Origin of the sequence: Legionella taurinensis (assembly GCF_900452865.1) — a bacterium.
Taxonomy (GTDB): Bacteria; Pseudomonadota; Gammaproteobacteria; order Legionellales; family Legionellaceae; genus Legionella_C; species Legionella_C taurinensis.
This window is the reverse complement of sequence record NZ_UGOZ01000001.1, coordinates 3,060,344-3,118,014: the sequence shown is the minus strand read 5'-3', so window position 1 is coordinate 3,118,014 and position 57,671 is coordinate 3,060,344. Positions and strand designations below refer to the sequence as shown.

Genomic DNA, 57,671 nt, shown 5'->3' with positions numbered 1-57,671 from the left:
CTGACGTCCCCCCTGTTTGCCGACATACGAGGAGCAGGTGGTGCCTTCAGCCGGGATAAACGCGATAAAATCAGAGTACTGTGCGCGATTTTTTGAGGTCAGTTCAACGAATTCAAGTGCGGTATGCTCTTGCCAGTGGGCAATGGCCTGCATGACAGCGAGTTTATTTTTAAACGGTAGCTCTTCGGCGATTTCAAAGGGGACAATGCCATGAGTCCAGCGGCTGCCGACCTTGGGGCGGATGATCGCACTATGCCGTTTTAAATCTGCCGCTTTGCCAATCAGAATATCGCCTTCAACGACCGCGTAGTCATTGATTTGTTCATAAACCAATTGGCGGCTGCCAAGTACCGGATCAGCAACAGTGACCTGTCCCAATGGGGTTGCCATCAATGGGCCTGAAGCAAGAAAAGACAGGGTGAATAAAAGACGACCTTTCGACATACAAGTCCTTAATAACATGATCAAAATTTATTTATATCGCTGTCTTAGCCAATTTGAAAGAGGGATTATGCATCTTGACGATAACGGAGGGCCCGTTTGTCCATCACCGCAAACCAAAGCGGAGGCACCAGGGACAACATGATCATGCCCAGGTATCCGGACGGCAGTTGAGGACTTTCCTCGCAATGGCGCAAAACCTGGTAGGGTTTTGCGCCTTGCGCATGGTGATCGGAGTGGCGCTGGAGATGAAACAGAATAACGTTACTCAACCAGTGATTGGCATTCCAGGAATGCTGGTTTGAAACCGGTTCATAATGACCATTAGGTAACCGTTTGCGTTGAAGACCGTAATGTTCGATGTAGTTGACCGTTTCCAGTAAGAAAATGGCAACCAGGGATTGAAGCAGGAAAAAACCGAGTGCGGACAGGCCGCCATAAACCGTAAGGACGATAGCCACTATCAGGGGAGCTCCGATAATCCACAGGAATTGATTGTGGAGGCTGTGGAAAGAATACCCTTTTCTGCTAAGTCGCTGTTTTTCAAGATGCCAGGCCGATTGAAACGAACCCATGATGGAGCGGGGTATAAAGCGATAAACGCTCATTCCCAGAGGAGCTGAGGCCGGATCATCCGGGGTGGCGACGCGCACATGGTGGCCGCGAACGTGTTCAATCATAAAGTGCCCATAACACACCATGACCAGCAGGCATTGACTGAGAAATTGCTGTAAGCGTCCTTTTTTATGCATTAATTCATGCGCCAGCGTAATACCCAATCCACCGGTGATGAGGCCAATGGACAAGGTATAACCCAGCCATTCATACCAGCTTAAGGGGACATGGCTGACCACATACACAGAAAACAGCAATAACAGGCATTGCACAGGGACATAGGCATAAACAATGGCTGAAAAATAAGGATCACGGGCGATTGTTTCTTCCTCAAGCGCCGGGGTATTGCTGGCATCCCTCACCCAGTAATCAATCACCGGGACACTGGTAAACAGAACGAAAAAGGCGAGAAAATTATAAATTCCGCCCAAGAAAAAACCGGCCAGCGGCAGTAAAAGCAACAGGTACCCGGTAAGAAAACTGAGCCTTTTGCCAAACGACATAATCCACCCGACGAAGCATATTCCCCCTCCTTTAACTATAGCTGAATTCAGGGTTACTGCGTTGAATTATCCCTGCAACTAAGGGGATTTTTGCAGCTTCAGAGCCAATTTATATAATTCGTTTTTAGGCGTGCCGCTAAGTTCAGCGGCGAGCTTAACCGCTTGCTTCAACGGCAGCTCGTTCAACAAAATCTGCAGTAGTTCTTCCTCTCTGCCCGTTTCGTCTTTTTTCGGTTGTGCTGGAAAAATTAACACAAACTCCCCCTTGCTTCGCGCTTTATCCTCCATAAGCCAGTGTTTGACGGCCGCCGCATTGGTATGAATGAACTGCTCAAAGGCTTTCGTTAATTCTTTAGCCAGCACAAAGGCATAATCAGGGCCGAATACCTCCTCAATGTCGTCAATGCAGTCATGAATACGATGAGTGGATTCATAAATAACGGTGGTGTGCAGGCTGCGGCTAATGGTTTTAAGTTGTTCACGCCGCGCCTGCTGTTTAGCCGGCAGAAACCCCAAAAAAGTAAAGGTGTCACAGGGAACGCCGGCGGCAGACAGGGCGGCAATGACCGCGCAGGGACCGGGGATGGGAACCACCTCAATGCCCTGCGCTCGAGCCTGACGCACCAGTTCAAAGCCGGGATCACTGATTAAAGGCGTCCCCGCATCACTGATAAGCGCGAACGATTTGCCGTTAAGCAGGGCGGCAATCAGGTTTTCACTGTGGCGGCCTTCGTTATGGGCGTGATGCGATACCAGGGGTTTATCAATCCCCAGTGCATGAAGCAGTTTTCCGGAGTGGCGGGTATCCTCAGCCAATACGGTGTCCACTTGTTTCAGGGTATTGATGGCTCGAGGGCTGATGTCATCGAGGTTGCCGATTGGGGTGGCGACGATATAAAGGCAGCCTTTAGAGCTTGCTGAACTTTTATCCATAGTTTATCCTATTGCGTTCCTGCGTTTTGGACCCTTTCTTCATGGTAGCGAATTCACTCATTAAAAAACTCATGCTGATGATGATTTCAGCCATTATACTGGCTGGCTGTACAAAAGTTGCAGAAAATCGTCCTCAATCCACTCGGCAACAACCCACACCCTACACCATGCCTTCAACGGCTTACTTGGCCATGGCAAAAAACCAGGGGGGGGATGAGCGGCAAAACATGCTGATCATGGCAGCCGGTCGTGCCATGTATGATGGCCAATGGCGGCAGGCGTTGTCTATCCTGTCTGAAACGGACAATTTATCCCCCGTGCAGGCCAGTGAAAAAAATATTCTTTTAGCCAAAGCCGATATGTTGCGTGATCAACCGCGTGGAGCGATCACCAAGTTGTCATCGGTGCGTAATAGTGCCAGTCTGCCGGCTTTCTATCAAGCGCAATACCACGAAATTCTGGCCACGGCCTACGAGTCGATAGGGAACTCATCCTATGCTGTCCCCGAGCGGATAAAACTGGAGCATTTGCTTCCCGACGAAGCTTCCCGCACCAACAATCGCCGGATTCTCTGGTTGACGCTGACCCGTTTACCGACAGCGGAACTCAATACCCTGGCTGTTGAGGCGGAGGACGGCTCTGAATTGCAGGGCTGGATGACACTTGCCCTGATTCCAAGACAGCAGCAAACGAAGCAATCCATCCTGACGCAGGTAGAAGCCTGGCAGGATCATTTCCCAGGGCATCCAGCACGCCATTTATTACCCACTCCCCTGGATGCGGTTAAACCGTATTTGCACCGGAAACCGCATAACATGGCCCTGCTGTTGCCAGTCACCGGGCCGTTGGCCGGCCCGGGCGGCGCCATACGTGATGGATTTATGGCTGCTTATACCAGCAATGATCCGGACAGGGAGGTGAGTGTCAGACTGTATGATACCGCCGCTCAGGATGTTACGGTACTTTATCAACAAGCCGTTGATGACGGCGCCGATTACATTGTTGGTCCTCTGGCCAAGGCGGATGTGGCCAAAGTCGCCAAATTGAATCATCCGGTGCCTACTCTGTTTTTGAATGATATCGATGTTGGTTCAAGCAATAATGCCTATCGCTTTGGTTTATCGCCCACCAACGAAGCACGTCAGGTGGCTGCCAAAGCCAGTAAGCAGGGTTTAAAGCGCGCACTGGTCATTGCGCCGGCAGGCGTCTGGGGTGACGACATTGTCGCGGCATTTAATGATCAATGGCGTGCAAGCGGCGGTGTCATCGTCGAACGCTTGGCTTTTGATGATCACACCAACCTCACGGCAGCCGTGCGTGATTTTCTGCACGTGTCCGAGCGCCAGGCGCGGCAAAAACAATTCCGACCCGGTACTGAGCCTGAGGGGCAGCAGCTGCCGAAACGACGTCAGGATTTCGATATGATTTTCCTGCTGGCCTACCCTTCCAAAGCGCGCCAAATCATGCCCCTGCTGAAATATTATTTCGCTGGCGATGTGCCTGTCTATGCCACCTCGTCTGTTTATGGCGGCAGTACCAATACCATGCGCGACCGGGATCTGGATGGTATCATTTTCTGTGATATGCCCTGGGTTTTTAACCACCAGCTGGCGAATAAAAACTGGCCTGAGCAATTAAACAGTTATAACCGACTTTATGCCCTGGGCATGGACAGTTACGCCCTGGCGACCCAGTTAAACCAATTAATCCTTTTCCCTGCGTTGGGCATTGATGACAAGAGTGGTGTTTTATATTTAAACCGCGCTCAGCAGGTCGCCAGAGTATTGGCCTGGGGTAAATTCAAGGGCGGCGTGGCCGAACTCACCAGCCAGACCATCTGATATTGGGTTTAACGGGCGAACCCTTCTTGCGAGTCGTTCATGTCAAAAGGAATTGGGGATAAGGCGGAGTTATTGGCCTGCAACTACCTTAAGCAGCAGGGCCTGACGCTGTTGTTCAGTAATTACCGTTGCCGCTTTGGCGAAATAGATCTCATTATGCGTGATGGGAACTATTTGGTGTTCGTGGAGGTCCGGGCTCGCAAATCCAGCGCGTTTGGCGGGGCATTGGCCAGCATCACCGCAAGTAAGCAAAAGCGGCTTATCCAAACCGCTCTGCATTACCAGTTGACGCAAAATCAACAAAATCAGCACCCATTACGCTTTGACGTGGTCTGCCTGCAGGGCACGTCATGTCAGCTTGAGTGGATAAAAAACGCGTTTGGGTTGGATTATTAAATTGAATGAGGTCATCTACATGTCAACACAAATGGAAGATCGGGTCAGGCAATTGTTCGGAATGAGTATTGAGGCAAAGATCGCTGCAGCCGATGTGTTGTCTGCTCCCATCGCCAAAGCAGGGCTTCGTTTAGTCAATTGTTTGTTAAATGACGGCAAAATTCTCTTATGTGGTAATGGCGGCTCTGCCGCCAACTGCCTGCATTTTGCCGCCGCGATGCTTAACCATTTTGATGTTGAACGCCCGCCCCTGCCGGTGATTGCCTTAACCGCGGATGTCGCCTCCATGACCTCCATTGCCGGCGACAGCCATTATGATCATGTGTTTGCCCGTCAGATTCAGGCCTTGGGTCAGGAAGGGGATGTGCTGATGGTCTTATCGACTTCGGGCAATACCGACAGTATTCTTCATGCGGTTAATGCCGCAAATGACCGCGGCATGGATACCATTGCGCTAAGCGGTCGGGACGGTGGTGTTTTAGCCAACCATTTAGGCCCCGAAGACATTGAATTGCGAGTAATAGCCGATACGGAGGCACGCATCAGAGAAACCCATTTATTTATACTGCATTGTTTTTGCGATTTAATTGATCAATCATTATTTGGCCAAATGTTGGGGTAAGTATGAAGTTGCGAACGGTTTTGTTTTTAATTGTCAGTGCGTTATTAACCGGTTGTGTTGCCGCGGTGGTTGCCGGCGCCGCAGCAGGAATGGTGGTTTATGACAAACGCAGCGTGGTCACGCTGGAAAGTGATGCCCGGATTTTCCATCTGGTTCACACGGCCATTGTGACTGATCCGAAATTTCGGGGCTCGCGCATTCTGGTGAGCAGTTTTAACCGGGTTGTGCTGCTTGTTGGACAAACACCCACGGCCTCTTTGCGGGTGATGGCAGAAAAAATCGCCCAGAAAACACCCAATGTCCGTCGCGTTTATGATGAAGTCACCATCGAGCACCCCTTATCCATGACGCAACGGACCAAAGACACCTGGATTACTGGTCAGGTACGAAGCAAAATGTTAACCAAAAAGGGGTTGGAATCCGGTTCAATTCGTGTGGTTACTGAAAATTCGGTTGTCTATCTCATGGGTATTGTAACGCAGGAGCAAGGCAACCTCGCCGTGGATGTCGCCCGCCAGATTAATGGTGTCGGGAAAGTGGTTAAAGTATTCCAATACATTAATTAATATGAAAAAACAGGGATGTTTCATTCTGATCGGTCTGGCATTGACGCAATTATTGGGCTGTGTAAGCAACCTGTGGACAGGTGCATCCCTGGTGTATGACCGTCACACTGTGTATAAAAAATTGGATGATTACAATCTTGCCGCCGTCGCCCATCATGAACTGTTTGACGACAAGGTCTTCAAGCAGCCGGGTTGTTATCTGGATTTGGCTGTATTTAACAACGACCTGTTGCTGGCGGGGCATGTTCCTACAGAGGGTTTACGGGATTTGGCGGCCAATCGGTTGCAAAAACTTGGCGGCTATCGTGAATTCTTCAATCAGGTTGCAGTAAGAAAAGACAAAAACAATGCGCTGCACGATTCCTGGATTACCACCATGATCCGCACCCAGATTTTAGCTGACGCTGAAATTAATCCCAAAGAATTTAAAATCATCACCGCCGATGGCATCGTTTACCTCATGGGGGATGTCATTCCTGAACAGGCCGAACGAGTTATTGCTATTTCACGTCAGACCCGAGGGGTCGTTCGCGTGGTAAAACTTCTGAATTACTATAATTTGAGTGAAATCCCTAAGCCGGGTAAGCATTAATACTGTGGCCTGGGTTGAAACAGGCCACATTGTACTGCCCCGTACCAGGAAGTGGCTAACCTGGAGGTTAACCTTTACTCTATCAATGGAAGCGACCTTTATCCAGTCGTTTACGAATTTTTCTTACTTTAAATTCTCTTAAGAGGCCCGTCGACGAATTCACGCTGGTCTCTTCTTTGCCATTTAACGTCTTTGTGGCGGGGTGGGATCGACAGTGCTGTCGGTAAGGGTGGTGGTTTTTATCGTGTTTATGGTGGATTCCATCACCGTATCGGTTTAACATGCGTTCACGCATACTGACGGAAGTACGCTGCTGTTTTTCAGACATAATCAATTCCTTATTACCTTTGATAAACGAGAGATGATCAACAAACATCCCATTTCATATAAAAATATAGACAATATGGTCATTATTTGCCATAAACGCCGCCTGCAAGTCGAAATTTAACCAACTGACGTTGCTTCTCAAAATTGATTACTTTATAATTCGCCGCGAAGATGAACAGGTGAACAGTGAAAAACCAGCAGGCGACAAGCGTTGTAAGGTCCTTACTTATTACACAACTTTTAAGCACAGCGGGTATGGCACTGGTCCTATTCCTGTTTTATGGTCAACACGAAGCGATATCCGCCTTGTTGGGGGGCTTAGTCGCTGTGTTACCATCGTTTTTTTTTGCTAGGACATTGTTCAAGCATCAGGGAGCCAGGGCAGCAAAAAAAATTATTAACCGTTTTTATGCTGGCGAGGCCTTAAAAATCCTGATATCCATTGGGCTGTTTATCCTGGTATTTACTTTTTACAAAGTAAAGCCGCTGGCATTTTTTTTAACGTACATTGTGGTGGTATTGAATTTCTGGTTCACGCCACTGTTTTTAGCAAATAAACAAAATAGGCCAAAAAGTGACTGAAATGGTATCAAGCACAGACTATATTAAACATCATTTGACATACCTGACTTACGACCTGAAATCAATGGAATTTGGTACGCATGGTGGCTTCTGGACTTTAAACCTTGATACCCTTTTCTTTTCCATCATTCTGGGCTCCTTTGTATTGATCTTGTTTTACATGGGTGCGCGCCGTGTGACAACGGGTGTTCCGGGCAAGCTGCAGAATTTCGCAGAAATGCTGCTTGAGTTTGCCGACAGTCAGGTTAAGGACTGTTTTCATGGCCGTAACAAACTGATAGGGCCTCTGGCATTAACGATTTTCGCCTGGGTCTTTTTAATGAACTTCATGGACATTGTTCCCGTCGACGTATTACCACTCGTCGCTAAATCAATGGGGATTCATTACCTGAAAGTGGTACCCACCAATGACTTAAACCTGACATTCAGCCTTTCGTTGACTGTCTTTTTGCTCATTTTGTTCTATAGCATCAAAATTAAAGGGATAAAAGGGTTCACTAAAGAGCTGACCCTGCAGCCGTTTAATCACCCCGGTTTTATTCCGTTTAACCTGTTGCTTGAGTTGGTTGGTCTTATTGCCAAGCCGATTTCTCTGGCACTGCGTTTGTTTGGAAACCTCTATGCTGGCGAACTGATCTTCATTCTGATTGCCCTGTTGACCTTGAACGCCACAAGCACGTCGCTTGCCGGTACAGCCACTCTGAGCGTGGCACAATTCCTTCTGGCTCTGGCCTGGTCCATTTTTCACATCTTAGTGATTACCCTGCAAGCGTTTATTTTCATGGTTCTGACCATTGTGTACCTGAGTCTGGCTCATGAAGAACATTAACCTGCATTTTTATTGATTTTTAATTTAAACATTGTCCATTAAGGGGATTTATATGCAAGCTGCAAATTTAATCGCACAAGTTCAAGGTATGACTGTGATTGCTGTCGCACTGTTGATTGGGCTCGGCGCTCTTGGAACCGCTATTGGATTCGGTCTGTTAGGCGGCAAATTTCTGGAAGGTTCTGCACGTCAACCTGAAATGGTGCCCATGCTGCAGGTTAAAATGTTCATTGTCGCCGGTCTGCTTGATGCTGTGACCATGATTGGTGTTGGTATTGCTCTGTTTTTCACCTTTGCTAACCCTTTCTTAAGCAACCTCGGTTCTTGATAACACCAAAGTGGGGCGCTGTGCGCCCTGAATTGTTACAAGGAGACTACATTGGATATTAATTTAACACTGATTATTCAAATGCTCGTGTTTGCAGCATTTGTCTGGTTCACCATGAAATTCGTATGGCCGCCATTGGCCAAAGCGTTAGAAGAGCGTCAGGATAAAATTGCTGATGGGCTTTCTGCCGCTGAACGTGGTCGTAAGGAATTGGAGTTGGCTCAGCATCGTGTCCGCGATGAATTAAAGCATGCCAAGGCGCAGGCGAACGAGATCATCGAAAAGGCCAATCGTCGTGCCAATCAAATGATTGAAGAAGCCAAAGAGTCGGCCAAACTGGAGGCGCAAAAACAAGCCAAGCTGGCGCACGATCAACTTCTGCAGGAAGTGAATCATGCGAAAGAAGGGTTGAGAAAACAAGTCGCTCAGCTGGCGATTGCAGGTGCCGAAAAAATTCTGATGAAGGAAATCGACGAGCAGGCAAACAGTAAATTGCTGGATAAACTGATAGAAGAGATTTGATATGTCCGAGACGATTACCATTGCCAGACCTTACGCAAAAGCAATTTTTGAGCATGCTCTGCATAAAGGGAAATTGACTGAATGGTCAACGATTCTCTTTGCCGCCTCCCAAATTGCCTTAAATGACCAGGTAATTAGTTTTATTAGTAACCCTGCTGCCACCATTGAGCAGCAGATATCCCTGATGGCTGACCCTCTGAAAAAAATGGCAGACACCGGGGAAGTCTCAGCCCTGGATAATTTTGTCCGCACGCTTGCTGAAAACAAGCGTTTACAGATTTTACCTGATATCTACGTCTTGTTTGAAGCCATGCGCTCAGAGCAGGAAAAGACATTAACCATCAGTGTCACGAGCTATTCCACCCTTTCCAACACACAGGAAAAAGAACTCATCGATGCCTTAAGCAAGCGCCTGCAACGCCAGGTGACACTCAAGGTAGCCATTGATAAATCCTTACTGGGCGGTGCGATCATAAAGGCCGGTGATTTAGTTATTGATGGTTCAGTCCGTGGAAAATTAAATAAACTCGGTGCAGGTTTGGCCGCGTAATAGAGAGGATAGTATTCATGACAGAACATGTTGCATTAAACCCCGCTGAGATCAGCGATTTAATCAGAAAGAAAATAGACCAGTTTAACGTGGTTTCTGAAGCCAGAAACGAGGGAACCATTGTCAACCTGAAAGATGGTATTGTTCGCATGCACGGACTGGCCGATGTTATGCAGGGTGAAATGATTGAGTTCCCCGGCGAACGCTATGGTCTGGCCCTTAACCTCGAGCGTGACTCGGTTGGTGCCGTAATTCTTGGTGATTATGCCGGTTTATCAGAAGGCCAAAAAGGCAAATGTACCGGCCGTATTCTTGAAGTTCCTGTCGGTCGAGGTCTGCTTGGCCGCGTCGTCGATGCTTTAGGTAATCCTCTGGATGGCAAAGGCCCAATTGATGCTGAAAAAATGTCACCGATTGAAAAAGTGGCTCCAGGCGTTATTTCCCGTCAGTCCGTGGATCAACCCGTGCAAACCGGTCTTAAAGCGATCGATGCCATGATTCCCGTCGGCCGTGGCCAGCGTGAATTGATCATCGGTGACCGCCAAACCGGTAAAACCGCCATTGCAATTGATGCCATCATCAATCAAAAGGGTACTGGCATTAAATGTATCTATGTCGCAATTGGTCAAAAAGCTTCTTCTGTTGCTGCCATCGTCCGTAAATTGGAAGAACACGGCGCATTGGAGCATACCATTGTTGTCGTTGCCGGCGCGTCTGATTCGGCTGCCCTACAGTTTATTGCACCTTACACCGGCTGCGCCATGGGTGAATACTTCATGGAAAACGGTGAAGATGCTCTCATCGTTTATGATGACTTAACCAAACAGGCCTGGGCTTATCGTCAAATTTCCCTGTTGTTACGTCGTCCACCCGGTCGTGAAGCTTACCCCGGTGATATTTTCTATCTCCACTCCCGTTTGCTTGAGCGGGCTGCACGTATTAATGCCAATGAAGTTGAGAAATTAACCGATGGCCGCGTGAAAGGTAAAACAGGATCCCTGACCGCATTGCCCATTATTGAAACGCAGGCCGGGGACGTGTCCGCCTTCGTTCCTACCAACGTGATCTCGATTACCGACGGTCAGATTTTCCTTGATGTTGATCTCTTTAACTCCGGTGTTCGTCCCGCAATTAACTCCGGTCTTTCTGTTTCGCGGGTTGGTGGTGCAGCTCAAACCAAGATTATGAAAAAACTCGGTGGCGGTACCCGTCTGGCGCTCGCGCAATTCCGTGAACTGGAAGCCTTCTCGCAATTCGCTTCTGATTTGGATGACGCAACACGCAAACAATTGGAGCGTGGCCAGCGCATTACCGAGTTAATGAAGCAGAAGCAATATTCTCCCATGTCTGTCGCAGAGATGGGTCTGTCGCTGTTTACTATTGAGAAAGGGTACCTCGATGATGTGCCAGTGGCTGAAGTGAGAGCATTTGAAGCGGCGCTGCAGGGCTACATGCAATCCTCTCATGCAAGTCTTCTGCATAAGATCAATGAGACTGGTGCTTATGACGCTGACATTGAAGCGCAATTAAAGGCAGCAGTTGAGGAATTTAAAAACACTGGAAGTTGGTAATGAATAACCGCCAGCCGAGTTGCTGGCGGCTCAATGATTAAACAGGATGAGTTGAATCATTCTGGTAATTAAGGCGAAGCAGATATGGCTGGTGCAAAAGAAGTCCGTACTAAAATTGCAAGTATTAACAATACGAAAAAAATCACCAAGGCTATGGAAATGGTTGCCGCGAGTAAAATGCGTAAAACGCAGGATAGAATGCGCGCATCCAAACCGTATGCCTCAAAAATTTATGATGTGGTCAAGCACATTGCCCGAGCGAATTCCGAATACCGTCATCCCTTTATGACGGGTCGTGAAATTAAGCGTGTAGGCATCATTGTGGTGACAACCGATCGTGGCTTATGCGGTGGTTTAAATGCAAATTTGCTGCGAGAAACTGTACGTCATATGCGGCAATGGCAGCAGGAAGGCAAAGACATCGATGTCAGTGTGGTAGGCCGCAAGGGTCAGGCTTTTTTCAAGCGTTTTGGCGGTAAAGTCATTGCTTCCGTGGATCAATTGGGTGATAAACCCAGCGTGAGTGATTTAATTGGTGTAGTCAAGGTCATGCTTGACGCATTCTACCGTGGTGAAATTGATGCTCTGCACATCATTTACAATGAATTTGTAAACACCATGACCCAAAAGCCGATGCTGAAACAGTTGCTGCCTCTTCCAGTGTCTGACGAAGACACTCAGCGCCTGGGACATCATTGGGATTATATCTACGAACCGGACGCCAAGGAATTGCTCGATGGTTTATTAGAACGCTACATCGAATTACAGGCTTATCAAGCGGTTGTAGAAAACATCGCCTGCGAGCAGGCTGCCAAAATGATTGCAATGAAAAGTGCAACGGATAATGCCGGTGAATTGATCAAACAGCTTCGCTTGATTTATAACAAAGCCCGACAGGCGGCCATTACTCAGGAATTGGCTGAAATTGTCGGTGGCGCTGACGCTTTATAACGAGGGTATATCATGAGTTTAGGAACAGTAGTTGAAGTAATTGGTGCGGTTGTTGACGTGGAATTTCCCCGTGATGAGGTTCCCAAAGTAAACGATGCCTTGCACCTGGTTGATGGCGATTTAACGTTTGAAGTACAGCAGCAGCTTGGCGACGGTGTTGTCCGTACGATTGCGATGGGATCGTCAGAAGGTCTAAAGCGCGGTGTAAAAGCTAAAAACACCGGTAAACCCATTCAGGTTCCTGTCGGCAAGAAAACACTGGGCCGTATTATGGATGTATTGGGACGCCCAGTGGATGAAGCAGGTCCTATTGAAGCGGATGAATACTGGTCGATTCATCGTAAAGCCCCAAGTTATGAAGAGCAGGCCGGCAGCCAGGAACTACTGGAAACCGGTATTAAAGTAATCGACTTGCTTTGCCCGTTTGCCAAAGGGGGTAAGGTTGGTTTGTTCGGTGGTGCGGGTGTGGGTAAAACAGTCAACATGATGGAACTCATCCGTAACATTGCAATTGAGCACAGTGGTTACTCTGTATTTGCCGGTGTTGGTGAGCGTACTCGTGAGGGTAACGACTTCTATCATGAAATGAAAGACTCCAACGTACTCGATAAAGTATCCCTGGTTTATGGACAGATGAATGAGCCGCCAGGAAACCGTCTGCGTGTGGCGTTGACCGGTTTGACCATGGCGGAAAAATTCCGTGATGAGGGCCGTGATGTACTGCTCTTCATCGATAACATTTACCGTTACACGCTGGCTGGTGTGGAAGTGTCCGCCCTGTTAGGCCGTATGCCTTCCGCCGTAGGTTACCAACCGACCCTGGCTGAAGAAATGGGTATGCTGCAAGAGCGTATTACATCAACCAAGACAGGTTCCATTACCTCCATTCAGGCGGTTTATGTTCCTGCCGACGACTTGACTGACCCCTCTCCTGCAACCACCTTTGCTCACCTGGATGCCACCGTCGTTTTGTCGCGTCAGATTGCTGAATTGGGTATTTACCCCGCGGTTGATCCATTAGACTCGACGTCCCGTCAGTTGGATCCATTGATTGTAGGTCAGGAACATTATGATACTGCCCGACGTGTACAGCAAACGCTGCAACGTTATAAAGAACTGAAAGACATCATTGCCATTCTCGGAATGGATGAACTGTCTGAAGAAGACAAGCGTGTTGTGACACGTGCCCGTAAGATTCAGCGTTTCCTTTCTCAACCTTTCTTCGTTGCGGAAGTATTCACGGGTTCACCCGGTAAATACGTGTCACTGAAAGACACCATTAAAGGGTTCCAGGGCATTCTGGCGGGTGAATACGATGATCTGCCTGAACAAGCTTTCTACATGGTGGGTAGCATTGAAGAAGCCGTTGCCAAAGCGAAGACCTTATGAGGCAGGATAATATGGCGATTACCACGCACCTGGACATTGTCAGTGCTGAAAAGGAAATTTATTCAGGCGTTGTTGAGTTGGTTGTGGCAACCGGTGAGCTTGGCGAGGTAGGGATTACTCCTGGCCACGCACCTTTGCTGACCGTACTTAAACCCGGTGAAATCAGGATAACGCTTCCTGGCGGCAGCCAGGAGATTTACTACGTATCTGGCGGCATGCTGGAGGTACAACCTCATTGCGTTACCGTGTTGGCTGATACAGTAGAGCGTGCGGATAACCTTGATGAAGCCGCGGCCCTGGCTGCAAAGGCTAAAGCCGAGGAAGAGATTGCCAACAAAAACACGGATCTGGATTACTCCCGAGCCGCAGCCGAATTGGCCAGAGCGGTTGCTCAAATTCGAGCGATACAAAAACTTCGCAAGAATTTAAAATAATCGAGTCAGACAGCAAAATCCCGCAAACGCGGGATTTTTTTTACCGGTAACAGCCGATTTATCCTGATAACAGGCCAGTTTGCCCTACATGAATAAATCAATCAGGCCCACGCCAATCGCTCTTTATGCAGCAGGAGATAACAGGACCCCTGATGCGACGGCCTGCTTTCCCACAAACCGATTTCCTGCACAGGGATGTCCCCGAGATCGGGCCACATCAAATCCTGTGGCAAAAGTACTTTTCCTTTCTGACGCAAGCGGCCTAAGGTCAGATGAGCACGGTAGGGTCTTTGTTCAATCTCATACCCCGCCCGGAGTATGCCTTCTCCTACACGATTGGCAAGCGTAATCAGGGACTGATTGACGGGTACTGCAAGCGAAATGACATGCGGTTTATGGGGGGATGGAAATAATTCAACTTTTCCCAACTGGATAGGAAAAGCGGAAAGGCCCTGCACGTGCTGTCCCACCGTAACAATCAAAGAAGGGATATCCTCCTTATCAACGGCCTTTAAAAACTGTAAAGTAATATGTAAATTTTCTGGCGCAGACCATCGGATGTTTGTATCGGCCAGATTGGTTTGTAGAGAACGGATAAAGCCAGCCAACGTGTTATTCGCTGCTTGCGGCAGTTGTATACCCCAAAAAGCCCGGATCGATGTCATAGTCAGAGAGCGTTTTCTTTGATTAACAAAGTGTAACACACAATAAAAAAACAAGAGGAAAAGGGATGGCTCTTAAACTGATTCACATGGATGTTGATCTCAGGAAATACCCCGACGACATTTCGCCTTTGACAAAAGACGATGAAGTTACACTTGGCGACGGTCACGGGAATGCCTTGAAAATGGTCTATTTTTTGATAAAAACGGGGATTATGACGCTTGCAGGAGGAGCAGAAGATTACCAGAGACTAGTGGAGATTTATGAACAGGAGTTAAACCCAGAGGCGAATGATTATGCGCCCTATGCAAAGGCCATGGACGATTTTATTCGCATCCTCCACCAGGCGAAACCGGGCCTGGTAGGGATTCTTCGCTTTTTAGGGGATGTGGTCGCTGACCGCGGCAATAATGATCTGTATACCTTATTAATTTATGAGTGGCTTCTCATTGCCAAAATTCGGGTTGAAACCATGATGTCCAATCATGACATGGCATTCATCAGCTTGGTCTTAAATGGTGAATATTCACCCAATATTGCTCTGACCGTGGGGTATGACCGACTGCGTAATCATCAGATGCGATCCGCGTTTGGCGCTTTGTTTTTTCTTTATCATAAACTGTTTCCTGAAGAGCGGTTTATACATCTGTTCAGTTTGTACCGCTCTACCCTGAGCCTCTTTGCCTGCAGCAAGGGAGATGACGATGAGCTTATCCTGTATACTCATGCGCCGGTGGGTTTGGAAACCTTGTATGCTTTTTATGATGAATATAGATCGCGAATGACGACGGCCTTACTGGCCACACTTCACCTTCCAGAAGAGGCTGAGCATGCAAAAACCCGCTTTTATCATCTGGGTTCAGGGGAGTTGGCTAAGGTGATAGATGCCGTGAACGCTGTCTTTGCCAGCCTGGACTTACGAAAAGCCATTGATTCTGAGCGGTGTTATCTCGAAATTTTTTACCGCGACGGCCTTCCTCAACGCATGCCGATGGAATGTCCTCTTTTTCGCCTGTGCTGGAACCGAGATACCACTCAATTGCAGGCTGGGACCCGGGTAAAATTAACCCTGATTCATGGCCATGATCTGGCTTCACCCTCCTTTGGAAAAAGCCTTGATAATTTTCTCGGAAAGAATTCAAAAGGCGGCTTGATTAACCTGGTCGATCCCTGGTATACCCTTCCCCAAGGTGGACTGCCGCGTCTGAATGTGTACCGTTATGGCTCGCTGGCGTTGCCGTCAACCCCGTCCGAAAAGGCACAATTAAGTTATGCGGTGGTAAATTCATGGCCTGAGGCAGCATTAAAGAAACGCCCATCCATTATTGGTTTTTTTGAAAAGAACAACGACAATGACACTGACTTGTTGCTACCGGCCAAACCGCTTGGTTTAAACCTGCATTTGTGAGGTGATTGAATGACAGAAACAGCGTTGCAGCGCTTACTAAGGCTCGAAGAAGAGGTGCGTGATTTTGGTTTTCTCTGGCCCGATGCCGACATGATTATCGAACAGGCCTTAAGCGAATGTCAGGAAATTAAAGAGGCACTGGATAATCGGCAATCAGCCGCGCGCGTACAGGAAGAAGTCGGTGATTTATTGCACACAGCCCTTTCCCTCTGTTGTTTTCTGAACTTTAATGTTCATGAAACTCTGGCTAAGACAGCCGATAAATTTGCAGCCCGCATGGAGGCGCTTAAAGCCCTGGCAGGCGAGAAAGGCTATACTGATTTAAAGGGTCAACCCATCGAATTTCTCGGTGAGCTGTGGCAGGAGGCCAAACGAAGAACATCCGGGCAATGACAGCTGCATTCAATCCACTGCAAATAATACTCCAGGTGAAGCAATGACACATCTCAATCCAATCACAGGGTTTAAAAAAATAATTATTCTTTTCTGGTTTGTCTGGTGGCTTATTGCTCTCTGGACAGATGTTGTCGGCCTGCTCGCCCACAACGGTTGGTTAATCAAAAGCTGGGCGCCAGATACAAACTACCCTTTTCTGGTGGAGTCGCTCAAAATGTATGATGTGCCTGCCTGGGTACCTCAATGGTCCTTTGCGGGCATTATTCTGTGGTCTTTTCTGTCTACTCTGGCTTTCGGCTGGACGGCGTTAGCTTTGTTTCAGCCCACATCAGGCTGGATGCGACGTGCTGATTGGGCGTTTATTGTTTCCTTAAGTTATTGGCTTGCCTTTTTCCTTGCGGATCAGTTGGTAATGAAATTTGATTTGGAGGAAAATCACATGATTCAGGGTGGATTTCAGTTATTGACCTATTTGAGCCTTTACCTTTTACCCGAAACACAACGCAGGGAAAGAGTTGAGGAATAACAAGCACTTGCGGGTAAATTCACAGGGTTATCCACAGGTTGTGCATTGCCAGTTGATGGGATTTAAAATAAAAATCATTATTAATCAAAGGGTTAATTGATTTATATTCAAAATAAGGCTAGGCTGATGGAAAGTTATTCACATCCTCGGCCTTTTTTGTTTCTAGCCGACACCAGAGTTTGATAAAATAGCTTTGCCAAATTGTTGTAGAGTACACTACGATCACCATTGAAAAGAACCAGCTGATGACTATTGTTATGAATGATGCTATAGAGCGTAAACCGATTACGGAATTTACAGAAAAAGCGTACCTTGATTACTCCATGTACGTCATTCTGGACAGAGCCTTGCCCCATCTTGCCGATGGATTAAAGCCGGTACAGCGCCGAATTGTTTACGCCATGTCGGAATTGGGCCTTAAAGCCACGGCAAAGCATAAAAAATCGGCGCGTACCGTGGGGGATGTTCTGGGTAAATTCCACCCGCATGGGGATTCCGCTTGTTACGAGGCCATGGTCTTGATGGCCCAGCCTTTCTCCTACCGTTACCCGTTTGTCGACGGTCAGGGCAACTGGGGTTCTGCAGACGATCCCAAATCCTTTGCCGCCATGCGCTACACAGAGGCACGCTTATCGCCTTATGCGGAGTTGCTGTTATCCGAGTTACAGCAGGGAACCGTGGATTGGGTAGACAATTTCGACGGTACGCTGAAAGAACCCTCTCTGCTACCGGCCCGTTTGCCCAACGTGCTGCTGAATGGCGCAACCGGTATTGCGGTGGGTATGTCGTCGGACATCCTGCCGCACAATTTACGGGAAGTGGCGGACGCCTGCATCCATCTGCTTGACAACCCCAGAGCCAGCCTTGATGATCTTTGCCAATTTATTCAGGGGCCTGATTTTCCAACCAGCGCTGAAATCATTACGCCCAAAAGTCAGATACGGACAGTGTATGAAACCGGTATCGGCTCTATCAAAATGCGTGCGGTGTTCACAGTAGAAAAGCAAAACATTGTCATTACCGCCCTGCCGTATCAGGTATCCGGGGCTAAAGTAATTGAACAGATTGCAGCACAGATGCAACAAAAAAAATTACCCATGGTTGAAGACCTGCGCGATGAATCTGATCATGAGCACCCCACCCGCCTCGTCATTATTCCTCGTTCCAATCGCATTGATGTAGATGGGTTAATGTCCCATCTGTTTGCAACCACGGATCTGGAGCGAAGCTACCGCGTTAATTTCAATATGATTGGTCTGGATGGTAAACCCCGGGTAAAAAGTTTACTCGTCTTGCTCAATGAATGGCTGGTTTATCGCCTAATGACGGTGAAGCGGCGCCTTCAATACCGCTTGGATAAAGTACTTGAGCGGTTGCATGTGCTTGAAGGATTAATCATTGCTTTCCTTAATATCGATGAGGTCATTGCCATCATCCGTGAGAGCGAAGAACCGAAACCGGCGTTGATTCAACGCTTTAATTTGAGCGAGAGGCAGGCCGAGGCGATTCTTGAGATGAAATTGCGGCATTTGGCCAAACTGGAAGAAATTCGCTTGCGGGCTGAACATGACGAGTTAAGCAACGAACGCGACATGCTTGAAAAAACATTAGCCAGTGAAGCACGTCTTAAAACCCTGGTTAAAAAAGAAATCACCGCTGATCGGGATGCGTTTGGCGATGAGCGTCGTTCCCCTTTAATGGAGCGTCATGATGCCCAGGCCTTAAAGGAAGAAGATTTGTTGCCCAATGAACCCATCACCGTGGTGTTGTCGCAGAAAGGCTGGATTCGCGCGGCCAAAGGGCATGATGTGGAAGGGCGTGAGTTAAGTTACAAAGCGGGGGATGAGTTCAAAGCGCAGGTCAATGCCCGCAGCAATCAGCAGATTCTCTTTTTTGACAGTGAAGGCAAGGTTTATAATCTTCCGGGTCATGTGCTGCCTTCAGCACGGGGTCAGGGAGAGCCCCTGACCAGTAAGTTGAATCCTGCCGATGGCATGATGTTTGAAGCCATGGCCAGCGGTGAGGCCGATGATTGGCTTGTCCTTGCATCGGATGCCGGCTATGGGTTCATTACCCGCCTTGGCGAGTTGTATGTTAAAAACCGCAACGGCAAAGCCTGCGTCAAACTGCCAGAGGGCAGCGGTCTGTTGAGGCCACGTGTGTTGACCGACAGGGAAAACCAGCTCCTGGCCTGCGTCACCAATGTGGGTCGGTTATTGATTTTCAACGCGTCGGAACTTCCTGAACTCAGTCGCGGCAAGGGGAACAAGATGATCAGTATCCCAACCGCCAAAGTCATGACGCGTGAAGAGTTCGTCATCGACATCCAGGTGTTGCATGCTGAAGATGCCCTGACAGTACATGCCGGCAAGCGTCATTTCACCTTAAAGAATGAGGATTTGCATCATTACGCGGGTGAACGCGGCCGCCGCGGCAATCGTTTACCGCGCGGCCTACAGAACGTGACCTCTCTGCAGGTCACAGTCCTTAAGCCGGCGAACGCATGAAATTGTCAGCGAACCAATTGCGGTGGATTTTAAATGCCTGGCCCCCTTTTTGGGGGGCTGGCATCAAAGTTGAAGAACTTCGCGATGATTTCTCCTATGTGCGTGTTTCGTTGGCTTTTCGCTGGTATAACAAAAACTACATGCGTGTCCAGTACGGCGGAAGCCTGTTTTCCATGACCGATCCTTTCTTTGTATTGATGCTGATTAAACGTTTGGGAAAAGGCTATGTGGCCTGGGACAAGCAAAGCGAAATTAATTACGTTCGACCGGGTAAAGGCCGGGTCTACGCGGAGTTTACGTTAAGCGAGCAGCAAGTCACGGAGATCCGTGAAGCCGCCCTGCGCGAGGAAAAGGTTTATCCAACATTTGAAGTGGCCATTGTGGATGAACAAAAACAAGTCGTCGCCACAGTCAAAAAAACCCTGTATGTTCGGCAGCAAAAAACAACCGATCTCAATCAGACTTAAGGTCTTCGGGCTCCTGTCTGGGGGATGAATGGAGTCGCTTGGCGGGCTTTAAAACCCGCAGGGGCAGCGCGTTATTGGCTGGATTGCAGCTGATGGTAAAAGTCAAACGTGGAACTGGTTAGATTATCACTGTATATCACCTCATCCTTTCCCTGTCGCGGGCAAATGTAGATAACATTACTTAATTTTTTCCAATCAAGAGGGACGATATTACAAAAAGGGAAAATACTCAAAATGGTATTATGGACGCGTTTGCTGAACGAGTTTTTAAACAGAGGATTGGTAATGAGGTTGACCACTAAAAGACCTGAAGGCTTCAAGTGCGAAGCCAATTGTGCAAAATAATCGGCAGTGAGCAGGGAGGCTGGAATAGTTTGTTGGTGACTGTAGGCATCCGACACAATGACATCAAATTGTTCCCGTGTTTCATTGAGGTAACGCCGCGCATCCTGACCAATAAAATGACCATTGATTTTGCCTTCAAGGAAGTGCTTTTCAGCCACGCTTTTAATTTGTGGATCAATGTCGACATACGTCACGTCATTCGCATGAGTGCCTGCTGCGGTGAGCGAAAAACCGCCAGCACCGATCACCAGTATTTTTTTATGCTGCAACTGGAGCTGGTTAAACAAGAAATGGCGGATAAATTCAATGTAGGCAAAACCCTCTTTCTTATCCGTTATCATTGAACTGCCGGATAAGTTAATCCTAAGCAGGCGCGCATTGTGAGCGGTAAGGATTTCATAATTGCCGTAATTGTTAGTTAATTTAAAAAACTGCTGTTCATAGTTCACATTCAATAATTTGATAAAATACAAAGCCAACCCCAGCAAAATCAGGGGAGGCCAGGCCAGGCCGCTTTGAGGCTTTAGCAAAATAACCAGCAAGAAAAGCAGGGCGCAATTCGCGACGACGGTCCAGGCTACGCCGGTAAACTGAAAAAGCAGGAGTGACGTCACGAGTGCGCCTGAAAAAGACCCCAGTGTGCTTAAAAACAAGGCCTTGCCGCTGATGCGGCTGACTCGCTGCTCCTGACTGAATAAATTCGTGGTTAACGGGATGGTTTGTCCAAGCCAGAAGACAACAGGCGCCAGAATGATCAGCAGGTAAAGGGTCAGGCTGGCCAGAAAGGGCAGGGACAGCCTGTTAATGGTCCAATCGAAAAAGCTGCCGATGAAACTGTAATTCAGCCCAATGCCTATCCAAATCAGGCTGACCATGAAATTGCGGTTTAACCTTTTATAGAAATCATTGGGGTGCATGCCGCCGCGCCAATAACCCAGGGCCAGAAATAACAGAAAAACCCCAATAATGATGCTGGTAATGACCACGCTGCCGCCAAAGAAAGGCAGTAGTTGCCGTATCGTTAAGATTTCGACGGAAATAGTGACAAATCCTTCGAGTAAAAGAATGGCGAGTAAGGTATGGAGCATGGTCAGGGTTTAAGGGAAAAGTTTTAAGAGTATACTCAACTATCAATCAGAAAGCATGCGTAAGACTTACCTTCGCCTTTCACGGGAAATACTGGTAAATTGAGCGCTGAAGAAAAAAGGCGGTTTCCCATTTTACGTATCAATCAGGATGATGTAGGTATGAGAATAAGAGTGCTTTGTATCGTCTCACTGGGTTGTCTGTCGGGCATGGCTTTTGCTGCCACCGGAGAACTGATGTGGGGCGAAAGTAACAGTCTCCTGCAGCAATACCAGAGTATTCCGCTTCATCGACCTTCCCTCCTCACTCCGCTCAAAAGCATGGCGGATAGCCCCTATCAGTTGCGTTTGCAATCAACTGCCCCGCAGCATGCCCGGTATCAGATTCTTTTTAAAGGCCTTCCCGTTTGGGGTTATCAGTTGATCTTTCATCAAAAGGATAACCAGCCGGTTTGGGTTAGCGGGATGAATGTCCGTGGGTTGGAGGAAACAATTAAAACGTCAAAGGGGTTATTGTCGGCACAGCAGCTTAGAAAGCGAGTGCTGGCGAAAGTCAAAGGACCCGTGAAATGGTTTCATCATCAAAAGGTTATCTACCTCGATAACCAGCAGCAAGCCCACCTCGCTTACCACATGGCTTATTACACCCATGCACCGGACCATGCGTTGCGTGCACCCGAGATGCTGGTGGATGCCAATACGGGTCTGGTATTAAAAGCATGGGATGCCGTTCATCGTGAACAATGGGGTCAGGGTCTCGGTGGGAACGCGTTCCCCTTGCCTTACCGCCCTGGGTCTTTTCAACACGGTGACGCCCTGCCCGGCTTGCCTTCGCTGGGAAAATTTGAAGTCAGGGTAAACGACGGACGGTGTTATGTCGAGAGTGATTCCTTGCGCGTCATTAACATGGCCAATTTACCACTCGGTTATGAAGCGTTCCCCATCAGTACGGAAGACGAAAAAACGTATGAATTAACCGCATTTTCCTATGCCTGCGATCCCTCCTCGTATTACCTTAATTACAATGATGCCAACACCGGGCCAGTCAATTATTCCTTTTCCCCGGTGAACGATGCCATGTACTTTGCCACACAGACGCTGGCAATGTATGAGAAGAAGTATCAGCAACGAAATCCCCTGGGCAGGGATTTACCTCTGCGGGTTTACACGCACTTGTCTGAAATGGACAATGCTTTTGCCATTCCCACGGTGTCTTTGGATGGCCGGTTGATGGCCCATCAACAAATCATTATTGGCAATGGCCATCAGTTTCTGACCGCTCCGGCACAAACGGTCATTGCCCATGAATTATCCCATAATTTTACCGCACTTCATGCGGCTTTGGTGTATGAGGGCCAGTCAGGGGCCATTAACGAAGCGTTTTCTGATATGGCAGCCATCGCCCTGCAGGACTACATACGACAGAGCTACCCCTGGTATTGGGACGGCCTGGACTGGACGATAGGGCGTGAGGCCGTGCTTGGTGGGGCGCCTTTACGTTACATGGATGAGCCGAGTAAAGACGGCATGTCCATCGAGCATGCCAGGGAGTATACCGATGATCTGGATGTGCATTTAAGCAGCGGCGTTTACAATAAAGCCTTTTACCTCCTCGCCAATAAACCGGGTTGGACCGTGCAGAAGGCCTTTCAGGTGATGATTGATGCCAATCGGTTTTATTGGTCCCCTATCGCCTATTACGATTTTGCTGCCTGCGGTGTCATTCAGGCCGCACGTGATCGCCAATGGGATACCGCTGCTGTCCGGGAGGCCTTTGCCGAGGTGGGGGTTCTTTGTCCGGTTCTCCCCAAGCCGGATGCTCAGGGTAAAAGAGCTTGAAAGATTAAATTTACACCATTGGGGATATGTTTTTTTCTAAATGACCAAACATGAAGTATAATGGCAGTCCAGCCTGAAGGGAGGATTTTCGATGGTTTATTTTATACACGGCAAGGCAAAGCATTTAATTGTTGACCTCAGACGACCCTCGCTGCTTGCCAAGTCCGAAAAGACCAGACACAGCATTATCACCGACATCCACCGCACGCTTTTTTTAGGTACACGCAACGAATTACATGCGCACCTGAAGCACTGGCAGGACGAAAGCATCCCGAATCATCTTTTCTATTGGCAGGGGGATATGAGTGCGGGCAACATTCACATGCTTTTTCCTGAGCGTGCATTCAGGAAGGCGGAGGAGTCCGATGAGCTTTTAAGTGAAACCTATTATAAACAAAAGAAAGCCGTTTCCTTCGCCTATGTCGATAAAGCCGGTGTTCCTTCAGGGTTCGGTTTTTGTTATCGTGCCGATGATCCCAGCCTTTGGTTGATTGCCATCACTAAAAACACCCACCTGCCTGTCGAGCAGCGTGAGGTCTACGTTGTAACCAGCTTTAACCCGGAGCCCTACCTCGTAGAACCTGAGAAAAGATTAACCTCGGTCTCTTCACATATGTTGTTCCCTATTACTAGAACTATTTCAAACCACATCAATTCACCGTGCATCGAGGCAATGGCTCGCAGTCTGGTTTCAGGCTTCAACACCTTTAATGTCAATGCCGGCACATTCATGCACTGTGCTCAGTATGTAACGTCTGAGACCTCCAGGTTCGAAGACAATGACGCGCTGCTGCAACTGTTGGAAAAAAACCCCGAGATTATTATCAATGATCCGCTGTTGCAAAAACTTAACAGCGTGGGCAGTCACTTAACCCCGCGTCAGGTTATTGACTGTTTAAAGCCGCAGTCATCCTTAAATAAGGTCTTACTGTCTATCCTGGATAAAAAGACCATTACGTTAGATGATCGTGAAAAAGCCTATGTTGCCTTAAGGTTGGATAAACTTGGGCTTTTGGAGCAATACGGGTGGGTGGCTGACAGTGATGCGCTGCTTGCTTTTGTAAAAAGCCTGTTAAATGAATTCGATGATCGATTGATAGAACATTTCACCACCCAAAAACAAGTTGATTTTTTCCGCTTTTTAAACCATTCCCCTTATAAAATGGAAATGGCCCGCTTGTTAATCACCCAGAAAGGCAAGTCAGTGCCTGTGGTATGGAAGGCGGTGGAATTTTTTCATAACGTTTTTTTAAAGCAGGACGATCAGTACATTCAGGCGGTTGTTTTTCAATTGCTTCTGATAGAGCCTGAGTTAACTCCAAGTCAACTGACACAGCTTATCGACAGCCTTACCCCTTCCAAATTCCTTGCCCAGGTGTTTAACCCTCTGGAATTGGCAAGTTATCTGGCTAAGCAACAGCCCTCAGACAGGCAAGTAGAACGCATTAAGGAAATGCAGGGCTATTTTGCTAATGTCTTGCCCAAATTTGAGACGGCTCAGTTGTTACGTAAAAAACCGCTGCAGCCTGATTTTCTCAAAGGTCTTGGAAAACGCTACATTGACGGTCAAGACCTCCATATCCTGGCCATTTGTGAAAATGATAATCAAATCAAGGCTTGCCAGATTTTGCTGGAGCTGGATTTTCCACCAGAAATACTGGCGTTTACGGTACCCAATGACGCGTTGGTTTTGGCCATCAATCAGTTAGATGCCTTGAATCTTAAAGCGGCGATCAGACCTCTACTGAATACGCCCCTCTTTCATGTTGTTCTCCCCGCGATGAGCACCTGGCCTTTGTTGCAGCAACGCGCATTATGGATTTTTGTTGCTCAAAAATTAATCAAAATTGAGGAGATAGACGGATTAAGGCAGCGCCTCGTTGCAGAGCCCTACCTTGCTAATCTTATCCTTGTGATGCACGAGGAAAAATTCACGCCTTCAACAATACGGGACATTAGTAGCAATCCAGTAAAATCGAGGGCCCTGAGTCTCTTAATGACATTAAAGCTGTCTTTCGATCACACAGTGCTTGATTCGCCCTTGTGTCATTTGTTGAGCTTGCTTCACAGTCAGTGTGAAAGTTCGCTCTATAAAGACGGGGTAAGGGACTATATCGCAGTTGTTTTGCCCGTTCTGTTAAAGCATCAGTTCCCGGCCCCGGTGGATAAGCCTGACACGGTTCGTTCGTTAAGCCAAATTATCAGTGACTATCAATTGGTCGCTTCTCTGGCTTCTGCTCTCGGTGCCGATTCGGCCTGGCTTGATTTACTCAAAAAGAAACCCAGGCTGCAGGCAATGGCGGTTGCTCTCCGTCAACTCGATATCGGTTCAAAGGAAGTGGAGATAACCCCAACACTGGCATCGCAGCTGTTTAGCGAATTCGCGTCCTATTTTGCCATGCTGGATGACAAGCCCGGGGATGAACTCATACAGAAGGCGGTGGCAGCACTTATAATCATTCAGGTAGACGATAAGGACAGTCCGGTAACGAATTATTTCCCCGCCTTAATAACCAAGCCCCAATTGGCTGAAGCCGTTTTAACCGTTCATAAACAAAACCTGCCGGTACGGTCGCTGTTACAGGAAGAGAATCAGGCCTCCCGCGTGGCTTTGGTCAATCGATTGGCATGCCGCGGCTCAACGAATGCGGCGCATTATGAATTGGCTATGGAAAATGATGAGGAAGGCTATGATTTTCGCAAGATCATGGACAAGGTTAAACATTTCCCGCCGCTTTTGCAGCCTGATGCTGCGCAGTTTGTTTATGAGGGCATCACACAACGTCAGACTGGCGGATTTTTTAAGCCCGGGCAGGAGGGGCAGGCGCTGGCCGGGGATGATACTTGGGAGTATGGTAATTACCTGGCGATGCGCGTGCTATTGGTCAATCGTTTTCGACAGTTGGGGCTCGATAGGTCTTTAGTCGATCTCCTGCTCGAAGAGAACGAAAAAGGCAGGCAGTTTTTTACTCTGGTCGCACAGATTGAAACCCGATTTCAGAATATCCGTGCGAGATTATCACAGCATGCCCCAGACAAACTCGCCCGTTACCTTGAGCCGGAACGTCAATACCGGACCCAACTTTACCAGATGGTCTTTGGAGCAATGAATCAGGAGCGACGCCCGGATAAAGACACCTTTTTAAAGCAGCTTAAACAGGTGGAAACTCCCCTGATGGCCATAGCCAATGAAGACAGGAACCCGCGGTTAAGAAAAACGCTGATGATCATTGCCAACATGGTGACTTTGATTTTTACGCTGACTCTTGCCAATGCTTACCATTACCGAAAAAGCGGCGATTTCCTCTTTTTTGAGCGGCCGGCCACCAGCGAAGGTATTAATACGCTGGATATTGAGCTTGCACGGACCATCGGAGCGCCAGCCGCATGAAACGAAGTGCATTAGCGATTGTCCTTGCATTGATTTTTTTGGAGTGGCTGGATTTCAGTCTTTATTTGTATTTGGCCAAATCGGTATTTGCCAAAGAATTTTTTCCACCTTCGTCGTATAGTTTGCTTCTATCGTTTGCGCTCTTTGCCGCTGCTTTTCTGGCACGACCCCTGGGCGGATGGTTGTTTGGCCAGCAGGCGGATGCCATCGGCCGACGAAAGCCCATGGTCTGGTCAGCTGGGTTAATGGGCATCGCGACGGTAGGCATTTGCTTATTACCCGACTACAACACCATTGGTATTGCCGCCGCCTTTGGACTTTTATTCCTGCGCATAGCGCAGGGACTGGCGTTGGGTGGCGAGATCAATACTTCTGCCATGTTTTTGATTGAACATCATGCGAGCCAACCGCTGCGGGCGGGAAGTCTTGTTGCCGCCAGCGGTGCGGCTGGCATGTTTGTTGGCGGGGCAATGGCCGCTCTTTTGCAATCCAGTTCTGTTCCCTGGATGTGGCGAATACTCTTTGCCAGTGTTGGCCTTTTATCGTTGTGGGTTTGCCGGCTTCGCAAGCGTTTGACTGAATCGCCTGAATTTAAAACCAATCACGCACCCATTGCCGAGATCTGGCGTAAGCATGCCCAGGGACTGATGAACATTGCTATGCTTGGCGCATTTGTCAGTGTCACTGTGTATCTCTGCAATGCCTTCTGGGTTTCCTATGCCATTGACCGGGGGCTGTGGAGCAGCAGCCAATGCGCCTGGATTGGTTCATTGGCGCAATTGAGCTCGGCCTTGCTGGCTCTGCCCTTGGCGCGCTCGGTTAGTCCGGAGCGTGTGTACCTGCTATTGCGTCTCGGTACCGTGACTGCTCTGTTGACTGCCCCTGTGTTGTTTTATTGTACTACCATTGCCTATCCCCCCGGTGTGCTCGTCGCCTTGGCAGGTTATGTGTTGACCAATGGCTTGATTTGTTCATCCATGTTTTATTTTCTTTATTTACAATTGCCGGCCCAGTACCGTTGCCGTGGTGTGTCCACTGTCTGGGCATTGGCAGCCAGCATTGGTGCGGTTAGTTTGCCGTTTGCCGAGCAGGCGGTCCAATGGCATTGGTTTTGGGTACCCCCATTATTGGAATGCGTGTTTGCCACTATTGCATTTTTATTCCTTTATAAGTCCTCGCCCAACCATGCGTCAATTGGCATAAAAACAATTTAAGTTGATTGTTATGTAAACAATAATCGCAAAATCAGGTTTTATGTCCATGGAAAATGCAAACAATTTCATGTCCATGCACATTTGTTATAGAAAATACTATTGAATTACGCCTGATTTTCTGCTTAATATGATTATTCTGCACCGACGGAAACTTAAGGAATGAGCCATGACTTTGCCAAAGAAGGCGTTACGGTATGGCCAGTTAAAATTTACCAACGACAAGACGATACCTTCCTCTGGTCATGTAATAGAAAAAGCAACTTTCGTAGATGCTGTTGATGGTGAGAAAACTGGATTTTTTAAACCCCTAAGCGGCTCTTACCCACGAGTGCTGGCTCTTTACTCTGTCGCTGTCAGCGTCGCGCTGCGCAATTCCTTGGGCGAGAGTGCGGCGGAAGAGCGGCTGGTGTACGATGAAAAGGGTGAGATTTGTGGGACCTTCTCAATTGGCCTAAAAAAATACAAGCCCATGGCCCCCTCGGGCGCTACCCTGCCTACCAATGCCAGTGAAAGGGAAGAGGTTTATCCCAGTTACAATACCTTGTTGTCGCATAATGTCGCCAAATGGCTTATCGCGGCCTGGCGGTATAAATGCGACGATCGTCATCCCGGGAATACCGACCTGGACAATATTCTTGACTACGACATGATGCTGTGGGGCATCACCTGGATAATGAAAGGCGCCCGTAATGTCGATGGAATTATCAAAGAGCATCCGGAAACCTCCATGGGCTTAAAGAGTACGGATCTTGATAATTTCCCCATCATCAATACTCGTACACACTGGCCTACCAATACCATGCCAGGCAATTTAAATCTGGCCAAACGGCACATGTGTTATCAGGCTTTTCGCGAGCTGGCCACCAATCCCTCCATCAAACTGGACTCAAGCAGCGAACCCGTAAGTTTCCAAGAGCAGTTTTTCAGTGCAATTCTGCAGGAGTTATTGACCTATGAGCCCTCAATCCTAAGAGAGCGTTTCACTGAGTATTTCGGTACGGAACCCCTAAATTACCTGTCACTGCCGGACGGTAAAGATGAATTATTATCAAAAACCTACCCCAAGCTGTTTAATGCAGAAACCGATCGTCGGCCTTTCGTTGACCATATCCTTGAGGTTATGCAGAAGGAGTATGATGAGTTTTACCGTAACACGGTTTTTTATGTTGGAAAAGAAAAAAACGACTCCGGTGTTCCGGTCATGAGTTTTCGTGATTTCCTGCAGGCGCGGCCGACTGCCTTTAATAAAACCAAAGCCTGGGCAGAGCAGGAAAATGCATCCATAGAAGAGTACTCGCAGGCGTATAAAAAGAAAGCCGAGTCAGCCCCGCCAGCAGGTGTACCGAATTATTATTGTTTACCGACTGCGGCAAAATATGATTTGGAAAGAATGCATGCCCGCTATCATCAAATATGGCGTGATGCCCACACCTTGCATTTTCAAGCCATTCTGTCCAATATTGACAAATTGTTAGAGAGCTTGTGGGAGGAGTTAACCCGTAAGACCTCCTTGGCCAGCAAAACGTTGGAAACAAGTAAAGCGTCGCCCAAACCCATGGAAGAGATTACACGCTCCATTCAGTTGTTTAAGTCAGACATCGAGTTGCCCAAGCTGGATTGCGATGAAGAAAATCCGCTCGCCCAAGGGTACATGGAATTAAAGCGGCTAAGGCAGGATTTGGGGAAATGCACTGACCGGTATTTTGACCTTCAGGCCGGGCAATTAAATGACGAAGCCAACATGAATTTCTGCATCGACATAACCCATTACTGTCACGAGTATGAAAATCGGCTTTTAAAGTTATTTGGTCAGACGCCCAGCGCAGATGCCTGGCTTAACATCATTAAACAAATGTGGGAATTTAATAATAGTTTTGGCTTTGTTCGGCATCTTAAAGGCAAGGATACACCCATTGGTCGTCAGGAGAAGCCTGAGACAACGCCCTTCGTTATGCGTAATCATACCGAAAAAGCGGTGATTTCAGCGACCCTGCACGCCTTGTTTGACTGGGCGAATGCCATTGGCCGCCTCACGCTGGATGGTTATATTGGCGAGGTGATAGTAAATCATTATGCGCCTTCTTCATTGAATGTGCTCTCCAATAAACACCGAACCGATGTTTTAAGCTATCTTAAGGACAGCAAAGAAGAAGGGCAAAACATTCTGGGGCATATTTTGGCAAAAGGCGGCACGGAGAGCAATTCGCTGAATACTCTGCTCATCCAATACCTCGTGCCCATGATGTTGACCCACCGGATTGGGCAAAGCGACGTCAATTTGTCGTCCGTTTTGCGGGCTGTGCAAAAAAAGGATTTTGAAGTCCAAACTTACGCTGCCGAAGCGCAGAAGTTTGTTCAGACGGACCCACGCTTTTCCCATCTTTATTCCGCCAAAGCCCGCCATGCGTTTCCAGAAAGCATGTATCAATGGGCAAAAAACATGGACAGAGAAGCATTTAAGAAAATAATTCGCGAAGTGGCAAAAAATTATACCCCCTACGCATTTAATATCTTCAGTGCCAGGACGCGCGGCCCTGAAGTGGAAGGATATCTCCAGGATTCAAGCAACAGCAACGAGATGATCCTAGCCAAAATTTTTTGTAAAGGCGAGCGCGAAAGCACACTCAGCCAGGAGGTCTTCAAAAAGGTGGTGGAGAGAATGCAGACGAGCGAAGGCGATTACCCTCTCGCTTGTCAAGTGACAACGAAAGAGATGCGAGCCCATTTTTTTAATGCGGTATACGATGATGCGAAATCGAGAACGTTCAACAAAACGACCACGACCACGAGTGAGTTCAGCCATTAGGGCTGACTCGCCCGGGCTTTAAGGGAGACAGCGTCTCTTTTATCTCGTGCACTAGATCGCTCATGGATTCATTATCATAATCCTGTGATGTTTTAGCTTTGTCGCTAAGGTAGTCAAACTCCTCCTGCATGCAGGCGGTTTCCTCTTGCGGAAGCAGGTGCGAGGCGGCGGATAATAAATCCGCCGCCTGCGTGGCCAGGTGGTTAAAATTCTCTTTGTTATTGGGCGTACGTCGACTTGGCGCGGGCCGCTGCCAGGCATCGTACAATAATTTCAGACCGATAAAGACTAAAGGCAACAAAACCAGCGTGCCCAATAAGACAGAAGCTGAGATAGCCGCCGCTTCCGGCCTGAGGGCGGCAGTGTTGAAAGGATTGCCTCGGGCCATGGTGTCATTGCCTGTAAGCAGAGGAGCGGTGCAGGGTTGGTTGGTTAGACAGGATGGCACCGGCCCTCGCTGTGATTGCGCCTGGAAAAAAAGCGGCGCTTCCACGCGCTGGGTAAACGATGCTTGCGGCAGCGACGGCTGTTTGACAAAAGACGAGGGCGACTGGGATGGTCTGGTACCCCAATCGACAGCGGGTTGCTCCTGTTGATTGCTCAAGATCAGCGCAGGCTTATCGGGGATGGGCAACCCATTTATTTCCTGTTGATGACCGACCCACGCATGCATGGAATCCATTAAATGCTGGACAAGCTCACGCGTGGAACTGACCATAGCAACCTGCTGGGTTTCTGTCCCTTGCTGCTTCAGATGATTAAGCACTTCATGCACCCCATCGAGTAATTCTTTACTGGCGGCGCTTAAATCCGAGCTCGAGGTGGGAAAGCGCGCGAGGTTATCCTGATTGTTGATGTAGCGGTCGATTTTTTCCGCCTTTCCGGACGTCATTCGCTCCCACCAGCTTAAATCCTGCTTATCCTGAATCAATTGATGATAAAGCCGTGAATTTGCTTCCACCACACTGACGATGTGTTGTTCCGATTGCTGAACAAACTGTTCAATGCCAAGCAGCAGATTGTTCATTTGCCTTCGTAACTGGATGAGTGTAAACACTTCACCGGCCTGGTCGAATAATTGCAACAGGGAATCCAGGATATGTTGAAAACGCAAGACTTCCTGTAAGTCGCTGATGCTCTGGCCGTAAGCGGCTTTGATGGCTGTCGAGGTTTTATCAATTAATCCCAGCGCCGGGCAGTTGTCCAGGGTATGCGGCGTCAGCTTTAATTGGCTTAATTGCGGGTTTCCGGGTTGTGCCAGGGCATCACTTGTCTTTTCGGCACAGTGTTTGGCAGAGAGGGTTGGAAACTCCTGTTTGCCTTCAATTCCTCTGGGCACCTCTGAAAAATGCTCCCAATAGGGATGAGGGTTAACCGTGCTGTCTGTCAGGGCAAAATGCAGCACCGTATGACGGAGTTCGGCCACGCGGTTTAATTGGTGCCTAACCTGTTCAAACTGCAGTTTTAACTGTTGTGACTGCTGTTTATTCTCAATGTCTTTGGCAATGCGATGTTCCAGCGTGTAACGGCAGTCGGCCAGGAACAGGCGGTCGCTTCCCTGAGTCGGTGAAACGTGTGTTTCAACCACACGCAGGTATTTATTGAGCAATTGCAGCTGTTTGTTAACAAATCGCCCATCATGAATAACCGCCATGCGGTTAAGAATTTGTACGGCATCAAGGAACACATAATTAAGCGGCTGATTCAGATGCCGGTCGTCCAATTGATTATTACGTATTAACAGGTAGTCGCCGATGAAGCGGGTCATGGTGTTTAAGGCTGGCCAATGAAGCTGGCGGTTTATCAGGCCAATGTGAAAATCATCACGGCTTAAACCCTGTCTCGGGCGGTATTCGTTGCCAAAAATCCAGGAGCCTTCATTGACATTTACCAAGGCTACCTGATTATCAGGGGAAAACCAGGCCATGTCAGTGCGCAACAAGTCAGGGTCGAGGCCGCTTTGGCTGCGGGCAGCGAGAATGGCCTCTCGCAAGTGCAGTTCTTCCTGGGTGTAGCAGGATTCGTCATGCAGCGGACGAGTAAAAAAACCAAACCGGGCTTGTGGCGGCATGGCGCGATAGGTGATTTGATGATGCCCTTCCCGCATAAATCCTCCCTGACGTCCTATAGAGCAATAACCATCCTAGTTGAGCTCCATTCCATTCATTTGTAGAACCAATTATTAATTAGCCATATAATTATCCAATTGTAAAATGATTTCTAAACCAGCATTCACAATACGCTATAATTCATGACAAACAGCGTATTTTCAGGGTATATTTCCTCATCCTGCTTTTTTTAATAATACCCATGTCCCGTGATTTTCTAAAAACCCTGCCGCAATTCATTGCGCCAAAACACACCTTAACTTCCATGGCAGGTAAGCTGGCGGAAGTGAAAGTGCCGGCGGTCAAAAATCGTCTCATCAAACGCTTTATTGCCAAATACGGTGTGAACATGAGTGAGGCATGCGAGGAAAACCCTGAGAATTATGCCTGTTTCAATGATTTTTTTATTCGTCATTTAAAGCCTGATTGCCGCCCGCTGGCGGACGCTGACATTGTGTCGCCTGTGGATGGCGTGATCAGTGAACTGGGCCGTATTGACAAGGGCCAGTTACTGCAGGCCAAAGGGCGTTACTATACCGTGGATGATTTCCTGGCCTGCGAGCCATCGCGCTATGAACCCTTTGTGAATGGCCGTTTCGCTACCCTTTATCTGTCGCCTAAGGATTATCACCGCATTCACATGCCGATAAAAGCGACCTTGCAACACATGATCTATGTTCCCGGGAAATTGTTTTCTGTACAACCCGCGACCGCCAGAACCGTGCCGCGCCTGTTTGCGCGCAACGAGCGCCTTGTTGTCTTTTTTGAGACACCGGTGGGGTTGATGGCCATGGTCTTAGTGGGGGCTGTCATTGTGGGGGCGATTGGCACGGCCTGGGAGGGCGATTTAAAGCGCCTGCATCAGGTGCAGGAATTCAGCTACGCTGACAGCCCCCTTAGCCTTGAGCAAGGGGAAGAAATGGGTTACTTCAAGCTCGGGTCAACGGTGGTGCTGATGTTTGCCAATGGTGCCAAAGTGGACTGGCTTCCTTCACTTAAGGCTGGTGACGGTATTCGTTATGGCGAAGCGCTAGCGACTATTTCAACTTGAAGGATTGGTGCATTCAGGGATAGTCGGGTTTATCCCTTCGGCATTCGCGAATGATCAGGCGCTTCTATTTCCTGTTTGCTGGCTTCTTCGGTGTTGGAGGGGCCTTGCCGGGACTTCGCTTCATCCACCAGTCCTGAGTATTTTTCACGCCAAAAAAGATTTTTATGATCACTGTCTGGCTTTTTATCCGTTGTTGCCTTGCGTTGCTGCCACAACTGCTGCCATTGCTTATCCTGCCAGAATGGTTTGACCGTCTTAAGCACGTAGCCGTTTTCCGAGGGGATTAAATGCACAAACTGGAAGGTGTCATTGGCCGTCTGGCTTAAGTCTTTGCCGAATTCATGAGCCAGTTTGTAACATCGGCGTAATTCTGTCAGGGTCACTCCCTTGGCGAATGGATCATCATTTCGTTCTGCTATCCGTGGTAGTTCATACTCGCTCTCGGCGAAACCAACAACAAACAAAAGTGGGATGATGGGCTCGTTTTTAAGCTGCCGTTTAAAGTTTTCAAGGACTAAATCATTGAGAATGTATTTAAAGTGGTTATACATGGTGTAGTGAGTTCGCGTATCCATGACCTCATTTTTTTCAACATAATCGTCGGAATGATAGGCTTTCATACCACTGATACGATTAATGGCTTCGCACAGCTCAAGGTATTTAAATTGCCCGAAACCGTACACGACCACTTCCTTGCTTTCACCACAGATTACCTTTAACGATTGCTCATCGACGTTCATACTTTGACCAATTGGAGCTTTCTATGCTCAGTATAGGTCAAAATAATCTCAGGTTGCAAAAAAAATGCTTATTTTGGCTGCCCACCTCTCAAGGGAAAAGCCCTGCGAGTATGGTTCATTATTCAAAAAAATGTTTTAGGTGTTTCGCGCCCTTTTCTTGTGATGGATTTCTAACGCGAGCGGTTGCAGAAGGAATAAAAGCGATAGTTATTTTCGTAGCGAATATTATCGAATCGTTTAAGGCTTAATTACGAGGTATAAAATTGAAAAAAGGCCGTACTCATTTTAACACGATTTAACGTATTGAAATCAGTCATTGCGGATGTTAAATCCATTAATGGTACCGAGAAGAGGACTCGAACCTTTTTGTAATGTATTGATTTTATTGGTTTAGAATAATATGGACTAAAAACTTACCCAAGTTCTTACCCAACATGGTGTTATGATACCTGATTTGAACGATTACGAAAAGACGTGAATGATTACACAAATTGCGTGTTCCAAATATACATCAAATATTTTGAATTGACGTAAGTTTGGAACATTTAACTTAGTAATAAAACCCAATTGACTTATGTGGGTGTTATTGCTAAGTTAAATAGATGAAACCTAAAAATGCTCTAGAAAAAATAAAAACCTTACTTTTAGCTACCAACTTCACTGCTAAAGAAGCCAAGCAATGTGGTGTGAGTGTAGAGACCTTGGCTTATTATACAAAAGCTGGCCAGATTGAGCGATTAGGCAGAGGGCTTTATAGGGGCATCCATGCACCTATCATACAAAGCTTTCAATGGGAGGATTTAGTTACTGCTGTCAGAAGCGTAGAAAATGGAACAATATGCCTTACGTCAGCATTAGCACTTTATGAACTAACAGAGGAAATTCCAAGACAACATTGGATAGCCATAAGCCACGGCACATCCCATCATGCCAGCCCTATGGTGAAAATTATCCGCATGCGTAACCATTCGCTAGGAAAAACAACCATTGATATTGATGGGGCAGTTGTTTCCATTTTTGATAAAGAACGTACTATTCTTGATTCCTTTCGCTATTTAAGTAAGGAGACAGCGTTAAAAGCGTTGAAAATGGGCTTAGAGCAACCACACGAAAAGAGAATTGATATTAACAAACTCCGCTCGTATGCAAAAAAAATGAAAATTAACATAGACTCTTATTTATTGGCGTTAACAGTATGAATGAAGCTGCGTTAAAAGCGAGATTAAAATTCATCGCTCAAGAAAAATTAAAAACATTTAACGAGGTATGGAAACAGCTTCTATTAGAGCGTTTCTTAGCAAGGCTTTCTCACTCAGCATACCGCGAGCAGTTTATCTTTAAAGGCGGGTTATTGTTAGCTCAATACATGGATCTTGGACGAGAAACAACCGATATTGACTTTTCAATGACCAAAATGAAAAGCGAGTTTTCAACAATCGAGCAAGCACTTTGTGACATAGCATCTGTTGCTATAGATGACTCATTTCGTTTTGAATGGGGAAGCATGCAAATACTATCACAACCTCATATGGAATATACCGGTTTCCGTGCAACTTTACAGGCTTATTTTGGCAACATGAAAGATAAGATCCACATTGATATTGGTGTCGGGGATATGGTGGTTGCAACTAAAAAAGATTACCGGCCTTTCGAGTACAATGGCAAGCCTTTGTTTGTGGGCGAAATAACAATGTTGGTTTATCCCGTAGAGTCTATTTTTTCAGAAAAACTGGAAACCATCATATCTAAAGGCTCTAATAACAGCCGGATGAAAGATTATCATGATGTCATGTTAATGATAAAAGAACCTGGCCTTTTAAACCCGATAACTCTTGCAGAAAAATTACAAGCCACTTTCAAACATAGAAATACCAAATTTACTATCCCTATTGAGTTTGACAATACAGAAATACTCCAATTACAAAATTTATGGGCTAATCACCTACGAGGCTTAGGAGATATTCGAAAAAAATTGGACTTGCCTGATCAAATCAGTGACCTTCTAGCTGAAATTAACGGTTGGCTGAATAATTTGCAAAAAACTATTGATGCCATGAAAGAGGCTGAATGTAATCAATTGAAATCCTTTAACACAGTGCAATCGCTCATGGAGGATTTAAACGATAACAACGATTGAGCAAATAAACTAATTTCAAATACATCATTGCAAGACTATAAAATTATTCGTTGTAATATCTGTTGAATTGAACTTTTTTTGGGCGTATAGAGTCTACCTAGTTTGTTTTTCCAATTGTTCTTTTAACAGCTTACTTTTAGTAATAATATGATCAATAAAATCACTTGCTATTGTCCCCAATTTTCCTCTGTTATTTTGAATTTCAATTGGAATTTCCCCAATTTGGATTTGTGGATTGATATATTCAACAGATAGGCGAATAAACATTCCAACAAATTCATTGATTAATCCTTCATCCTCTTCGCTGTCAATTAAGGAATAGTTCTCGGAAATTAGCTTAAAAATCAATTGATTATTTTCAATCGCTTTATCAAAGTAGTAGTTACTTAATTCAATTGTAGCATTTGACTGGGAGTCTACTTTGCTCTGGACATCTAGAGATTGAGAGAACTTGTTAGGTACAAAATAATCTTGATGCTGTTGTATTAAGCCCCTGGAATTTTCAAGATAAATAAGTGTACAACGCATCAAAAACGCCAACGGGCCGTATAGGTTGTTTATTTTATGCTCTAGGCGAGCTATTCTGTTGTTTCGCTTATTAATATGATTTGTATTCCAGGCTGTGACTATTGCTCCAGCTAATGCCCCTGTTAGCAATGGTATTAGAATACTCACAATAGCTCCCATAGCGTCCATGATGATCTCAGTTAATATTGAATTTCTATTTGTATAGTATAGGTATGGGTAAAAAATAAGCCATTCAAATAGTTAGACACAACCCGATGTTCGCTCATAATCATTCCGGTATTATGGGTGGCTTTGTTAAATTTAAATATGTTTCGACAGCATCTTTACTATTAACGTCGATGAATGGAACTGAATACATATTTACATTATCTTGCTTAAGAGGAAAATTTTTAATTAATTTAACAACCAGTAAATATAAAGCAATGAAACTATCCATCATAGGTTGTAATAGAGGTGTGGTTAAATCGTTATCATTAATATGTTGAGGATGGTATTCTCTGTGAATTAAATATCTATCTCGATAATCCTTCGTCGCACTGTGATAAATGACAAATTCTTTTGGGCTCATAGAAATAGCCGATAAAATGTGGTTTTTCAGACCATCTAATATTGAGTCATTAGTAGGTATGATCGTTCTAAGAAGCTCGCTAATCGAGTTATGTTTTAAAAGATTTTGGTAATGTAGGGGTTCTTTTCTACTACCAAATATTGCACACCAATCCCTAACAGCAGAATCATAATACGCATTAACTGTCACAACATACCAATCATTGTTTTCATTTTTAAATGCTTCGTCTGTACCCTCAATGTATCTTTTATAAAAAATGCACTGAATGCCATTTCCTACAACCTGTATCATTTGCTTTAAGATTCTTGATTCCTCCTGAGGAAGAAATCTAGTTTGTTTAATGGGGGTGGTTTTGCTATTCATCGTTCCCTCGGTACTGTAGATGAAGCCCTTAAGTTACAATATAGTTTAAATTCTGACCTATCCCCTCAATTAGTACCAGTTTCTCGATGAGAAAACCAACATTAAGCCACCTGTTGAGCAAAGTCCACTGGTGGAAAATAATTTAATGCACTATGTGGCCTCACATGGTTGTAATGATGCCGCCATTTACCAATTTCAAAACGCGCCTCTTCCAATGTTCTAAACCAATTTTGGTTGAGGCATTCGTTACGGAATTTCCCATTAAGGCTTTCAACGAAACCGTTTTGTGTTGGTTTGCCAGGCTGGATAAAGTTCAACCGTACATTGGTTGATTTAGACCAGAAAAACATAGCCTTAGAGGTAAATTCGGTGCCATTGTCACAGACAATCTGTTCAGGGTAACCGCGCTCTTCACCAAGTTGTTCTAAAAAGCGTGTAACTTGTTGTCCAGAAATAGAGAGTGCAACAAGTTGCCCCAACAGTTCGCGGTTAAAATTGTCAATGACGTTCAATACACGAAAACGACGACCACTCGCCAATTGGTCCGAGACAAAGTCCATCGACCAACGCTTGTTCTTCTGAGTTGGCACATCCATAATCAAGCGAGGACGTTGGAGTTTTTTTCGTGTTTTAGTACGAATCTGCAGACCTTCCTCAAGGTAAATCCGATAGGTGCGCTTCTTGTTCTGAACTAAACCTTCTCTTCGTAACAAGCTATGCAGCAACAAATAGCCATAACGAGGATATTGAACGGCCAACTCTTTCATACGTGCTTTCAACCCATCATCCGAGCGTTTTTTCTTTAGGTAGCGGTACGCCGTGCGACTTAGCCCAACCAGTTTGCAGGCAACTCGCTCACTGAGCTTAAAGTGAGTTACCAAATGCTTTGCAACACGTTTCTTACTGGTGGGCTTTACCACTTTTTTGAAACAACGTCCTTTAGCGCTTCATTCTCCAGTAGCTTTTCTGCAAGAAGTTTTTTCAGCTTCTGGTTCTCTGATTCCAGCTCGCGTAAGCGCTTCGCTTCGTTGACCTCTAAGCCCGCATACTTGCTACGCCAATTATAGAAGCAACCGCTTGTTATCCCCATACTACGACAGATATCACCAACCTTAGCGCCAGCCTCATGCTCTTTGATTGCTTTGATTATCTGCTCTTCGCTGTAACGTCTTTTCATTTTGAGTTCTCCATTGTCACAATTTTAATGGATTTCTCATCTTTGTCATGGGCTTATTTTTGGGGGATAGGTCAATTCTACCCCCAAATTCTAGTCACACTAGAATATTTCGCATATTTTCAAACCAGCAGCCACAAGTTAGTATTCTTGTTGATACTGTTTATCAAGTGAAGCTCGAAGTTCGAGCAATTCTTTCCTCAATGCCTCATTATTTTCCAGATCCTCTTGTTGCCGAACCTCTCCATAAACTTTTGAGACAAGTTTACTAGCAAGCCATTTTCGGGTATCAATACGCAATCGCGAGCGTGCTATAAATACAGAGTTACAACTCGAACTACCATCATCATGCGTTATTTGATCAAGTGAGCTATCATCAGCAATATCTAAAATTTCATCGATTAATGCCTCAACTTGAAACCGCTTCGCACGCGCGTATTGGTCGGAAAATTCAGGGTATTTTTTCAACCAAGTAAAAATAGTATCTTTATTCGGCCAATCTGGATTTTCTTCGCATAATTTTTTTACTCCCTTTCCATTGCTGGCTATTGCTTCACAAATCTTATTAGCTATGTCAGGAGAATATTTAGTTGGTCTGCCAACGGTTTTTTTATTCATAATACCCCTATTATCCTTATCCGCAACAACGCCACATCTAATGAATTTCTGTATTATCTGGTGGCGGATATTTTTTTGTTGCTGCAACAACTATAACAAGCGACACACTTTTTGCTTTATAAACTCTAACTTGTGGCGCAATCAGCCTCATATGGTTGAAGATAACATAAAAAAGCTTCTTCGAATTGTTGTCTTTCAAATCCTTTTGGGGTTCCAAAATTAATACGCACACTCTTACTTTTAATGGAGTATCCTTTCAGTAACGATGCCATCTGTCTTGGAGTAATTGCAGTCCCTCGATTAAATGTTGCCCAAGGCTGTTCTTCATCGACACATAGAGCAGCAATTAAGTCTGCGGAACTAATTCGAACTAGATTTCTATTTTCAAATATAGTTCTAATGTTAGACAGTAACTCTAATCCAAATGAAGGAGTTGAAAACGTATTGTTTGAAATTTTTATTGCTGCGTCACGCGCACGTTTTGGCCAATCAAAGCCAGCCAAGTCAGCTATAGCAAATAATGGCTCCCAGTTGTCCTGCTCCCTATCATTTAAGCTAGAAGGTAAATTGGGCCTGGCTTGCTTAATAAGCTCTTGGCAATCTTCTGCAAATATTGAAAGTCTTTGTGTTAAATTATCAAAAATATCTGTATTGATATGCCTTAGTCTTTCTACTTTTTCATGTGACAGCTTACGTCTCAAGGATAAAACAATGGCCCTATCCATGATGGTGTCAGACAGGTGCCCTATTCCTGCGATTGCTTTTGCTCCCCAAACACTAAATGAGTAAGGTTTAAATTCTTTACCAGAGATACGTATTACAAATGCTGAATCTCTTGTGTGGCCACAATTGATGATCCCTCTCATTTCTTCATTTTCTTTTAGAAACGTATCAGCTTCATCAATCAAAATGGTGGGTTTCATTTCCTCTATTACTCGGTACAACGCAGCAGGACTAATATTCGAAGCGGGCAATGGGTTTTTAACTAATCGGTTAAATAGAAATAGTAACTGAGATTTCCCGCAGCGTTTTTCAGGAGCAGTGATAACTGCAAGCGGAGACACTTGAATGGAGTCCATGAACCAAGTCATTGCAATCCACAAAGTCGCAGCTATCACTGTTTCTTCAGGGCATACGATGACTCTCTTTATAATCCTCTCGATATCAAGTAATAAAAGATTTGGTTTTAGATCATGCGGTATAGTGCTATTAACTTCATTCGGGGTAGGGCTTATGTTTCTGGTTAGTTTTTTACTGATGTGTAAAAGTTCCTCTACGTCTTTTTCCCCATGCAAAAAATCCTTGATGTTTTTTAAATTTTCATTGCCATTGTTAGAGTTATGTTCATTTAAATGCTCTTCATCTTCTGTATCTTTAACTGTTTCTATATAATCTGACATGTGTTTTTCCTTAACATAATCTATTGGTTAACACTATTTATTAGAAAGTAGAGGGGTGTTAACCAGAATTCTTCATCCTATTGATAATTTCTCTGCCCAAGCTTCAATTTCTTTTCTAAGATACATAGGCCGTTTACCGAGAGGATTTCTTGGTTTAGGAAAATCAGGGAGCCTGATCAGCTCATAAAATTTGGTTGTGCCAACACCCAAAAGTTTTTGTGCTTGGCCCGGATATAGTAATAGCGGTTCTTGTTTCATATATTCACCTTTATAAATATTTATGACTTTTCTTCTGAATCTTTCTCAAGGACTCCAAAGAATTCTATTTGATGAATATGAAACAAAAAATTGTTTGGAACTTAAAAAAATCCCCCCAGAGAAAACGATATTTAATAGAGCAAAATGTATTTAAATTAATGAGATTTTTCCATCCTTCCATTTTTTATAGTTTTTATAATAACGAAGTACCATTTCCCGGTCTGGGATGTTTGTTACTATCATGGCAAATTCAATAATAGGATTTTTATTTCCTCTTCCTACCTTTAACGGAGCTTTTAACCCACACTCTTCGGCATAACTAAAAACGGAAATGAACCCAGTTAGCTTAATTTTTTCTTTATTTAATACCGGATTTTTCTTCAAAGATAAAAAAGTCAAAGTTTGCTTTAATTTTTTGATTTCTTCATTCATTGCAAGAATGAGAACATCATAATTACAATTGTTTGCAGCTAACGGGTTAAAGTTGTATGGATTATTCATCTTCATTTTTTCTAAGGCAGCCAACCCTTTTTTTAAATTGGAAATGCACATGATGATACTATTTCGTTCAAGATCAATTTGTATTTTGGTTACATCATCATATTCTAAGCACCACTTATTCCAAGACTGAACGCTCTTGTACAACATATCTATAGGCAACGCATATCCAAATAGTTGACTGAGTTTTCCGTAAATCTTAAAAATACGCTCCTTTGCCTGAAGCGACTCATCGGCTTCGAGATTGCCTGTTAATATTACATCCATGCTGAGCCCCCCCCTTTCAAAGATTCCTAGTCAGACTTTCTTGTTGCACATTAGAAATTAACCAACTGCTGTACCAATCCATCAGTTGTCTACGTTCCTGTTTAAAATCCGCGCGAAGATAAACACCCCGTACACCCTGTACTTTGTGCGCAAGTTGAGCCTCAATAGCATCACTTCTAAAATTCCCCTGTTCATGTAATACCGTTGATGCCAGTGCACGAAAACCATGCAAGGTATGAAGTTCTTTATACCCGGTATTATGGATAAGTTTACGTGCGCTTGTTTCGCTAATAGGTTGAGGTGTTTTGCTAGACGAGGAAGTAAATAGATAGGGTGTAAAACCAGTAATTAGCCGTAATTCTTTAAGTAATTCTAACACTCTTGCAGATAAAGGAACCCAATGTGCTGCTGCCATTTTCATACGTTCGGCCGGTATATTCCATTCTGCTTGTTGCAAATTGAATTCAGACCATTGAGCAAGTCTTAGTTCTGATGGCCTTGTAAAGACATGAGCAAGTAACTCCGTATAGATTTTGACTATTTTTCTACCAGGAGTGTTTTTAATAATAGCTAGCATTTGATGTGCTTCATCAGGATGTATTGCTGGTTGATTAGTCACTCGTGGCTTGGGGGCTAATGCTTTTTTCAGGCCAATAAAGGGATAGTTATCTGTAAGGGATGCGCCTACAGCAAATGCAAAAATCGTTTCTAATCTATCATGTAAACGGTGAGCTACTTCATGATGACCTTGCATTTCATGTGGTTGAATGATTTTTAAAAGTTCTGTTTTAGTCACTTCATCGACGGGTTTATCACCAATGAAAGGATAGATATGATTAGTAAGGCTCTTGTAGTGGCGATTACTAGTAACGGGTTTCCATCGATGTGTGTTTTTTTGATGCCACTGTTCTGCTACTTCTCGAAAGGTAAGTTTGCTTTGCTCATTAATCTCGCCTTTTCTGGGATCAATTCCTTTATTGAGTAAGTCACGAAGTGAGGTTGTTTTTATCCGGGCATCTGCCACGCTTAGGCTTGGATAGTTGCCTAAGGTGATTGTCTGTGGTTTCTTTTCCCATTGGAAGCGAAAAAGGAAGACCTTTTTTCCACTTGGCCTTATTTCCAATACTAACCCATCTCGATCAGCATGACGCTTACCATCTTCTATTTTTAATGATTTGACCTTTGCATCTGAAAGCATTTGTAATTCCCTCAACTAAGCAGCAACTTTGGATAGAGAGAGATAAAAAATCTTACCCAAGATCTTACCCAAAGTACACGCGGTTATATACGAAAAATAACGAATAGTTGAGAAAGATTTGAGAGGAAGAAGTCAGTATTATTACAATATAAATCAAGGTGTTACGTACTATTTTGAACTATTAAAAACTGTTGTAAAATAGTTCAATGGTACCGAGAAGAGGACTCGAACCTCCACGGGGTCACCCCCACTAGCACCTGAAGCTAGCGTGTCTACCAATTCCACCACCTCGGCATAGGACGGTAAAATACTCAAGAACGTTGGGTCTGTCAATGATTATTCGAGTATTTTATGAAATAAAGTGTTTTTCTGTCTCTCTATTACCCATGTATTCTTGTTATAGTTGAATTTTTAACAAAACACACGGTTAAAACTCAGGAAGTCCTCATGTCTTTAGTCACGGTGATTGAACGGTGCATCAATAACATCATGGCGGTCATTCCACGTGGAAGGCCATCGCGTGAGACTCTTAAACAGGCGCGCGTGATTGCCCATCGTGGTGCCCATGACCGCCAGGTTATCGAAAATACGGACGCGGCCTTTGCCCGCGCCCTAAGCTGCCATTGTTGGGGAATTGAACTGGATGTGCGAAGCACTGCGGATGGTGTTTTTGTCGTGCATCATGACCCCACCCTTATGCGATTATGGCAGCGGCCTGAAGCGATTGGCGATTTGTCTTTTCAAGACTTGCGGGAACTGGTCCCGGACATCCCTTCGCTAGCGGAGGTCATCGGCCGTTATGGCAAGCGTCTTCATTTGTTTATTGAATTGAAAACCCCGGTGGATGAGGCCCTGTTGTATGAATCCCTGCAGGCATTAACCCCGATTGACGATTACCATCTGATCAGTCTTGATGAGGCATTGCTTCGCCCCTTAATGCGTTTCCCGCGGGCAGCCCTCCTTCTCGTCCCGGAACATAATAACGTGCAAGCGTTCTGCTCCTTGAGTTTAAAAGCAAATTACGGTGGGGTTTTAGGTCATTATTTGTTATTGAGCAATAAAAAAATCAAACCGCTCACGGCAGTCAGGCAGCAGGTGGGGGTTGGATTCGTCGATTCAAAAAACAGCTTGTATCGGGAATTGAATCGCGGTATTCGATGGGTGTTTACCAACAGGGCGCAACCTATCAGCGCCCTGTTGAGTAACGAGAATGACCGTAAGGATTAGCGAGGTGAAATCATTTCTTCCGGTTTAACATACTCATTAAACTGCTCGGCTGTGAGGTAACCCAGCTTGACTGCGGCCTCCTGAAGCGACGTGTTGTCATGATGAGCGGTTTTGGCAATTTTGGCTGCTTTGTCGTAACCAATGTGTTGATTTAACGCGGTCACCAGCATCAGTGAATTTTTAAGGTAATACTCAATTTTTGCTTCATTGGCTTCAAGCCCTTCCACACAAAACTCCTGGAATGAATGGCAGGTGTCTGCCAGCAGATTCAGAGAATGCAGGACATTAAAAATAATGACCGGCTTAAAGACGTTGAGTTCGAAATTCCCTTGACTTGCTGCCACCGCGACACTGGTGTCATTGCCGATCACCTGAGCGCAAACCATGGTCATGGCCTCGCACTGGGTCGGATTAACCTTACCGGGCATGATGGAAGAACCGGGTTCATTTTCAGGCAGAATCAATTCGCCCAAGCCACAGCGAGGACCTGAGCCCAACCAGCGCACGTCATTGGCAATTTTCATTAAAGCACAGGCTAAGGCTTTCATGGTGCTGTGTGCCATCACCAGTGCTTCATGAGAAGCTAAGGCCGCGAATTTATTGGGTGCCGACACAAAGGGCAATTGTGTCAATGTGGCGATATGCGTAGCGGCTTTGTCTGCAAACTGGGGATGAGTGTTTAACCCTGTACCAACAGCAGTGCCCCCTAGCGCCAGTTCATAAAGCTCTGGCAGCACCGCCTCAAAACGATGCAGGCAGGCATCGAGCTGGGCTACGTAACCTGAAAACTCCTGGCCTAACGTCAGGGGTACCGCATCCTGCAGATGCGTACGGCCAATTTTAACGATGCGGTTAAAACGGTTCATTTTGTCCGCGAGCGCATCGCGCAGATGCTGCACGGCGGGTATTAATTTCTGCTTGAAAGCCAGGGCAGCGGCGATGTGCATGGCGGTAGGAAAGGTGTCGTTTGACGATTGCGACATGTTGACATGATCATTGGGATGAATTGGTGTTTTGCTGCCCATGACACCTCCGGCCAGTTCAATGGCGCGGTTGGATATGACTTCATTGGCATTCATATTGGATTGGGTCCCGCTGCCGGTTTGCCACACGTGCAGGGGGAAGTGCTCATCAAGCACGCCGGCACTGACTTCATCGGCGGCTTTGATGATTAAATCGGCTTTATCCTGGCTTAACTTGCCAAGCTCAAGATTGGTTAACGCCGCTGCTTTTTTCAAAATGCCAAAGGCATGGGTGACCTCTCGCGGCATGATGTCGCGGCCAATGTTGAAGTGATGCAGCGAACGTTCTGTCTGCGCGCCCCAATACCGGGACGCGGGCACAGCAATTTCGCCCATGCTGTCCGTTTCAATGCGTGTGTTACTCATAATGGTTCCTGATTAGCAAAATGCTAATCTTAGCACAGCCACAGCGGCGGGCCGCAACAGAATCAACCGCTTTTTTCCAGGTCGTCTAATTTCCAGCGCCGATGCGGCCATAACCATTGGGCAGGATTGGCCAGGATGAATTGCTCAATGGCCTGATTATAAATTCGGGTGTTGTCATGCAGGGCCTGCTCCCAATCCTCATTTTCTTTCCAGACGAGGGCGGGATAGAACTGGAGAACATGGTGTTTTTTGTTGAGTCTATAGGTGGCGCCGGGGACAACCAACGCCCCTGTTTTACCTGCCAGGAAAGCAAGCGTCTTATAGGTTCCTGCTTTGCTGCCAAAAAAATCAACGGCAATACCATGACGTCCATCTATGCTGGCATGCTGGTCAAATGTAAACACCAGGACGTTATTGTCACGCAGCAATTTTCGTGCGTGTTTAAACATGTCGCGGCTGTCAATGATGGCAAGATTTGCCTTTTGAAAGCGCTGGAACAGGATTTTTTGCAACCATTTGATACGGATTGCACGGCGGACAAAATAAAAGCGGCCAGAAAGGGCCGCAATCGTGGGGAAGCCCAGTAAGGGAGCATATTCCCAATTGCCTACGTGAGCACAAAGTAAAATCACGCCGCGTTGTTGTGCATGGGCAGACAGGAGATGCTCAAGGCCTTCGATTTCTATTCCCTCTCTCAGCTTGTCATGATTGCACCATCGTATAGAAATGATTTCTTTGAGTGTTGTTAAAAAGTGGGAATAAAAGGCTTTGGCCAGATTCATTTTTTCCTGTTTGGAATGGCATTTAAAAACGCGCTCTATGTTTTTCATGATAATGCGCTTGCGCAGCGGGACGAGATAATACATCAGGCGGCCAACGGCAGTGATTTTAAGATTATCGAGGGAGATTTGCGGCATGGATGCTCCGGGTCCTTTAGAGTTGCCAGCGCTTATAAGACCAAATCCACTGCTCGGGATGACGCAACAGCAGCCTCTCCAGTGTTTGGTTATAAATCACGGTGTTTTTTAATAGGGCAGCGGCTGAATCTGGATCCTCCTGCCAGGTGAGTGCGGGATGAAATTCGATCCGATGCCTGCCTCTCGGTAATCGATGGCAGGAAACAGGAACGACAGGGGCACCCGATTCGTTGGCTAATAAAGCCAAACCCTGATAAGTGTAGGCTGGCAAATTTAAAAAATCAGTGAGTAACGTCCCTTTTGATTCCGCTGGCGCTCGTTGATCAAAGGTGATAAAGACCAAGCCTTGCCGTCTGAGGGCGTCAAGGATAGGGCCTCTGGCCTTGTTTTTAGGGATAATGGTTAAGCCGTGACGTCGGTAATTAGCAAATAGCAATTTTTCCGCCCAGGCGCGTTTAATGGGTTTGCGTACAGCATAGGCCGGGTTAGAGGTAGGGAGCATGACATAACAGAGGGGGCAACCAATTTCCCAGTTGCCAAAATGGCCAGTGAGCAGCAGGACGCCCTTGTTTTGCTTTACGGCTTCCAATAAATGTTCAAGCCCCTGCATATCCGTTTTTCTTTTCAGGGGTTTCACTCCCCGTAACAGACAAATAATCAACTCTTTAAACAGCGTGATCATGTGGGAATAAAAAGCCATAATCAATTGTTTTTTTTGTTTGTCCGATAGTCGATTTCCAAAGACAGCATGGATGTTGGTGTGGGTTTGAGAAGTCGGTTTATGGAATGCATGGTAAAACAGCCGCCCTAACCAGGTGACGGATGGCTCATGGGATGTTTCCTTGTGTTCCATAGCACTCTCACAGCACAAAACGTGAATTTTACCAGCACCGTGTGCATTGTAAAGCAAGGGAATGTCCACTATAGTCGGTTTACTTAAAATTCCGCAGAGTAGTAAGGGATGGGCGAGCGTCCAATAAAAATAGCCATTGTAGCGGGGGAACCTTCAGGGGATTTATTAGGGGCTGGATTAATTGCGGCGCTTAAAGAGCGGCTTGGGAATGTCACTTTTTTCGGCATCGGCGGCCCGCAAATGCAAAGCCAGGGATTTTATTCTTTTTTTGCCATGGAATACCTCTCGGTCATGGGGATTACCGATGTCTTGGGGCGTTATCTGCAGCTGCTTTTTTTGCGTAAACGATTAATCAGGGAATTGACAATGAATCCCCCTGACGTGTTTATCGGTATTGATTATGCCCATTTTAATCTGGTCGTCGAGAAAAAGCTTAAACAACAAGGGATAAAAACCATCCATTATGTCAGTCCCAAAGTATGGGCCTGGCGGCCAAAACGGGTGTATAAAATCAAGGAAGCGGTGGACTTGGTCTTGACCCTGTTCCCTTTTGAAAAGGCATTTTATCAGCGATACGAGGTCCCGGTCTGCTTCGTTGGCCATCCACTGGCGGATATGATTGACCCGCAAATGGATAAAAGGCATCTAAGAAAACAGGCCGGTTATGCTGATTCCGATGCCCTCATCACCCTGCTGCCTGGCAGTCGTCTTGGCGAGCTTCGTTACCTGGGTCCTTTGTACCTTGACGTGATGAATCGACTGAGCCGGAAACGGCCCGATCTTACTTTTATCGTGCCCTTGGCCACCTTAAAAGCCATCACTCTGTTCGAAGCGCAATGGCGTGCATCAGGTTATTCTCATCTTAAGATAAAACTTCAACAGGGAGGTGCCAGAGAGGCCATGGCGCTGGCCAATGTGGTGTTGGTTAAATCGGGTACGGGAACCTTGGAAGCCATGCTGTTAAAATGCAACATGGTGGTCGCGTATAAATGGAGCGCATTGAGTCACCTGATCATTGCTCCGCAGCTTAAAATCAACTACATTGCACTGCCTAACCTGCTGGCCAATGAAGGGCTGGTGCCGGAATTTATTCAAAAGCAGGCGAGGCCTGAGGCCATCAGCCAATGCCTTTTAGAGAAATTGGCCAAGGGCGACGCCCCTGCCAGGGTAGTGGAAAAATTTGAGCAGTTGCATCAGCAGTTAAGGCAGGATGCCAATAGCAAGGCCGCCATGGCGGTTATCAAACTCATCCAGGCAGTGCCTTCATCGGCATAATTTTTTCAAGATTAATGATTGTTTATGCCATTGGCGGGCCTCGATGGCGGGGGTTCCTCCTGTCCGTGTCCCGGGCGGCACATCGTTAATGACCAGCGAGTGGGCTAATACCATGGCGCCGTTGCCGACTTTCGCGTGGTTAACCACGCTGACGCCCCCGCCTACGGTCGCAAATTCCCCCAGGTGGGAACTGCCGGCAATCCCGGAAGTGCCGGCCACGATGCTGCCGCGGCCAATGGTAACATTGTGACCAATCTGCACCAGGTTATCGATACGGCAATGATCCTCAAGAATAGTGTCTTTAACGGAACCTCGATCCACGCAAGTATTGGCGCCTATTTCCACGTTGTTACCAATGATGACGCAGCCGATATGAGGAATACTGTAATGGCCACCTGCATCCGTGGCAAAACCAAATCCTTCCTGTCCAATTCTGGCGCCGGTATAGATCACCACGTTGTTGCCCATCAGGGTATTGGTGATGCTGACGTTGTTTTCTATGCGACAATTGTTACCAATGATCACGTCATGGCCGATGTAACTGTTCACGCCAACTTCGCTCCCCTCGCCGATGACGGCACGTTCACCAATGTAAGCCCCAGGCTGAATAACGCACCCTTTGCCAATGGAAGCGCTTCTGGCAATAAAAGCCTGGGGAGAAATACCTGGTGCTTCTTTGGGGCGTGAATAAAAATGCTGCATGACCAGGGCGAAGGCTTTATAAGGGTTGTGATGAACCAGTAATTTCATGGCCGGCGGGGCATGTTTAACCGCATCCGGGAAAATGATGCAGGCCCCTGCAGCGGTGTTTTTAAACGCCTTAATGTATTTTAGATTATGGAATACGGCAATGTCTGTTTCTTTGGCTTCATCGAGAGGTGCTGCCTGATGAATAAGGCAATCGCTATCCTCGGGGTTATGCAGTGCAGCGTCAGAAACCCGGGCTAAGGTGGCTAAGCTGAACGGGCCGTGATTTTGATTAAAACGCAAGGATTTCATTCGCGATTCCCCCGGCAAATGCCGCGTTCACTGTGACGAAGAAAATGGAGCAGGCAGGCGATTTGCTCATCCGGCAACAAGTCCTGTTCAATTTCGGCAATGGCATTGGGTAAATGATAATTGCAGCGATGAAGGATTTTGTAAGCGCGTTGGATAAGCAGACGCTGCTGGGGTTTAAACTGATTACGGCGCAGGCGTTCAATATTGACTCCAAATAGTTTGGCTGGATTACCCTGAACCAGAGCAAAGGGAGGTACGTCTTTATTGATGTAACTTTTTGCTCCAACCATCGACAGAGAACCTAATTTACTGAATTGATGAATGCCCGAAACACCCCCGACTGTCACCCAGTCCTCAATAATGACATGTCCCGCTATCGCCACGGTATTGGCTATCACATTATGATTCCCCATTTGCACATCATGGGCAACATGGCAACCGGTCATTAACAGGTTGGCGTTGCCAATTCTGGTTTCACTCCCTCCGCCGGCGGTGCCTCGGCTGATGGTGACGTATTCGCGAACGATATTGTCATTGCCCAACGAAACAAAACTTTTTTCGCCATTGAATTTCAAATCCTGCGGAACAGAGCCAATGACGGCGCCGGTATAAATCTGATTGCGTTCGCCGATGGTAGTCCAGCCTTCAATGACGACGTGGGATCCGATGACGGTGTTGGCGCCGATGGCAACGTGTTCGCCAATGACAGAAAACGGACCAATGCTAACATTGGATCCGATTCTTGCTCCCTGGGCAATCAGGGCAGTAGGATGAATTTGCTGGTGAATAGGAATAACTTTGTCGCGTACATGCTGCTGATCCAACTGACTCATTTGCACGACCATACCTCCAAAAAAACAAAACAAGGCTTGATGGGAATCAAGCCTTGTGAGGATCCATTAGCAGAAATAAGTGAATTTGATGAAGACGTTTCTAATGGAGAAATGCTGAGGAATATAAAGGACATTATCCCCTTCCTTGGCACGGTAGGAATCGGGCGACAGGTGGGGCAGGTATTGTTCGGAACCGATGCCGCCTTCAAAGCGGATATGATTGGCGCTTCTGACATCAAAATCAGCGGCAACGGCCAGATTTCCGGCTAATACAGGCGATACCCAGGCTCGGCTGTTGGTGACTTGAGTGTAGCTATGAAACGGACCTGGAGGCAGTTCACCAAGGAACAACGTGTCAACGGACAGCGTTTCATTCCACTCGTTTTTATAGGAGCCGACCAAGATGGATGCCGATACATCGCCGCCGACACTGAAAATGCGGTTTAACCGCCACTTGCCGCCCATACCGATGCGTGGACCGATTCCGTAATACTTGGCGGAGTAATTGATGTTGTCGATTGAGGGTACGTTTGTCCCGGCGATAACGTTGATGAAACGGCCGTTGTAATCGGCTGTGAATCCCTTTCTAAATTCCGTCGCCTTGATGCCGTAAAAGCGGGAAAACTCGACACGGTTAAATTGTTCGGATGGGAAGTAATGATTGGTAATCAAATCGGCAGTCTGGTATTCATAATCCGCACTTATACCGGCTGACGCGGGGCCTCTGACGTACTGAGGGCCGAAATTGGCAAGCTGGCTTAAACGGTTGATGATAAGGCCGTCCTCGCCCACGGCAATGCTTTTGCTGGTTTCGGTTGACAGATGGGAATAGGTCAGCACCAGATCGCGCTCATGGTTAGGATCAAACGCATAGCCCAGACTTAAGGTATAACCCCAGTCGGATTCACCATCCGGCAGGAAGGCAGTCACCTGGCCTGTGGGCGTTGCCTGCTCGGCAAAAACCAGTTTATTAATCCCTTCGTCAGTGATGGCGCCATAAAAAGGGGCGACGCTGAAGAAAAAGTGGTGGCCCTGATCTTCCGCTGCACCCATGGTGCCGGAGAAAGCAGGTGCTGCAAAAGCGAAAGCCCAGGCGAGACAAGCGGTTTTTTTAACAAAATACTTCACGATATTTACTCCATTAAATCATTACATTACTTCCTGAAAAAGCGCTGTAATGATACCATCGAAAAAGGTTTTGTCTATTCATTCGCTTAACTTAATCTTGATTTGGTTAAAAAACAGTCAGGCGATGTGAAGTAACAACGGGTCCTGGGGGCAAGCCACTTTGGCCGAGGGAACCAGACAGGCGATAGAAGGAAAAAACACATGTTAAAACGCGATATTTCGAGAACAAATATCTTGGTCGCCTCCGCCGGTGGAATGATTGGCTCAGGCTGGCTGTTCAGCCCCTTCATCAGTGCACAGATGGCCGGAAGCAATGCCTTGGTAAGCTGGGTTATCGCCGCTTTGTTCATGCTATTCATCGCCCTGCCCTTGTGTGAATTGGGGACAATGTTTCCCGTTGCCGGCGGGATGTCCAATTACCCAACGTTCACCCATGGCAAGGAGGTGGGCTTTTTGTTTGCCTGGACATCCTGGCTTTCCTATGTGGTCATGACCCCGATTGAAATTCAGGCGATACTGCAATACTCCAGCCATTTTTTCCCGGCTCTGATGGCAGGCGATCCCGCCGCGCTCAGCCTGTCAGGGTATGGGTATGTGGCCGCAGGCGCCATCATGCTCTTTGTGGTGATTCTCAATTCCTACGGCATTAAAATGCTGGCGGAATGTAACAAATACGCCAGCATCATCAAATTTATTCTGCCCAGTATTGCCATTATAGCGCTGCTCCATAACAGCCCTTCGCTGGCGAATATTTCCATCCATCTAGGCGATAAGCAAAGCTGGGTGCAGATTTTTACGGCCCTGTCAGCTGGGGGCGTGGCCTTTGCTTTTACCGGATTTCAAAATGGCCTGATTCTGGCCGGCGAAGTGAAAAACCCGCAGCGTGATATTCCCATCGCTATTCTTGGCGCGGTGTTAATTGGCTTTGCGCTCTATTTCATGCTGCAATTCAGCTTCCTTGCCGCCATGCCGCAAAAATACCTGGGCAATGGCTGGCAGGCGCTCCACTATCCGGGCGACAGCGGTCCGTTGGTCGGGTTAACCCTGCTGCTGGGTTTAACCGTGGTGGCCACACTGCTCATGATTGATGCGGCCTTTTCCCCCTTTGGCACCACGCTCGTTTATACTGCGGCTACGTCCCGCATCGTGTACGGCATGGCATTAAATCATCACCTGCCTGAATTTTTCCTTAAAGTGAATCGCCATAAAATTCCTTACGTCACGCTGTATGCCAATTTCCTGGTGGGGTTGTTTTCATTTCTGCCCTTTCCCGGCTGGCAGAAGCTGGTGGCGTTTTTATCGTCAGCGAGCATCCTGTCTTACGGCATTGGTCCCATTTGTCTTCTGGCAATGAGACGATTGCAGCCGGATACTCCAAGGCCGTTCAGATTGCCTTACAGCGGCTTGTTTTCGCACATCGCGTTTTACGTGTGTAATTTAATGCTCTATTGGTGTGGTTTCGCGATTTTGTGGAAATTGTATGCGGCATTGCTGGCGGGACTGGTGATTAGCCTGATTTATAACCGCAAGCCGCTCAGGGCCTGTGGACAGAGTTTATTCTGGTTCTTATCCTACATGACCGTGTTGCTGGTGATCTCCTATCTGGGTTCGTTTGGCGGCCTGGGTCTTTTGCAGTTTCCCTGGGATATGGTTTGTCTTTTGCCATTCAGCCTGATCATGCTGTACTGGTCAGAGCAGGTTATCGACAATGCGCACCACGAACAAATCGAATTCGCGCTGGATGACGATTTAACCAGTGAAGCGGCATCTTAAAGCGCAGGGGTCAAGGTGAGAGACGTACGCATTTACCAGCCTGGCGATTACCTGGCTGGGCAGGAATTAACGTTGACGGAAGAAGCAGGTCAGCACATTGGCGTGGTGCTGCGCATGCAGCCCGGTGAGGTTTTGACTCTGTTTTCTGGTGATAACCGTGAGTTTAAGGCCGAAATCACGGCGGTGCATAAAAAACGGGTGACCGTGAGGCTTAAGGATGTCGAACGGGTTAACAGGGAGTCTCCGCTTCGTCTTCACCTGGCACAGGGCATTTCCAAAGGCGACCGGATGGAATGGGTGGTGCAAAAGGCAGTGGAACTCGGTGTCGCAAGCATCAGCCCTGTGTTCACGGCGCGCTGTGCGGTCAAACTCGATGCGTCGCGTCTTGATAAGAAGCAGGCACAATGGCAGGCGATTGCCGTCGCCGCCTGTGAACAGTGCGGGCGCAATCAGGTGCCGCTGGTGCATAGTCCTTTGTCGTTCCACGAGGTTTTATTAAAGAGAAACGGTTTTCCCGCCTTTATTCTGCAACCGGGTGCACTGCATCATTACCGAAGCTACAGCAACCTTCACGTGGAGGAAGCGATGCTGTTAATTGGTCCGGAAGGCGGCTTGAGTCCCTCTGAATCCGACGAGGCTCAGCAAGCGGGCTTTCTGCCGTTAAGCCTTGGACCGCGTATTTTGCGTACGGAGACGGCTGCGATTACAGCCATTAGTGTTTTGCAAGCGGTCTGGGGTGATCTATAATTGCTATACTTTTTTTCAAATACCTAAATCAGGGGCTATATCCATGAGTGACTATATAAAAACAGTAACGGACGCGAGTTTTGAACAAGATGTATTGAATTCCAACAAACCCGTTCTGGTTGATTTCTGGGCGGAATGGTGCGGTCCTTGTCGCGCATTAACTCCCATCCTTGAAGAGGTTGCCGCCAGTCACGGCGACAGTGTGACCTTTGCCAAATTGAATATCGATGAAAATCAGCAAATGCCGTCCAAGTATGGCGTGATGAGTATTCCTACCCTGATTCTGTTTAAAAATGGGCAGGTAGAGGCCGTTAAAATGGGATTGTTGTCCAAATCCCAATTAAGCGCTTTCGTTGAAAGCAATGTGTAATGTTTGGTTTACCCTGGCTGCTTGCACAGCCAGGGTAAAAAAAGATGGCTTTCATGGCCAGGGTGTGATACGATAAAGCTTCAATATGTGGCTAATTTTTCAAGTCACCAATCCCAGACTATTCTGATTTACTAAATTACACCAACACTTCGTAATAAGTTATTTCAGAAATGAAAAGGTTGGTTACTGACGAATGAAACCCGTAGGCAGCAGTTTCCTTGCTGACTTTCCCATAAAATTTTCCTGGAAAATTCATTTCATTTAATAACACATTCAAGTGAGAAGTATGAATCTTATAGAACTTAAGCAAATGCCCATTGGTGACCTCGTTACTATCGCCGAGGAAATGGGGGTCGAAAACACGTCACGCATGCGCAAGCAGGATATTTTATTCGCTATCCTCAAAGCGCACGCCAGCAAAGGAGAAGATATCCTGGGCGGCGGTGTGATGGAGGTATTGCCCGATGGGTTTGGCTTCCTGCGTTCCGTCGATGCCTCTTATTTGGCCGGTCCTGACGACACCTACGTTTCCCCCAGTCAAATTCGACGTTTTGGCCTGCGTACAGGGGACACGGTGTACGGTAAAATTCGTCCTCCCAAAGACAATGAGCGCTACTTTGCTCTCTTGAAAGTTGACCAGATTAACTTTGACTCCCCTGATAGCACCAAACGTAAAATCTCCTTCGAAAACTTAACGCCTCTGTTTGCTTCCCGGCGATTGGTGATGGAGCAGGGCAATGGCAGTACAGAAGATTTAACGGCCCGGGTTGTGGATTTATGCGCTCCCTTTGGCCGCGGTCAGCGCGGTTTGATTGTGTCTCCCCCCAAAGCGGGTAAAACACTGATGCTGCAAAATCTTGCCCATTCGATTGAGAAAAGCTACCCCGATTGTTATCTGATTGTGTTGTTGATTGATGAGCGACCCGAAGAGGTGACCGAGATGCAGCGCTCTGTTAAGGGCGAAGTGGTTGCCAGCACATTCGATGAACCCGCTAACCGTCACGTCCAGGTGGCCGAAATGGTCATTGAAAAAGCCAAGCGTCTGGTCGAGCACAAGCGCGATGTCATCATTCTGCTGGACTCCATTACCCGTCTTGCGCGGGCCTACAACACCGTGATTCCTTCTTCCGGTAAGGTACTCACCGGGGGTGTGGATGCCAATGCCCTGCAGCGTCCCAAGCGCCTCTATGGTGCGGCCCGTAATGTGGAAGAAGGCGGCAGCCTGACCATCATTGCGACTGCCCTGGTTGATACAGGTTCCAAAATGGATGAAGTCATTTACGAAGAGTTCAAGGGAACCGGTAACATGGAAATCCACTTAAGCCGTAATATCTCTGAGCGTCGTGTATTCCCGGCCATCAACATTAATCGTTCCGGTACCCGCCGTGAAGATCTGCTCTTAAGTCCTGAAGATCTCCATCGTACCTGGATTCTGCGTAAGATTCTGCAATCCATGGAAGAGTGTGAAGCGATTGAATTCCTCCTTGAGCGCATGAAAAATCACAAGACCAATGCTGAGTTTTTTGAGGAAATGAAGCGTTAAAAATCAGCAGCCCTAGCGCACATGACGGTTTTCCTGATGTGCGCTGTCTTCCCTAACTCACCCAATCATTAAGAACAATCCCAATCCCGGCACTGGTGGTGCGGTGATTGTATTCAATCAGACTTTGCCCATAGCCGCTGAACACCTGACCGTAAACCGAGAGCGATTGCAGAATAGGGTAGGACAACGTCACCTGCACGAATCCGCGTTGCAAACCGCTTTCGAGATTCTGCAATTCCAGACTGGCTTTCCAGTCGCCGGGCAACTGATGCGATAACACCAGATTATCATGCCCGAGAAAATGGGCGATATCCGGATTGTGCAAATCACTGGATTCGGCTTTGTCGATTAATGCCCACAGTCGTAAATTGACCAGCCAGCGGTTGCCCGTCCATTTAAGCTGCGTGTATGCGCGATTCCAACTGCGTTCGAGGGAACCGCCGCGGCCGTTGGATTGATGGTTAAGCCCGAGTTGAGCAGCAAAATAGGGATTAAAGTAATTCTCAAGAAATAACTCTGGTTCGTAATTGGTTTCACGAAAATACTGGGATTTGGCATACACCTGCCAATACATGAGCTGCGTGTAGGAAAAATTAAGCGCTAACGGCCTGTCTTTGATGACATGGCGGAAAATGGGAATTTTAAGACTGATCTGCGCTTTAAATTCATCATTCTGGATTTCCTGATTATTGGGGGTCGCGTTCTGATAAATGGCGTGGTAGGGTTTGTTGGTGTAATAATAAGGCAACACGTAGTTGGGACGGTACAGTTCGATCAGGCTCGGGCTGTCGCTGGTTTTTTTCTGCTGCATCACCTGTTTTTCCAGGAGCGTTGGTTTTTTTAATGGAGGTGATTCCTCGTTTGTTTCAGCCCCGCTTGCTAGAGGAAGCATCAAAAGGATACAAAAAAATACAGAATGTTCTTTTCTCACGGGTAAATCTCATGCGCAGACAACCTGAAGTTATATCAATTTGACAGACAAATTTCCACTATGCGCGTTTTAGCCGCGTTTTAGCGTCTGCCAGGTCCTGTATCAACGAATCATAAAAATGAAAGGCTTGAACTAAGGCT

56 protein-coding genes and 1 tRNA gene (2 of these 57 running past the window's edge) are annotated in these 57,671 nt (G+C 46.7%); 32 read left to right on the top strand and 25 right to left on the bottom strand.

The features are described from left to right. The 3 genes from legP to rsmI form a co-directional block, all read right to left on the bottom strand. Positions 1–444: the 5' portion of a Dot/Icm T4SS effector Zinc-dependent metalloprotease LegP gene (gene legP, locus DYE45_RS14350; RefSeq protein ID WP_115301033.1), read on the bottom strand. 348 nt of this gene lie to the left of the window's left edge; 444 of the gene's 792 nt are visible here — the first part of the coding sequence; it begins with the start codon at positions 442–444; its stop codon lies off the left edge, out of view. 65 nt (positions 445–509) lie between these two features. Next, positions 510–1,559: an alkane 1-monooxygenase gene (locus DYE45_RS14345; RefSeq protein WP_108291020.1), complete on the bottom strand. Its 1,050-nt coding sequence runs from the start codon at positions 1,557–1,559 to the stop codon at positions 510–512. A gap of 78 nt (positions 1,560–1,637) precedes the next feature. Beyond that, entirely contained in the window at positions 1,638–2,492 is an 855-nt protein-coding gene (gene rsmI, locus DYE45_RS14340) for a 16S rRNA (cytidine(1402)-2'-O)-methyltransferase (protein ID WP_115301032.1), read from the bottom strand. Between the two features lie 41 nt (positions 2,493–2,533). On the opposite strand from rsmI, the gene DYE45_RS14335 reads away from it, so the two are divergent. The 5 genes from DYE45_RS14335 to DYE45_RS14315 are packed head-to-tail and all read left to right on the top strand — an operon-like array spanning position 2,534 to position 6,509. Next, a complete protein-coding gene (locus DYE45_RS14335) occupies positions 2,534–4,333 on the top strand; it encodes a penicillin-binding protein activator (RefSeq protein WP_115301031.1) in 1,800 nt (599 codons plus the stop codon). A gap of 39 nt (positions 4,334–4,372) precedes the next feature. Further along, entirely contained in the window at positions 4,373–4,729 is a 357-nt protein-coding gene (locus tag DYE45_RS14330; protein ID WP_115301030.1) for a YraN family protein, read from the top strand. Between the two features lie 19 nt (positions 4,730–4,748). After that, entirely contained in the window at positions 4,749–5,351 is a 603-nt protein-coding gene (locus DYE45_RS14325) for an SIS domain-containing protein (protein ID WP_108291012.1), read from the top strand. 2 nt (positions 5,352–5,353) lie between these two features. Next, the gene (locus DYE45_RS14320) at positions 5,354–5,917 is read left to right on the top strand and encodes a BON domain-containing protein (RefSeq protein WP_108291010.1); all 564 of its coding nucleotides are present in this window, start codon (positions 5,354–5,356) and stop codon (positions 5,915–5,917) included. 1 nt (position 5,918) lies between these two features. Continuing rightward, positions 5,919–6,509: a BON domain-containing protein gene (locus DYE45_RS14315; protein WP_108291008.1), complete on the top strand. Its 591-nt coding sequence runs from the start codon at positions 5,919–5,921 to the stop codon at positions 6,507–6,509. A gap of 82 nt (positions 6,510–6,591) precedes the next feature. Here DYE45_RS14315 and DYE45_RS14310 read toward each other — a convergent pair whose 3' ends face one another. Beyond that, positions 6,592–6,837, bottom strand: coding sequence for a hypothetical protein (locus tag DYE45_RS14310; protein ID WP_108291382.1), 246 nt, complete (start codon positions 6,835–6,837; stop codon positions 6,592–6,594). A 185-nt stretch (positions 6,838–7,022) separates the two neighbouring features. Here DYE45_RS14310 and DYE45_RS14305 point away from each other — a divergent pair, with 185 nt between their 5' ends. The 9 genes from DYE45_RS14305 to DYE45_RS14265 all read left to right on the top strand — a co-directional run bounded on the left by DYE45_RS14305 (position 7,023) and on the right by DYE45_RS14265 (position 13,992). Then, entirely contained in the window at positions 7,023–7,418 is a 396-nt protein-coding gene (locus tag DYE45_RS14305; RefSeq protein ID WP_256594928.1) for an ATP synthase subunit I, read from the top strand. A 1-nt stretch (position 7,419) separates the two neighbouring features. Next, complete coding sequence (atpB, locus tag DYE45_RS14300; protein ID WP_108291004.1) at positions 7,420–8,247, top strand: F0F1 ATP synthase subunit A; 828 nt, start codon at positions 7,420–7,422, stop codon at positions 8,245–8,247. A gap of 52 nt (positions 8,248–8,299) precedes the next feature. Further along, positions 8,300–8,575: a F0F1 ATP synthase subunit C gene (atpE, locus tag DYE45_RS14295; RefSeq protein ID WP_028385819.1), complete on the top strand. Its 276-nt coding sequence runs from the start codon at positions 8,300–8,302 to the stop codon at positions 8,573–8,575. A gap of 51 nt (positions 8,576–8,626) precedes the next feature. Further along, positions 8,627–9,097, top strand: coding sequence for a F0F1 ATP synthase subunit B (locus DYE45_RS14290; RefSeq protein ID WP_108291002.1), 471 nt, complete (start codon positions 8,627–8,629; stop codon positions 9,095–9,097). 1 nt (position 9,098) lies between these two features. Beyond that, positions 9,099–9,647: a F0F1 ATP synthase subunit delta gene (locus DYE45_RS14285; RefSeq protein ID WP_108291000.1), complete on the top strand. Its 549-nt coding sequence runs from the start codon at positions 9,099–9,101 to the stop codon at positions 9,645–9,647. Positions 9,648–9,664: 17 nt separating this feature from the next. Beyond that, on the top strand, positions 9,665–11,218 hold the full coding sequence (atpA, locus tag DYE45_RS14280) for a F0F1 ATP synthase subunit alpha (RefSeq protein ID WP_108290998.1): 1,554 nt from the start codon (positions 9,665–9,667) through the stop codon (positions 11,216–11,218). Between the two features lie 84 nt (positions 11,219–11,302). Next, positions 11,303–12,169, top strand: coding sequence for a F0F1 ATP synthase subunit gamma (gene atpG / locus DYE45_RS14275; protein ID WP_108290996.1), 867 nt, complete (start codon positions 11,303–11,305; stop codon positions 12,167–12,169). A 12-nt stretch (positions 12,170–12,181) separates the two neighbouring features. Continuing rightward, complete coding sequence (atpD, locus tag DYE45_RS14270) at positions 12,182–13,558, top strand: F0F1 ATP synthase subunit beta (protein WP_108290994.1); 1,377 nt, start codon at positions 12,182–12,184, stop codon at positions 13,556–13,558. 11 nt (positions 13,559–13,569) lie between these two features. After that, positions 13,570–13,992, top strand: a complete 423-nt coding sequence (locus DYE45_RS14265; protein WP_108291380.1) for a F0F1 ATP synthase subunit epsilon — start codon at positions 13,570–13,572, stop codon at positions 13,990–13,992. A 101-nt stretch (positions 13,993–14,093) separates the two neighbouring features. Here the strand turns inward: DYE45_RS14265 and thpR are convergent, their stop codons facing one another. Then, entirely contained in the window at positions 14,094–14,657 is a 564-nt protein-coding gene (gene thpR / locus DYE45_RS14260; protein ID WP_108290992.1) for an RNA 2',3'-cyclic phosphodiesterase, read from the bottom strand. A gap of 65 nt (positions 14,658–14,722) precedes the next feature. On the opposite strand from thpR, the gene DYE45_RS14255 reads away from it, so the two are divergent. The 5 genes from DYE45_RS14255 (at position 14,723) to DYE45_RS14235 (ending at position 19,959) form a co-directional block, all read left to right on the top strand. Next, positions 14,723–16,063: a hypothetical protein gene (locus tag DYE45_RS14255; RefSeq protein ID WP_108290990.1), complete on the top strand. Its 1,341-nt coding sequence runs from the start codon at positions 14,723–14,725 to the stop codon at positions 16,061–16,063. A 9-nt stretch (positions 16,064–16,072) separates the two neighbouring features. Then, a complete protein-coding gene (locus DYE45_RS14250) occupies positions 16,073–16,456 on the top strand; it encodes a MazG nucleotide pyrophosphohydrolase domain-containing protein (protein WP_108290988.1) in 384 nt (127 codons plus the stop codon). A 43-nt stretch (positions 16,457–16,499) separates the two neighbouring features. Beyond that, positions 16,500–16,985 (top strand): hypothetical protein, encoded by a 486-nt coding sequence (locus DYE45_RS14245; RefSeq protein ID WP_108290986.1) that lies wholly within the window; start codon positions 16,500–16,502, stop codon positions 16,983–16,985. A 257-nt stretch (positions 16,986–17,242) separates the two neighbouring features. Beyond that, positions 17,243–19,492, top strand: a complete 2,250-nt coding sequence (gene parC / locus DYE45_RS14240; RefSeq protein WP_108290984.1) for a DNA topoisomerase IV subunit A — start codon at positions 17,243–17,245, stop codon at positions 19,490–19,492. Next, positions 19,489–19,959: a DUF4442 domain-containing protein gene (locus DYE45_RS14235; RefSeq protein WP_108290982.1), complete on the top strand. Its 471-nt coding sequence runs from the start codon at positions 19,489–19,491 to the stop codon at positions 19,957–19,959. Before parC ends, DYE45_RS14235 begins: the two co-directional genes overlap by 4 nt. 71 nt (positions 19,960–20,030) lie before the next feature. Here the strand turns inward: DYE45_RS14235 and DYE45_RS14230 are convergent, their stop codons facing one another. Beyond that, positions 20,031–21,392, bottom strand: a complete 1,362-nt coding sequence (locus DYE45_RS14230; protein ID WP_108290980.1) for a fused MFS/spermidine synthase — start codon at positions 21,390–21,392, stop codon at positions 20,031–20,033. Positions 21,393–21,551: 159 nt separating this feature from the next. Here DYE45_RS14230 and DYE45_RS14225 point away from each other — a divergent pair, with 159 nt between their 5' ends. The 4 genes from DYE45_RS14225 to DYE45_RS14210 all read left to right on the top strand — a co-directional run bounded on the left by DYE45_RS14225 (position 21,552) and on the right by DYE45_RS14210 (position 30,639). Further along, entirely contained in the window at positions 21,552–23,228 is a 1,677-nt protein-coding gene (locus tag DYE45_RS14225) for a M4 family metallopeptidase (protein WP_160160740.1), read from the top strand. A 91-nt stretch (positions 23,229–23,319) separates the two neighbouring features. Further along, the gene (locus DYE45_RS14220) at positions 23,320–26,619 is read left to right on the top strand and encodes a hypothetical protein (RefSeq protein ID WP_115301029.1); all 3,300 of its coding nucleotides are present in this window, start codon (positions 23,320–23,322) and stop codon (positions 26,617–26,619) included. Further along, on the top strand, positions 26,616–27,833 hold the full coding sequence (locus tag DYE45_RS14215) for an MFS transporter (RefSeq protein WP_115301028.1): 1,218 nt from the start codon (positions 26,616–26,618) through the stop codon (positions 27,831–27,833). Before DYE45_RS14220 ends, DYE45_RS14215 begins: the two co-directional genes overlap by 4 nt. A gap of 166 nt (positions 27,834–27,999) precedes the next feature. Then, a complete protein-coding gene (locus DYE45_RS14210) occupies positions 28,000–30,639 on the top strand; it encodes a hypothetical protein (RefSeq protein ID WP_115301027.1) in 2,640 nt (879 codons plus the stop codon). Here the strand turns inward: DYE45_RS14210 and DYE45_RS14205 are convergent. Then, on the bottom strand, positions 30,629–32,746 hold the full coding sequence (locus DYE45_RS14205; protein WP_115301026.1) for a hypothetical protein: 2,118 nt from the start codon (positions 32,744–32,746) through the stop codon (positions 30,629–30,631). The genes DYE45_RS14210 and DYE45_RS14205 overlap by 11 nt on opposite strands. Positions 32,747–32,949: 203 nt before the next feature. Between DYE45_RS14205 and asd the strand changes: the two genes are divergently transcribed. Then, positions 32,950–33,798 carry an archaetidylserine decarboxylase gene (gene asd, locus DYE45_RS14200; protein WP_108290970.1) on the top strand — a complete coding sequence of 283 codons (849 nt, stop codon included), beginning with the start codon at positions 32,950–32,952 and terminating at the stop codon, positions 33,796–33,798. 29 nt (positions 33,799–33,827) lie between these two features. On the opposite strand, the gene DYE45_RS14195 is transcribed toward asd, so the two are convergent. Next, on the bottom strand, positions 33,828–34,538 hold the full coding sequence (locus DYE45_RS14195; protein ID WP_108290968.1) for a hypothetical protein: 711 nt from the start codon (positions 34,536–34,538) through the stop codon (positions 33,828–33,830). Positions 34,539–35,140: 602 nt separating this feature from the next. Here DYE45_RS14195 and DYE45_RS14190 point away from each other — a divergent pair. Together DYE45_RS14190 and DYE45_RS14185 are read left to right on the top strand one after the other, a co-directional pair. Beyond that, the gene (locus DYE45_RS14190) at positions 35,141–35,737 is read left to right on the top strand and encodes a type IV toxin-antitoxin system AbiEi family antitoxin domain-containing protein (protein ID WP_115301025.1); all 597 of its coding nucleotides are present in this window, start codon (positions 35,141–35,143) and stop codon (positions 35,735–35,737) included. Beyond that, a complete protein-coding gene (locus DYE45_RS14185) occupies positions 35,734–36,675 on the top strand; it encodes a nucleotidyl transferase AbiEii/AbiGii toxin family protein (RefSeq protein ID WP_115301024.1) in 942 nt (313 codons plus the stop codon). Before DYE45_RS14190 ends, DYE45_RS14185 begins: the two co-directional genes overlap by 4 nt. A 93-nt stretch (positions 36,676–36,768) precedes the next feature. Here DYE45_RS14185 and DYE45_RS14180 read toward each other — a convergent pair whose 3' ends face one another. The 9 genes from DYE45_RS14180 to DYE45_RS14140 all read right to left on the bottom strand — a co-directional run bounded on the left by DYE45_RS14180 (position 36,769) and on the right by DYE45_RS14140 (position 43,841). After that, entirely contained in the window at positions 36,769–37,371 is a 603-nt protein-coding gene (locus DYE45_RS14180; protein WP_115301023.1) for a hypothetical protein, read from the bottom strand. Positions 37,372–37,471: 100 nt separating this feature from the next. Beyond that, positions 37,472–38,134, bottom strand: coding sequence for a hypothetical protein (locus DYE45_RS14175; RefSeq protein WP_115301022.1), 663 nt, complete (start codon positions 38,132–38,134; stop codon positions 37,472–37,474). A 101-nt stretch (positions 38,135–38,235) separates the two neighbouring features. Continuing rightward, positions 38,236–39,311 (bottom strand): IS3 family transposase gene (locus tag DYE45_RS14170; RefSeq protein WP_115300371.1). Its coding sequence is split into 2 segments (ribosomal slippage): positions 38,236–39,062 and positions 39,062–39,311, totalling 1,077 coding nucleotides; the frame shifts between segments, so codons are not numbered across the junction. A 138-nt stretch (positions 39,312–39,449) separates the two neighbouring features. Then, positions 39,450–39,926 (bottom strand): terminase small subunit-like protein, encoded by a 477-nt coding sequence (locus DYE45_RS14165; RefSeq protein ID WP_115301088.1) that lies wholly within the window; start codon positions 39,924–39,926, stop codon positions 39,450–39,452. A 125-nt stretch (positions 39,927–40,051) separates the two neighbouring features. Next, on the bottom strand, positions 40,052–41,326 hold the full coding sequence (locus DYE45_RS14160) for a DUF3631 domain-containing protein (RefSeq protein ID WP_115301021.1): 1,275 nt from the start codon (positions 41,324–41,326) through the stop codon (positions 40,052–40,054). 72 nt (positions 41,327–41,398) lie between these two features. Then, the gene (locus tag DYE45_RS14155) at positions 41,399–41,584 is read right to left on the bottom strand and encodes a helix-turn-helix transcriptional regulator (RefSeq protein ID WP_115301020.1); all 186 of its coding nucleotides are present in this window, start codon (positions 41,582–41,584) and stop codon (positions 41,399–41,401) included. 150 nt (positions 41,585–41,734) lie between these two features. Then, positions 41,735–42,349 (bottom strand): hypothetical protein, encoded by a 615-nt coding sequence (locus DYE45_RS14150; protein ID WP_115301019.1) that lies wholly within the window; start codon positions 42,347–42,349, stop codon positions 41,735–41,737. Between the two features lie 16 nt (positions 42,350–42,365). Next, a complete protein-coding gene (locus tag DYE45_RS14145) occupies positions 42,366–43,547 on the bottom strand; it encodes a tyrosine-type recombinase/integrase (RefSeq protein WP_115301018.1) in 1,182 nt (393 codons plus the stop codon). 207 nt (positions 43,548–43,754) lie between these two features. Continuing rightward, positions 43,755–43,841: transfer RNA gene (locus DYE45_RS14140), tRNA-Leu, on the bottom strand. 153 nt (positions 43,842–43,994) lie between these two features. Here DYE45_RS14140 and DYE45_RS14135 point away from each other — a divergent pair. After that, positions 43,995–44,774 carry a glycerophosphodiester phosphodiesterase gene (locus tag DYE45_RS14135; protein WP_108290966.1) on the top strand — a complete coding sequence of 260 codons (780 nt, stop codon included), beginning with the start codon at positions 43,995–43,997 and terminating at the stop codon, positions 44,772–44,774. On the opposite strand, the gene fumC is transcribed toward DYE45_RS14135, so the two are convergent. The 3 genes from fumC to DYE45_RS14120 all read right to left on the bottom strand — a co-directional run bounded on the left by fumC (position 44,771) and on the right by DYE45_RS14120 (position 47,932). After that, positions 44,771–46,162, bottom strand: a complete 1,392-nt coding sequence (fumC, locus tag DYE45_RS14130) for a class II fumarate hydratase (protein ID WP_108290964.1) — start codon at positions 46,160–46,162, stop codon at positions 44,771–44,773. The genes DYE45_RS14135 and fumC overlap by 4 nt on opposite strands. A 62-nt stretch (positions 46,163–46,224) precedes the next feature. Further along, on the bottom strand, positions 46,225–47,079 hold the full coding sequence (locus tag DYE45_RS14125) for a lysophospholipid acyltransferase family protein (protein ID WP_108290962.1): 855 nt from the start codon (positions 47,077–47,079) through the stop codon (positions 46,225–46,227). Between the two features lie 16 nt (positions 47,080–47,095). After that, positions 47,096–47,932, bottom strand: coding sequence for a lysophospholipid acyltransferase family protein (locus DYE45_RS14120; RefSeq protein ID WP_108290960.1), 837 nt, complete (start codon positions 47,930–47,932; stop codon positions 47,096–47,098). 108 nt (positions 47,933–48,040) lie between these two features. Here DYE45_RS14120 and lpxB point away from each other — a divergent pair, with 108 nt between their 5' ends. Beyond that, on the top strand, positions 48,041–49,207 hold the full coding sequence (gene lpxB / locus DYE45_RS14115; RefSeq protein WP_108290958.1) for a lipid-A-disaccharide synthase: 1,167 nt from the start codon (positions 48,041–48,043) through the stop codon (positions 49,205–49,207). On the opposite strand, the gene lpxD is transcribed toward lpxB, so the two are convergent. Genes lpxD through DYE45_RS14100 form a run of 3 tightly spaced genes read right to left on the bottom strand, consistent with a single transcriptional unit; the run spans position 49,196 to position 52,167 of the window. Next, a complete protein-coding gene (gene lpxD, locus DYE45_RS14110; RefSeq protein ID WP_108290956.1) occupies positions 49,196–50,206 on the bottom strand; it encodes a UDP-3-O-(3-hydroxymyristoyl)glucosamine N-acyltransferase in 1,011 nt (336 codons plus the stop codon). The genes lpxB and lpxD overlap by 12 nt on opposite strands. After that, on the bottom strand, positions 50,203–51,045 hold the full coding sequence (gene lpxA / locus DYE45_RS14105; protein WP_108291376.1) for an acyl-ACP--UDP-N-acetylglucosamine O-acyltransferase: 843 nt from the start codon (positions 51,043–51,045) through the stop codon (positions 50,203–50,205). Before lpxA ends, lpxD begins: the two co-directional genes overlap by 4 nt. A 60-nt stretch (positions 51,046–51,105) precedes the next feature. Then, positions 51,106–52,167: an Lpg1974 family pore-forming outer membrane protein gene (locus DYE45_RS14100; RefSeq protein ID WP_108290954.1), complete on the bottom strand. Its 1,062-nt coding sequence runs from the start codon at positions 52,165–52,167 to the stop codon at positions 51,106–51,108. 201 nt (positions 52,168–52,368) lie between these two features. Here DYE45_RS14100 and DYE45_RS14095 point away from each other — a divergent pair, with 201 nt between their 5' ends. The 4 genes from DYE45_RS14095 to rho all read left to right on the top strand — a co-directional run bounded on the left by DYE45_RS14095 (position 52,369) and on the right by rho (position 56,600). Next, the gene (locus DYE45_RS14095) at positions 52,369–53,940 is read left to right on the top strand and encodes an APC family permease (RefSeq protein WP_108290952.1); all 1,572 of its coding nucleotides are present in this window, start codon (positions 52,369–52,371) and stop codon (positions 53,938–53,940) included. Positions 53,941–53,955: 15 nt separating this feature from the next. Next, positions 53,956–54,687: a 16S rRNA (uracil(1498)-N(3))-methyltransferase gene (locus tag DYE45_RS14090; protein WP_108290950.1), complete on the top strand. Its 732-nt coding sequence runs from the start codon at positions 53,956–53,958 to the stop codon at positions 54,685–54,687. Positions 54,688–54,730: 43 nt separating this feature from the next. Beyond that, positions 54,731–55,057 (top strand): thioredoxin, encoded by a 327-nt coding sequence (gene trxA / locus DYE45_RS14085; RefSeq protein ID WP_058532582.1) that lies wholly within the window; start codon positions 54,731–54,733, stop codon positions 55,055–55,057. Positions 55,058–55,343: 286 nt separating this feature from the next. Continuing rightward, on the top strand, positions 55,344–56,600 hold the full coding sequence (gene rho, locus DYE45_RS14080; protein WP_108290948.1) for a transcription termination factor Rho: 1,257 nt from the start codon (positions 55,344–55,346) through the stop codon (positions 56,598–56,600). A gap of 52 nt (positions 56,601–56,652) precedes the next feature. On the opposite strand, the gene DYE45_RS14075 is transcribed toward rho, so the two are convergent. Further along, positions 56,653–57,492: a phospholipase A gene (locus tag DYE45_RS14075; protein WP_108290946.1), complete on the bottom strand. Its 840-nt coding sequence runs from the start codon at positions 57,490–57,492 to the stop codon at positions 56,653–56,655. 97 nt (positions 57,493–57,589) lie between these two features. Then, positions 57,590–57,671, bottom strand: the final stretch of a protein-coding gene (locus tag DYE45_RS14070) for a hypothetical protein (protein ID WP_133138197.1). 638 nt of this gene lie beyond the right edge of the window; 82 of the gene's 720 nt are visible here — the last part of the coding sequence; the start codon falls outside the window, past its right edge — the gene reads right to left on this strand; the stop codon is at positions 57,590–57,592.

Excerpts from the sequence above, each read along its gene's own strand:
- DYE45_RS14220 (WP_115301029.1), top strand. The coding sequence starts at position 23,320 with ATGGTTTATTTTATACACGGCAAGGCAAAGCATTTAATTGTTGACCTC.
- DYE45_RS14230 (WP_108290980.1), bottom strand. The coding sequence starts at position 21,392 with ATGCTCCATACCTTACTCGCCATTCTTTTACTCGAAGGATTTGTCACT.
- DYE45_RS14195 (WP_108290968.1), bottom strand. The coding sequence starts at position 34,538 with ATGAACGTCGATGAGCAATCGTTAAAGGTAATCTGTGGTGAAAGCAAG.
- DYE45_RS14205 (WP_115301026.1), bottom strand. The coding sequence starts at position 32,746 with ATGCGGGAAGGGCATCATCAAATCACCTATCGCGCCATGCCGCCACAA.
- DYE45_RS14160 (WP_115301021.1), bottom strand. The coding sequence starts at position 41,326 with ATGTCAGATTATATAGAAACAGTTAAAGATACAGAAGATGAAGAGCAT.
- DYE45_RS14165 (WP_115301088.1), bottom strand. The coding sequence starts at position 39,926 with ATGAATAAAAAAACCGTTGGCAGACCAACTAAATATTCTCCTGACATA.
- rho (WP_108290948.1), top strand. The coding sequence starts at position 55,344 with ATGAATCTTATAGAACTTAAGCAAATGCCCATTGGTGACCTCGTTACT.
- trxA (WP_058532582.1), top strand. The coding sequence starts at position 54,731 with ATGAGTGACTATATAAAAACAGTAACGGACGCGAGTTTTGAACAAGAT.
- DYE45_RS14190 (WP_115301025.1), top strand. The coding sequence starts at position 35,141 with ATGAAACCTAAAAATGCTCTAGAAAAAATAAAAACCTTACTTTTAGCT.
- DYE45_RS14225 (WP_160160740.1), top strand. The coding sequence starts at position 21,552 with ATGAGAATAAGAGTGCTTTGTATCGTCTCACTGGGTTGTCTGTCGGGC.
- DYE45_RS14215 (WP_115301028.1), top strand. The coding sequence starts at position 26,616 with ATGAAACGAAGTGCATTAGCGATTGTCCTTGCATTGATTTTTTTGGAG.
- DYE45_RS14175 (WP_115301022.1), bottom strand. The coding sequence starts at position 38,134 with ATGAATAGCAAAACCACCCCCATTAAACAAACTAGATTTCTTCCTCAG.
- atpD (WP_108290994.1), top strand. The coding sequence starts at position 12,182 with ATGAGTTTAGGAACAGTAGTTGAAGTAATTGGTGCGGTTGTTGACGTG.
- DYE45_RS14320 (WP_108291010.1), top strand. The coding sequence starts at position 5,354 with ATGAAGTTGCGAACGGTTTTGTTTTTAATTGTCAGTGCGTTATTAACC.
- DYE45_RS14330 (WP_115301030.1), top strand. The coding sequence starts at position 4,373 with ATGTCAAAAGGAATTGGGGATAAGGCGGAGTTATTGGCCTGCAACTAC.
- asd (WP_108290970.1), top strand. The coding sequence starts at position 32,950 with ATGTCCCGTGATTTTCTAAAAACCCTGCCGCAATTCATTGCGCCAAAA.
- DYE45_RS14145 (WP_115301018.1), bottom strand. The coding sequence starts at position 43,547 with ATGCTTTCAGATGCAAAGGTCAAATCATTAAAAATAGAAGATGGTAAG.
- DYE45_RS14310 (WP_108291382.1), bottom strand. The coding sequence starts at position 6,837 with ATGTCTGAAAAACAGCAGCGTACTTCCGTCAGTATGCGTGAACGCATG.
- DYE45_RS14095 (WP_108290952.1), top strand. The coding sequence starts at position 52,369 with ATGTTAAAACGCGATATTTCGAGAACAAATATCTTGGTCGCCTCCGCC.
- parC (WP_108290984.1), top strand. The coding sequence starts at position 17,243 with ATGAATGATGCTATAGAGCGTAAACCGATTACGGAATTTACAGAAAAA.
- DYE45_RS14185 (WP_115301024.1), top strand. The coding sequence starts at position 35,734 with ATGAATGAAGCTGCGTTAAAAGCGAGATTAAAATTCATCGCTCAAGAA.
- DYE45_RS14325 (WP_108291012.1), top strand. The coding sequence starts at position 4,749 with ATGTCAACACAAATGGAAGATCGGGTCAGGCAATTGTTCGGAATGAGT.
- rsmI (WP_115301032.1), bottom strand. The coding sequence starts at position 2,492 with ATGGATAAAAGTTCAGCAAGCTCTAAAGGCTGCCTTTATATCGTCGCC.
- DYE45_RS14250 (WP_108290988.1), top strand. The coding sequence starts at position 16,073 with ATGACAGAAACAGCGTTGCAGCGCTTACTAAGGCTCGAAGAAGAGGTG.
- DYE45_RS14265 (WP_108291380.1), top strand. The coding sequence starts at position 13,570 with ATGGCGATTACCACGCACCTGGACATTGTCAGTGCTGAAAAGGAAATT.
- DYE45_RS14125 (WP_108290962.1), bottom strand. The coding sequence starts at position 47,079 with ATGCCGCAAATCTCCCTCGATAATCTTAAAATCACTGCCGTTGGCCGC.
- DYE45_RS14210 (WP_115301027.1), top strand. The coding sequence starts at position 28,000 with ATGACTTTGCCAAAGAAGGCGTTACGGTATGGCCAGTTAAAATTTACC.
- thpR (WP_108290992.1), bottom strand. The coding sequence starts at position 14,657 with ATGACATCGATCCGGGCTTTTTGGGGTATACAACTGCCGCAAGCAGCG.
- lpxD (WP_108290956.1), bottom strand. The coding sequence starts at position 50,206 with ATGAAATCCTTGCGTTTTAATCAAAATCACGGCCCGTTCAGCTTAGCC.
- DYE45_RS14345 (WP_108291020.1), bottom strand. The coding sequence starts at position 1,559 with ATGTCGTTTGGCAAAAGGCTCAGTTTTCTTACCGGGTACCTGTTGCTT.
- lpxB (WP_108290958.1), top strand. The coding sequence starts at position 48,041 with ATGGGCGAGCGTCCAATAAAAATAGCCATTGTAGCGGGGGAACCTTCA.
- DYE45_RS14150 (WP_115301019.1), bottom strand. The coding sequence starts at position 42,349 with ATGGATGTAATATTAACAGGCAATCTCGAAGCCGATGAGTCGCTTCAG.
- DYE45_RS14155 (WP_115301020.1), bottom strand. The coding sequence starts at position 41,584 with ATGAAACAAGAACCGCTATTACTATATCCGGGCCAAGCACAAAAACTT.
- atpB (WP_108291004.1), top strand. The coding sequence starts at position 7,420 with ATGGTATCAAGCACAGACTATATTAAACATCATTTGACATACCTGACT.
- DYE45_RS14135 (WP_108290966.1), top strand. The coding sequence starts at position 43,995 with ATGTCTTTAGTCACGGTGATTGAACGGTGCATCAATAACATCATGGCG.
- DYE45_RS14335 (WP_115301031.1), top strand. The coding sequence starts at position 2,534 with ATGGTAGCGAATTCACTCATTAAAAAACTCATGCTGATGATGATTTCA.
- DYE45_RS14315 (WP_108291008.1), top strand. The coding sequence starts at position 5,919 with ATGAAAAAACAGGGATGTTTCATTCTGATCGGTCTGGCATTGACGCAA.
- DYE45_RS14120 (WP_108290960.1), bottom strand. The coding sequence starts at position 47,932 with ATGGAACACAAGGAAACATCCCATGAGCCATCCGTCACCTGGTTAGGG.
- DYE45_RS14075 (WP_108290946.1), bottom strand. The coding sequence starts at position 57,492 with ATGCTTCCTCTAGCAAGCGGGGCTGAAACAAACGAGGAATCACCTCCA.
- fumC (WP_108290964.1), bottom strand. The coding sequence starts at position 46,162 with ATGAGTAACACACGCATTGAAACGGACAGCATGGGCGAAATTGCTGTG.
- atpE (WP_028385819.1), top strand. The coding sequence starts at position 8,300 with ATGCAAGCTGCAAATTTAATCGCACAAGTTCAAGGTATGACTGTGATT.
- atpA (WP_108290998.1), top strand. The coding sequence starts at position 9,665 with ATGACAGAACATGTTGCATTAAACCCCGCTGAGATCAGCGATTTAATC.
- DYE45_RS14180 (WP_115301023.1), bottom strand. The coding sequence starts at position 37,371 with ATGGACGCTATGGGAGCTATTGTGAGTATTCTAATACCATTGCTAACA.
- atpG (WP_108290996.1), top strand. The coding sequence starts at position 11,303 with ATGGCTGGTGCAAAAGAAGTCCGTACTAAAATTGCAAGTATTAACAAT.
- DYE45_RS14285 (WP_108291000.1), top strand. The coding sequence starts at position 9,099 with ATGTCCGAGACGATTACCATTGCCAGACCTTACGCAAAAGCAATTTTT.
- DYE45_RS14235 (WP_108290982.1), top strand. The coding sequence starts at position 19,489 with ATGAAATTGTCAGCGAACCAATTGCGGTGGATTTTAAATGCCTGGCCC.
- DYE45_RS14255 (WP_108290990.1), top strand. The coding sequence starts at position 14,723 with ATGGCTCTTAAACTGATTCACATGGATGTTGATCTCAGGAAATACCCC.
- DYE45_RS14245 (WP_108290986.1), top strand. The coding sequence starts at position 16,500 with ATGACACATCTCAATCCAATCACAGGGTTTAAAAAAATAATTATTCTT.